Annotated in this window: 52 protein-coding genes; 26 read left to right on the top strand and 26 right to left on the bottom strand. The window is 65.6% G+C overall.

Features of this window, described 5'->3' with window-relative positions; all coding sequences use genetic code 11:
- Positions 1 to 471: 471 nt before the first annotated feature.
- Complete coding sequence (locus tag IQ35_RS14960) at positions 472 to 1,437, bottom strand: aspartyl protease family protein (protein ID WP_376699486.1); 966 nt, start codon at positions 1,435 to 1,437, stop codon at positions 472 to 474.
- 264 nt (positions 1,438 to 1,701) lie between these two features.
- On the opposite strand from IQ35_RS14960, the gene rho reads away from it, so the two are divergent.
- Positions 1,702 to 2,958 (top strand): transcription termination factor Rho, encoded by a 1,257-nt coding sequence (gene rho, locus IQ35_RS14955; RefSeq protein ID WP_021245531.1) that lies wholly within the window; start codon positions 1,702 to 1,704, stop codon positions 2,956 to 2,958.
- Positions 2,959 to 3,045: 87 nt separating this feature from the next.
- A complete protein-coding gene (locus tag IQ35_RS14950; protein WP_145074481.1) occupies positions 3,046 to 3,765 on the top strand; it encodes a YjbE family putative metal transport protein in 720 nt (239 codons plus the stop codon).
- A gap of 268 nt (positions 3,766 to 4,033) precedes the next feature.
- Here IQ35_RS14950 and IQ35_RS14945 read toward each other — a convergent pair whose 3' ends face one another.
- Together IQ35_RS14945 and IQ35_RS14940 are read right to left on the bottom strand one after the other, a co-directional pair.
- The gene (locus IQ35_RS14945) at positions 4,034 to 5,002 is read right to left on the bottom strand and encodes a quinone oxidoreductase family protein (protein ID WP_199739966.1); all 969 of its coding nucleotides are present in this window, start codon (positions 5,000 to 5,002) and stop codon (positions 4,034 to 4,036) included.
- A complete protein-coding gene (locus tag IQ35_RS14940; protein WP_145074478.1) occupies positions 5,002 to 5,700 on the bottom strand; it encodes a dienelactone hydrolase family protein in 699 nt (232 codons plus the stop codon). Before IQ35_RS14940 ends, IQ35_RS14945 begins: the two co-directional genes overlap by 1 nt.
- A 150-nt stretch (positions 5,701 to 5,850) precedes the next feature.
- On the opposite strand from IQ35_RS14940, the gene IQ35_RS14935 reads away from it, so the two are divergent.
- The 7 genes from IQ35_RS14935 to pepN all read left to right on the top strand — a co-directional run bounded on the left by IQ35_RS14935 (position 5,851) and on the right by pepN (position 14,453).
- A complete protein-coding gene (locus IQ35_RS14935; RefSeq protein ID WP_021245527.1) occupies positions 5,851 to 6,111 on the top strand; it encodes a DUF6489 family protein in 261 nt (86 codons plus the stop codon).
- Positions 6,112 to 7,395 (top strand): tRNA uridine-5-carboxymethylaminomethyl(34) synthesis GTPase MnmE, encoded by a 1,284-nt coding sequence (gene mnmE / locus IQ35_RS14930; RefSeq protein ID WP_021245526.1) that lies wholly within the window; start codon positions 6,112 to 6,114, stop codon positions 7,393 to 7,395. It abuts the gene before it with no gap.
- A gap of 61 nt (positions 7,396 to 7,456) precedes the next feature.
- A complete protein-coding gene (gene mnmG / locus IQ35_RS14925; protein ID WP_145074474.1) occupies positions 7,457 to 9,307 on the top strand; it encodes a tRNA uridine-5-carboxymethylaminomethyl(34) synthesis enzyme MnmG in 1,851 nt (616 codons plus the stop codon).
- Entirely contained in the window at positions 9,304 to 9,945 is a 642-nt protein-coding gene (gene rsmG, locus IQ35_RS14920) for a 16S rRNA (guanine(527)-N(7))-methyltransferase RsmG (RefSeq protein WP_021245524.1), read from the top strand. Before mnmG ends, rsmG begins: the two co-directional genes overlap by 4 nt.
- A complete protein-coding gene (locus IQ35_RS14915; RefSeq protein WP_021245523.1) occupies positions 9,942 to 10,724 on the top strand; it encodes a ParA family protein in 783 nt (260 codons plus the stop codon). Before rsmG ends, IQ35_RS14915 begins: the two co-directional genes overlap by 4 nt.
- Positions 10,721 to 11,653, top strand: coding sequence for a ParB/RepB/Spo0J family partition protein (locus IQ35_RS14910; protein WP_145074471.1), 933 nt, complete (start codon positions 10,721 to 10,723; stop codon positions 11,651 to 11,653). The genes IQ35_RS14915 and IQ35_RS14910 overlap by 4 nt, the downstream gene beginning before the upstream one ends.
- Before the next feature lie 199 nt (positions 11,654 to 11,852).
- A complete protein-coding gene (gene pepN, locus IQ35_RS14905; protein ID WP_145074468.1) occupies positions 11,853 to 14,453 on the top strand; it encodes an aminopeptidase N in 2,601 nt (866 codons plus the stop codon).
- Between the two features lie 46 nt (positions 14,454 to 14,499).
- Here pepN and IQ35_RS14900 read toward each other — a convergent pair whose 3' ends face one another.
- Genes IQ35_RS14900 through IQ35_RS14885 form a run of 4 tightly spaced genes read right to left on the bottom strand, consistent with a single transcriptional unit; the run spans position 14,500 to position 18,091 of the window.
- A complete protein-coding gene (locus IQ35_RS14900) occupies positions 14,500 to 15,117 on the bottom strand; it encodes an ABC-type transport auxiliary lipoprotein family protein (protein WP_021245520.1) in 618 nt (205 codons plus the stop codon).
- Positions 15,118 to 15,143: 26 nt separating this feature from the next.
- Entirely contained in the window at positions 15,144 to 16,106 is a 963-nt protein-coding gene (locus tag IQ35_RS14895) for an MlaD family protein (protein ID WP_021245519.1), read from the bottom strand.
- Between the two features lie 3 nt (positions 16,107 to 16,109).
- Entirely contained in the window at positions 16,110 to 16,982 is an 873-nt protein-coding gene (locus tag IQ35_RS14890) for an ABC transporter ATP-binding protein (protein WP_145074465.1), read from the bottom strand.
- On the bottom strand, positions 16,982 to 18,091 hold the full coding sequence (locus tag IQ35_RS14885) for an ABC transporter permease (RefSeq protein ID WP_021245517.1): 1,110 nt from the start codon (positions 18,089 to 18,091) through the stop codon (positions 16,982 to 16,984). Before IQ35_RS14885 ends, IQ35_RS14890 begins: the two co-directional genes overlap by 1 nt.
- A gap of 99 nt (positions 18,092 to 18,190) precedes the next feature.
- On the opposite strand from IQ35_RS14885, the gene IQ35_RS14880 reads away from it, so the two are divergent.
- The gene (locus tag IQ35_RS14880) at positions 18,191 to 18,865 is read left to right on the top strand and encodes an HAD family hydrolase (protein ID WP_145074462.1); all 675 of its coding nucleotides are present in this window, start codon (positions 18,191 to 18,193) and stop codon (positions 18,863 to 18,865) included.
- Here IQ35_RS14880 and IQ35_RS14875 read toward each other — a convergent pair.
- Positions 18,862 to 20,190, bottom strand: a complete 1,329-nt coding sequence (locus IQ35_RS14875; protein WP_021245515.1) for a cystathionine gamma-synthase family protein — start codon at positions 20,188 to 20,190, stop codon at positions 18,862 to 18,864. The two genes, IQ35_RS14880 and IQ35_RS14875, sit on opposite strands and share 4 nt — an antisense overlap.
- Positions 20,191 to 20,368: 178 nt before the next feature.
- Between IQ35_RS14875 and IQ35_RS14870 the strand changes: the two genes are divergently transcribed.
- Entirely contained in the window at positions 20,369 to 22,780 is a 2,412-nt protein-coding gene (locus IQ35_RS14870) for a ligase-associated DNA damage response DEXH box helicase (protein ID WP_145074459.1), read from the top strand.
- A 47-nt stretch (positions 22,781 to 22,827) separates the two neighbouring features.
- Here the strand turns inward: IQ35_RS14870 and IQ35_RS14865 are convergent, their stop codons facing one another.
- From IQ35_RS14865 to IQ35_RS14855, 3 genes are read right to left on the bottom strand one after another with little or no spacing between them, the layout of a single operon-like run.
- The gene (locus IQ35_RS14865) at positions 22,828 to 23,565 is read right to left on the bottom strand and encodes a M48 family metallopeptidase (protein WP_184204964.1); all 738 of its coding nucleotides are present in this window, start codon (positions 23,563 to 23,565) and stop codon (positions 22,828 to 22,830) included.
- Positions 23,522 to 23,947: a YcgN family cysteine cluster protein gene (locus IQ35_RS14860; RefSeq protein WP_021245512.1), complete on the bottom strand. Its 426-nt coding sequence runs from the start codon at positions 23,945 to 23,947 to the stop codon at positions 23,522 to 23,524. Before IQ35_RS14860 ends, IQ35_RS14865 begins: the two co-directional genes overlap by 44 nt.
- Before the next feature lie 4 nt (positions 23,948 to 23,951).
- On the bottom strand, positions 23,952 to 24,596 hold the full coding sequence (locus tag IQ35_RS14855; RefSeq protein WP_021245511.1) for an SCO family protein: 645 nt from the start codon (positions 24,594 to 24,596) through the stop codon (positions 23,952 to 23,954).
- A 44-nt stretch (positions 24,597 to 24,640) separates the two neighbouring features.
- On the opposite strand from IQ35_RS14855, the gene IQ35_RS14850 reads away from it, so the two are divergent.
- Entirely contained in the window at positions 24,641 to 25,258 is a 618-nt protein-coding gene (locus tag IQ35_RS14850; RefSeq protein ID WP_145074453.1) for an ankyrin repeat domain-containing protein, read from the top strand.
- A gap of 3 nt (positions 25,259 to 25,261) precedes the next feature.
- On the opposite strand, the gene IQ35_RS14845 is transcribed toward IQ35_RS14850, so the two are convergent.
- From IQ35_RS14845 to IQ35_RS14795, 11 genes are all read right to left on the bottom strand, one after another.
- Positions 25,262 to 25,759 (bottom strand): MmcB family DNA repair protein, encoded by a 498-nt coding sequence (locus IQ35_RS14845; RefSeq protein WP_021245509.1) that lies wholly within the window; start codon positions 25,757 to 25,759, stop codon positions 25,262 to 25,264.
- Positions 25,760 to 25,979: 220 nt separating this feature from the next.
- On the bottom strand, positions 25,980 to 26,642 hold the full coding sequence (locus IQ35_RS14840) for a cell wall hydrolase (protein ID WP_021245508.1): 663 nt from the start codon (positions 26,640 to 26,642) through the stop codon (positions 25,980 to 25,982).
- Between the two features lie 178 nt (positions 26,643 to 26,820).
- Positions 26,821 to 27,162, bottom strand: coding sequence for a DUF1491 family protein (locus IQ35_RS14835; protein WP_021245507.1), 342 nt, complete (start codon positions 27,160 to 27,162; stop codon positions 26,821 to 26,823).
- Positions 27,152 to 27,649 (bottom strand): PaaI family thioesterase, encoded by a 498-nt coding sequence (locus tag IQ35_RS14830; RefSeq protein WP_021245506.1) that lies wholly within the window; start codon positions 27,647 to 27,649, stop codon positions 27,152 to 27,154. Before IQ35_RS14830 ends, IQ35_RS14835 begins: the two co-directional genes overlap by 11 nt.
- Positions 27,609 to 28,076: a PTS sugar transporter subunit IIA gene (locus tag IQ35_RS14825; protein WP_031291423.1), complete on the bottom strand. Its 468-nt coding sequence runs from the start codon at positions 28,074 to 28,076 to the stop codon at positions 27,609 to 27,611. The genes IQ35_RS14830 and IQ35_RS14825 overlap by 41 nt, the downstream gene beginning before the upstream one ends.
- 139 nt (positions 28,077 to 28,215) lie before the next feature.
- Positions 28,216 to 28,803: a ribosome hibernation-promoting factor, HPF/YfiA family gene (gene hpf / locus IQ35_RS14820; protein ID WP_021245504.1), complete on the bottom strand. Its 588-nt coding sequence runs from the start codon at positions 28,801 to 28,803 to the stop codon at positions 28,216 to 28,218.
- A 74-nt stretch (positions 28,804 to 28,877) separates the two neighbouring features.
- Positions 28,878 to 29,579: a DNA polymerase III subunit epsilon gene (dnaQ, locus tag IQ35_RS14815; protein WP_021245503.1), complete on the bottom strand. Its 702-nt coding sequence runs from the start codon at positions 29,577 to 29,579 to the stop codon at positions 28,878 to 28,880.
- Between the two features lie 29 nt (positions 29,580 to 29,608).
- A complete protein-coding gene (coaE, locus tag IQ35_RS14810) occupies positions 29,609 to 30,202 on the bottom strand; it encodes a dephospho-CoA kinase (RefSeq protein WP_021245502.1) in 594 nt (197 codons plus the stop codon).
- Between the two features lie 10 nt (positions 30,203 to 30,212).
- Complete coding sequence (aroE, locus tag IQ35_RS14805; protein WP_021245501.1) at positions 30,213 to 31,037, bottom strand: shikimate dehydrogenase; 825 nt, start codon at positions 31,035 to 31,037, stop codon at positions 30,213 to 30,215.
- Positions 31,034 to 31,627, bottom strand: coding sequence for a Maf family protein (locus IQ35_RS14800; RefSeq protein ID WP_021245500.1), 594 nt, complete (start codon positions 31,625 to 31,627; stop codon positions 31,034 to 31,036). Before IQ35_RS14800 ends, aroE begins: the two co-directional genes overlap by 4 nt.
- Complete coding sequence (locus tag IQ35_RS14795) at positions 31,624 to 32,454, bottom strand: pyruvate, water dikinase regulatory protein (RefSeq protein ID WP_021245499.1); 831 nt, start codon at positions 32,452 to 32,454, stop codon at positions 31,624 to 31,626. The genes IQ35_RS14800 and IQ35_RS14795 overlap by 4 nt, the downstream gene beginning before the upstream one ends.
- A gap of 287 nt (positions 32,455 to 32,741) precedes the next feature.
- On the opposite strand from IQ35_RS14795, the gene hemE reads away from it, so the two are divergent.
- Together hemE and IQ35_RS14785 are read left to right on the top strand one after the other, a co-directional pair.
- Entirely contained in the window at positions 32,742 to 33,788 is a 1,047-nt protein-coding gene (gene hemE / locus IQ35_RS14790; protein WP_145074450.1) for a uroporphyrinogen decarboxylase, read from the top strand.
- A complete protein-coding gene (locus IQ35_RS14785) occupies positions 33,788 to 34,228 on the top strand; it encodes a CopD family protein (RefSeq protein WP_021245496.1) in 441 nt (146 codons plus the stop codon). Before hemE ends, IQ35_RS14785 begins: the two co-directional genes overlap by 1 nt.
- Before the next feature lie 122 nt (positions 34,229 to 34,350).
- On the opposite strand, the gene panC is transcribed toward IQ35_RS14785, so the two are convergent.
- A complete protein-coding gene (gene panC / locus IQ35_RS14780; RefSeq protein ID WP_021245495.1) occupies positions 34,351 to 35,196 on the bottom strand; it encodes a pantoate--beta-alanine ligase in 846 nt (281 codons plus the stop codon).
- A 110-nt stretch (positions 35,197 to 35,306) separates the two neighbouring features.
- On the opposite strand from panC, the gene IQ35_RS14775 reads away from it, so the two are divergent.
- From IQ35_RS14775 to IQ35_RS14725, 11 genes are all read left to right on the top strand, one after another.
- Positions 35,307 to 36,113, top strand: coding sequence for a division plane positioning ATPase MipZ (locus IQ35_RS14775; RefSeq protein WP_145074447.1), 807 nt, complete (start codon positions 35,307 to 35,309; stop codon positions 36,111 to 36,113).
- Positions 36,113 to 36,550 carry a J domain-containing protein gene (locus tag IQ35_RS14770; RefSeq protein ID WP_021245493.1) on the top strand — a complete coding sequence of 146 codons (438 nt, stop codon included), beginning with the start codon at positions 36,113 to 36,115 and terminating at the stop codon, positions 36,548 to 36,550. Before IQ35_RS14775 ends, IQ35_RS14770 begins: the two co-directional genes overlap by 1 nt.
- 31 nt (positions 36,551 to 36,581) lie before the next feature.
- Complete coding sequence (pgmG, locus tag IQ35_RS14765; RefSeq protein WP_145074444.1) at positions 36,582 to 37,955, top strand: phosphoglucomutase/phosphomannomutase PgmG; 1,374 nt, start codon at positions 36,582 to 36,584, stop codon at positions 37,953 to 37,955.
- A 402-nt stretch (positions 37,956 to 38,357) separates the two neighbouring features.
- Positions 38,358 to 39,659 carry an OmpP1/FadL family transporter gene (locus IQ35_RS14760; protein WP_021245491.1) on the top strand — a complete coding sequence of 434 codons (1,302 nt, stop codon included), beginning with the start codon at positions 38,358 to 38,360 and terminating at the stop codon, positions 39,657 to 39,659.
- 66 nt (positions 39,660 to 39,725) lie between these two features.
- Positions 39,726 to 40,871: a flavodoxin-dependent (E)-4-hydroxy-3-methylbut-2-enyl-diphosphate synthase gene (ispG, locus tag IQ35_RS14755; protein ID WP_145074442.1), complete on the top strand. Its 1,146-nt coding sequence runs from the start codon at positions 39,726 to 39,728 to the stop codon at positions 40,869 to 40,871.
- A gap of 15 nt (positions 40,872 to 40,886) precedes the next feature.
- On the top strand, positions 40,887 to 41,798 hold the full coding sequence (locus IQ35_RS14750; RefSeq protein ID WP_021245489.1) for a DMT family transporter: 912 nt from the start codon (positions 40,887 to 40,889) through the stop codon (positions 41,796 to 41,798).
- 100 nt (positions 41,799 to 41,898) lie between these two features.
- Positions 41,899 to 44,217, top strand: coding sequence for an FtsK/SpoIIIE family DNA translocase (locus IQ35_RS14745; protein ID WP_145074439.1), 2,319 nt, complete (start codon positions 41,899 to 41,901; stop codon positions 44,215 to 44,217).
- Positions 44,218 to 44,763: 546 nt separating this feature from the next.
- On the top strand, positions 44,764 to 45,402 hold the full coding sequence (locus tag IQ35_RS14740) for a LolA family protein (RefSeq protein ID WP_021245487.1): 639 nt from the start codon (positions 44,764 to 44,766) through the stop codon (positions 45,400 to 45,402).
- Between the two features lie 300 nt (positions 45,403 to 45,702).
- Positions 45,703 to 46,500, top strand: a complete 798-nt coding sequence (locus IQ35_RS14735; RefSeq protein ID WP_021245486.1) for an exodeoxyribonuclease III — start codon at positions 45,703 to 45,705, stop codon at positions 46,498 to 46,500.
- The gene (ribA, locus tag IQ35_RS14730; RefSeq protein ID WP_021245485.1) at positions 46,500 to 47,558 is read left to right on the top strand and encodes a GTP cyclohydrolase II; all 1,059 of its coding nucleotides are present in this window, start codon (positions 46,500 to 46,502) and stop codon (positions 47,556 to 47,558) included. Before IQ35_RS14735 ends, ribA begins: the two co-directional genes overlap by 1 nt.
- The gene (locus IQ35_RS14725; protein ID WP_145074437.1) at positions 47,555 to 48,055 is read left to right on the top strand and encodes a L,D-transpeptidase family protein; all 501 of its coding nucleotides are present in this window, start codon (positions 47,555 to 47,557) and stop codon (positions 48,053 to 48,055) included. Before ribA ends, IQ35_RS14725 begins: the two co-directional genes overlap by 4 nt.
- A gap of 48 nt (positions 48,056 to 48,103) precedes the next feature.
- Here the strand turns inward: IQ35_RS14725 and IQ35_RS14720 are convergent, their stop codons facing one another.
- Together IQ35_RS14720 and mutS are read right to left on the bottom strand one after the other, a co-directional pair.
- Positions 48,104 to 50,866, bottom strand: a complete 2,763-nt coding sequence (locus IQ35_RS14720) for a [protein-PII] uridylyltransferase (protein WP_145074434.1) — start codon at positions 50,864 to 50,866, stop codon at positions 48,104 to 48,106.
- A gap of 11 nt (positions 50,867 to 50,877) precedes the next feature.
- Entirely contained in the window at positions 50,878 to 53,529 is a 2,652-nt protein-coding gene (mutS, locus tag IQ35_RS14715; RefSeq protein ID WP_145074431.1) for a DNA mismatch repair protein MutS, read from the bottom strand.
- Between the two features lie 122 nt (positions 53,530 to 53,651).
- Between mutS and IQ35_RS14710 the strand changes: the two genes are divergently transcribed.
- Entirely contained in the window at positions 53,652 to 55,913 is a 2,262-nt protein-coding gene (locus IQ35_RS14710; RefSeq protein WP_145074428.1) for an NADP-dependent malic enzyme, read from the top strand.
- 254 nt (positions 55,914 to 56,167) lie between these two features.
- On the opposite strand, the gene IQ35_RS14705 is transcribed toward IQ35_RS14710, so the two are convergent.
- A partial coding sequence (locus IQ35_RS14705) for a CoA transferase (protein WP_199739965.1) occupies positions 56,168 to 56,566 on the bottom strand: 399 nt, incomplete at its 5' end.

Below are 56,566 nucleotides of genomic sequence, written 5' to 3'. Positions count from 1 at the left end.
TGGATTGCGGACTGGCAGTTTGTGATGCGGCGAGTTGAGAAAATACCAGCGGAAAGGCGTAGCAAACCTGTTCTCTCAGGGATGGGGTGAGGTGCTGTTAGGCGGGCACTCATAGTCATCGGGCGAGTAGCCTCTCCGCCCCGCGATGAGCTTGGCGCCACCACCACACCGATGATCCGCAGAATTAGCGGCATCGGACAGTGCGTCCCAGTGCACAAAAGACTTCGCGTAACGGTCTGCACGAGTGCTGCACCCGGCGAGAACGAATATGGCAAAAATTATGACTGCCCGCATGATCGACGCATACGATGGCATAAGGAGAGTCTGCAACCCTTCAAGCGGGGCGAGCCGGAGGATCGGCGGAGGGATATCGCGCTATCGGGAAGGCGCTACCCCCTCCCCCTAGCAGAGAAGGATTTGAGGGTCCGCCATCGGCCGATAACAGCCATCGCTCCCTATCTCGGCGCGGTTTTACCCCGCGGGCGTGGCGGCCGCGGCGAAGCGCGATTTTTCCAGCCAGCCCATGTCCGGCAGCAGGAAATCGACCCTTCCCCTGCCGAAATCTATCGCGACCCGGTCGAACCCCTTGAGCGCATTGATGCCCAGCAGCAGCGCGGGCCTGTCCGCCAGCCCCAGTTCGGCAAAGGGGGTGGCATCGGCGAACAGCAGCGGCAGATCGCGCAGCGTGACGCGGCCCAGATGCACCTCGCGGATCTTGCCCACCTGACCGACCAGCGTGCCGCCGGTGACGCTGGTGAGCGTCGCCTGTTCCAGCTGCGGCGCGCGTTTCTTGCGGATCAGCTTGTTCATCAGCGCCATGTTGCCGACGCTGAAATTGGTGCCGGTGTCGAGCACGATGTTGACCGCCATCCCATTCACGTCGGAATCGAGCAGGATAAGCTGTCCATTCTTCCGCCGCGCTTCGACGACGATGGTGTCGGGATCGCGGGCATAGCGGCTTTTGCTTTCGCTGATCTCCATCCGCCCCCTCCGGAAATCGAGCAGCAGCCGTTTGGATTGCAGGCTGTCGAGACCCAGCAACCCCGGCGCGCCCAGATGCGCGCCGTCGAGCACCGGCGCCTCTATATCGCGCACTTGCGAATCGCCGAAGCCCAGGGTCGACAGCGCCACCGTGCCGGTTTGCAGCCGGTCGGTCATGCTGAGCACCGTGACGGGATCGCGCACGGGAAGCGCCAGCCGGTCGGCCAGCTCGCGCGAAATCACCGTGCGCTGCGATCCTGTGTCGATAATGAAGTTCCACGGCCCCTTGCCGCCGATATGAATGGGAATGGTGACGCGATCCTCGGCGGGCGGGCCGGTGCGGACCAAAGCGGGCGGAACGGCGGGATCGAGCGAGGGCGTTTCCTGCGCGGCCAGAGGCGGGCACAGCGTCCACAGCATTGCCACCATGGGAAGGAGGCGGCGCATATCCCTCATCCTTTCGCTTTTCCGCCTTATACCATGGCGCGGGCGGGACGGTCCATCGCCGCGATTGCGGCACCGCCGGTCGATCGGCACCGGCAGCGCCGCCAATTTTCCATCAGAAAGGGCGATGTCCCGCCTTGACGGCATGGCAGGGCCATCGCTAAATGCTCTTCACTCACCCGCCCGTCCGGCGCGGGACGTTCCCAGCCATCTGTTTGCCGGGCTTTTCTCCATATAACTGTCTTTCACGACACTCTATCCATCGGACCGACTCGCATGCACCTCAAGGATCTCAAGAAGCAGCCACCCGCCGACCTCGTCACTATGGCCGAGGAACTGGGCGTCGAAGGTGCATCGACCCTTCGCAAGCAGGACCTGATGTTCGCGATCCTCAAGGCCGAGGCGGAAAATGGCGAGCAGATCATGGGCGAGGGCACGATCGAGGTGCTGCCGGACGGCTTCGGCTTCCTGCGCTCACCCGAAGCGAACTTCCTCGCCGGTCCCGACGATATCTATGTGTCGCCCAACCAGGTCCGCAAATTCGGCCTGCGGACCGGCGACACGGTGGAAGGCGAAATCCGCGCGCCCAAGGACGGCGAGCGTTATTTTGCCCTCACCAAGCTCAACACCGTCAATTTCGACGATCCCGATGCGGTCCGTCACCGCGTCAATTTCGACAACCTGACCCCGCTCTATCCCGAACAGAAGCTGTCGCTGGACACGCTGGACCCGACCGTCAAGGACAAGTCGGCCCGCGTCATCGACATCGTTTCGCCGCAGGGCAAGGGACAGCGCACCCTGATCGTCGCGCCCCCGCGCGTCGGCAAGACGGTGATGCTCCAGAATATCGCCAAGGCGATCACGGACAACCATCCCGAAGTCTTCCTGATCGTGCTGCTGATCGACGAGCGGCCGGAAGAAGTCACCGACATGCAGCGCAGCGTGAAGGGGGAGGTCGTGTCCTCCACCTTCGACGAACCCGCGCAGCGCCACGTCCAGGTCGCCGAAATGGTGATCGAAAAGGCAAAGCGCCTGGTCGAGCACAAGAAGGATGTCGTCATCCTGCTCGATTCCATCACGCGCCTTGGCCGCGCCTACAACACGGTGGTGCCCTCGTCGGGCAAGGTGCTGACCGGCGGCGTCGACGCCAATGCGCTCCAGCGGCCCAAGCGCTTCTTCGGCGCGGCCCGCAATATCGAGGAGGGCGGTTCGCTGTCCATCATCGCCACCGCGCTGATCGACACCGGCAGCCGCATGGACGAAGTCATCTTCGAAGAGTTCAAGGGCACCGGCAATTCGGAAATCGTGCTGGATCGCAAGGTCGCGGACAAGCGCATCTTCCCGGCGCTGGATGTCGGCAAGTCCGGCACCCGCAAGGAAGAACTGCTGGTCGACAAGGGCAAGCTCAGCAAGATGTGGGTGCTGCGCCGCATCCTGATGCAGATGGGCACCATCGACGCCATGGAATTCCTGCTCGACAAGATGAAGGATTCCAAGACCAACGAAGATTTCTTCGATTCGATGAACCAGTAAGTCTAAAAGACGGTTTGCAATCCGAAGCCGTTTCGGATCGCCAGCCGTATCGCTTCGTCATCAGCCGCCACAGGGACGTCAGGCCATATGCTCGACCTTTTCGCCACCGCCGCCGCCGCGGCCCAGGGTTTCGGCTCTCCCGCCGATATATGGGGCCATATCGTCAACGATTTCAGTAACATAACCTCTCCGGCGGCGCTTGCCGCCTTTGGGCAGGTGCTGATGATCGACATATTGCTGGCGGGCGACAACGCCATCGTCGTCGGCGCGCTGGCGGCCGGCCTGCCCGTCGCCCAGCGGCAGAGGGTCATCATGATCGGCATCATCGCCGCGCTTGTGCTGCGGATCGGCTTCGCGCTGGTGGTGACGCAGCTCATGCAGATCGTCGGGCTGATCCTGGCGGGCGGGCTGCTGCTGCTCTGGGTTAGCTGGAAGATGTGGCGCGAGCTGCATCCCAAGCGTGGCCTCGACACGCCGAACGATCCGACCGACGACGATGTGTCCGGCCTGCGTCCCGCCAAGAGCTTCGCCGCCGCCGCCTGGGCCGTCGCCGTCGCGGACGTGTCGATGAGCCTGGACAATGTGCTCGCGGTCGCGGGCGCGGCGCGGGATCATCCCGGCATCCTTATCATCGGCCTGATCCTGTCGGTCGCGCTGATGGGCATCGCGGCGAACATCATCGCCAAATATATCGAACGCTTCCGCTGGATCGCGTATCTGGGCCTTGCGGTCATCCTCTATGTCGCGGTCAAGATGATCTATGACGGCATCGTCGATCATCAGGTCGGCATCCTGACGCTGTTCTGATCCGGGCTTGCATGGACATGGAAGAGGGGCGGAGGTGTTCCGCCCCTTTTTTTTGGCGGCAGACCCGCGCGCCGGATGGTGGTTTGGGTGGAGAGCGGACGTTGCAGAGGCCTCTTTCATCCTCATCCGCGAAAGCCGGGATCTCACTTAGGCTCAGGTGCGCCTTAAGAAAGAGAGATGCCGGCTTTCGCGGATGACGAGCATTGAACGGGCAAAAAAAAGCAATCATCGCGCGGGGGGTTTGCAAGCGCACAAACCCTTGCTTGCGTCAAGGGATGAGAATCGTGGCCCCGGTCGTTCTGCGCCCTTCCAGCGCGCGATGCGCCTCGGCGGCTTGCGATAATGGGAAGCGCTGGCCGATGCACGCCTGCACGACGCCGCGCGCCATCCGGTCGAAGAGCCGGGCGGCGGTCGCGGCCAGTTCCTCCGCCGTGGCGACATAGTCGAACAGCGACGGGCGCGTCACGTAAAGTGACCGGCCCTTGCCGAGGTCCAGCAGGCTGACGGGCGGCACGGCTCCGGACGCATTGCCGTAACTGACCATCAGGCCCCGCCGCCGGAGGCTGGCGAGCGAGGCGTCCCAGCTATCCTTTCCCACGCCGTCATAGACGACATCCACGCCCTGGCCGCCGGTCAGGGCGATAACGGTGGCGGCCAGCGTGTCGAAAGGCCCGTGCAGGCTATGGTCCGCCCGCACCGTCGCGGCCTTTTCCGCTGAGCCGCAATGGGCGATGACGACGACGCCCTTGTCCCGCAGCCACGGCACCAGCACCGATCCCACGCCGCCCGCCGCCGCATGGACAAGCGCGACCTGCCCGGCGGCGAGGGTGATCGTGTCTTCGGCCAGATAGCAGGCGGTCATGCCTTTCAGCATCATCGCGGCGGCGCCTTCCACCGAAACGCCGTCAGGGATCGGAACGACGCGGTCGGCGGGCACGATGCGATGGGTGGCATAGGCGCCAAGGCCGCTCGCGCAGGCGACCCTGTCGCCCACCGCGAGGCGGGCCACGCCCGGTCCGACCGCCGCGATCCGGCCCGCGCCCTCCGCACCCAGGGGGACGGGAAGCGGGGCAGGGTAAAGGCCCGTGCGGAAATAGGTGTCGATGAAATTGAGGCCGACCGCTTCCTGCGCGATCAGGACCTCTCCCGCGCCGGGCGCGCCGGGATCGAAATCCTCGCGCTCGATCACCTCCGGCCCGCCATGACGGCGGGCCACCATCCGCCAGGGCCCGCTCATCAGGCGAGGGCGGCCGCGAAGAAGTCCGCCGTCCGCCGGTCTGCCAGTTGCGCGGCATCCTCCACCCGGCGCTTGCCCATTTCGGCGGCGAAACCGTGGTCCAGCCCTTCATAGTCATGCAGTTCGACGTGGCGGTTGTCCTTCAATCCTTCGTGCATCTTCTGCTGCACCTCGGCGGAAACGAAGCCGTCGGCTGTCGGAACGTGCAGCAGCACCGGCTTGCCGATGGCGTGGCTCTCACCGATCAGATTGTCGATGCCGACGCCATAATAGCCGACGAAGGCATCGCCATCGGTGCGGCAGGCGGACATGAACGCCAGGCGGCCGCCAAGGCAATAGCCTACCACGCCGACCTTGCCGCCGCCGATTTCCTTGCGGGCGAAGCGGATGGCGGCTTCAAGGTCGCGGACGCCCTTGTCCTGATCGAACTTGCCGAACAGGCCCAGCGCCTCCTCCATTTCGGCGGGGACGTCGGCGTCCAGCTCGATATGGGGGCGCAGCCGCCAGAACAGATCGGGCGCGACGGCGAGATAGCCCGCTTGCGCCCAATTGTCGCATTTGCGGCGGATGCCTTCATTGACGCCGAATATTTCCTGAATGACGACGATCGCGGCCTTTGGCGATCCTTCGGGACGGGCGACATAAGCATCGAACCGGGCGTCGCCCTCCAGAGTGGGAACGGGGGTGAAGTCTGCCATGGGATGTCCTTTCGCTGGGGATCGGGTCGGTCCGTCATAATGGCTTTTCCGGCGGCGCGTGCAACCACCCTGCGCGCCAATTTATTTGCACTGGCGCCCATTCTTGCGGCATGAAGGGCAGGAATGTGACGCGACAGACAAGGACCGATCATGAAAGTCACCGTCGATGTGGATTGCACGCCCGCCGAAGCGCGCTCCTTTCTGGGCCTGCCGGACGTCACGCCCATTCATGACAGATATATCAAGACGGTGCTGGACAGCTTCGACGGCATAGGCAGCGTCGAGCAGATGGAGACGCTGTTCAAAAGCTTTTCTCCGCTCGGCGACGCGGGGGTGCGGATGTTCCAGCAGATGATGAATATCGGCCTTGCCGGTGTCGGCAACTCCACCGGCGACAAGAAAAAGGGCTAGGTGAGCGATACGATCTTCGCCCTGTCGAGCGGCGCGCCGCCGGCCGGGATTGCCGTCATCCGCCTGAGCGGTCCGCAAGCGGGGCCGGCGCTGGAGGCGCTTGCCCGGAGGATGCCGCCGCCGCGCCGCGCCACCCTCATGCTGCTGCGCGATCCGCGTGACGGCGCGCCGCTGGACCGGGCGCTGGCGCTCTGGCTTCCCGGCCCCGCCACCGCCAGCGGGGAAGACATGGCGGAACTGCATTGCCATGGCGGCCGGGCGGTGATTGCGGGGGTGGAAACGGCGCTGGCCGCGCTGCCGGGCCTGCGCCGGGCGGAGCCGGGAGAGTTCACCCGGCGCGCCTTTGAAAACGGCCGCATGGACCTGAACGCGGTCGAAGGATTGTCGGACCTGCTGGCGGCGGAAACGCAGCAGCAGCGCCGCGCGGCGCTGATGATGGCGGAAGGCCATTTTTCGCGCCGGATCGACGGCTGGCGCCATCGCCTGCTGGACCTGTCCGCCATGGCCGAGGCCGCACTCGACTTTTCCGACGAGGATGACGTGCCCGACGCGGAGATCGAACATCGGATCGGCGCGGGCATCGGCGCGCTGGCGGAGGACGTCGCGGCCGTTCTGTCCGCGCCATCGGCCGAGCGGCTGCGCGACGGCATCCGCGTCGTTCTGGCCGGTCCGCCCAATGCGGGGAAATCGACGCTGCTGAATGCGCTGGTAGGGCGGGAGGCCGCCATCGTTTCCCCGATCGCCGGGACGACGCGCGACCGCATCGAAGTTCCGGCCGCGATCGGTGGAGTCGCCTTTCTCTTCACCGATACGGCGGGCCTGCGCGACGAAACTTCCGATTCTATCGAAGAGATCGGCATGGACCGGGCGCGGGCGGCGGTTGCGGGGGCGGATGTCCTGCTGTGGCTGGGACAGCCCGAAGACGCGCCGCGAGAAGACGCGATGCTGATCGCGGCGCAATGCGATCATGTCGATCATGCGGGGCATCCCGGCCTTGCGGTGTCGGCGCGGACGGGGGAGGGCATGGAAAGGCTGGTCACCGCGCTGCTGGACCGGGCGGCCTCGCTGCTCCCCGGCGAAGGGGACTATGCGCTCCATGCGCGGCAGAGGGAAGGCGCGGCGAATCTCCACCGGCATCTGGGCACGGCGGCACAGACCGGCGATCTGCTGATCCTGGCCGAGGAATTGCGGCAGGCGCGACACGCTATCGACGCGCTGACAGGGCGCGCGGGAACGGAAGATATGCTCGACCGCCTTTTTTCCGGCTTTTGCATCGGCAAATAGCGGCCTGTTCCACGTGGAACATTTTTGACCGGCGGCGTCAAAATCTGGTAAGGGCGCTCCCATGCGAACATGTTATGATGTCATCGTCGTCGGCGGCGGCCATGCCGGTTGCGAAGCGGCGGCAGCGGCCGCGCGCAAGGGCGCATCGGTCGCCCTGCTGACGTTCGAGAAGGCCACGGTGGGCGCCATGTCCTGCAATCCCGCGATTGGCGGGCTGGGCAAGGGCCATCTCGTGCGCGAAGTGGATGCGCTGGATGGCCTGATCGCCCGCGCGGCGGACGCAGCAGCCATCCACTATCGTATGCTCAACAGCAGCAAGGGCGCGGCCGTGCAAGGGCCAAGGGTTCAGGCGGATCGCAAGCGATACCGTGCCGCCATCCATCAACGGCTTCTGGCACAGCCCGGACTGGAGATCGTCGAAGGGGAGGCCAGCGAACTGATCCTTTCCCAGGGACAAGCGGCGGGTCTGGCGTTGGCGGACGGCCGCCGGATGGAAGCGAAAGCCGTGGTGCTGGCGACGGGCACTTTTCTGGGCGGGAAACTTTTCCGGGGTGAGGAGATCCTGACCGGCGGGCGCACCGGAGAACGCGCGGCCACGACGCTGGGCGTTCAGCTCCGCGCGCTCGGCCTGCCCATCGGCCGGCTCAAGACCGGGACGCCGCCGCGCATCGACGGACGGACGATCGACTGGGCCGTGCTGGAGGAGCAGCCATCCGACAGCGGAGATTGGACCATGTCGGCCCTGTCGGAAGGGCGCGCCTTGCCGCAACTGGCCTGCGCCATTACGCGGACCAATGCCGAAACCCATGCCATCATCCGCAATGGGCTGGGCCGCTCGCCGCTGTTCAGCGGCGCTATCGAGGGACGGGGGCCGCGCTATTGCCCCTCCATCGAGGACAAGATCATGCGGTTCGGCGACCGCGACGGACATCAGATTTTCCTGGAGCCGGAAGGACTGGACGATCCGCTCGTCTACCCCAATGGCATCAGCACCTCGCTTCCGGCGGCTGTGCAACTGGCCATGATCAGGTCCATGCGCGGACTGGAGCGCGCGGAGATCGTGGTGCCCGGATATGCGGTCGAATATGACCATATCGATCCGCGCGCACTGACGGCCTCGCTGGAAATGCGCGTCCTTCCCGGCCTGTTCTGCGCGGGACAGATCAACGGCACGACCGGCTATGAAGAAGCGGCGGCGCAGGGATTGGTCGCGGGCGTCAATGCCGCCGCCCATGCCGGCGGGACTGCTCCGATGATCCTCGACCGCGCGAGCAGCTATATCGGCGTGATGATCGACGATCTTGTCCTTCAGGGCGTGACGGAGCCGTATCGGATGCTCACGGCGCGGGCAGAGCATCGCTTGCGGCTGCGCGCGGACAATGCGGAGACGCGATTGGGAGACGTCGGCATCGCGCAGGGCATTATCGGCCCGGAAAGGCTGGCGCGCCTGAAGAGACGGACGGAGGCGCGCGCTGTCATCGAGGCCGAACTGGCCCGGACTCTGACCGCCACGGACATGGCGAGGGCTGGGGCAGCGGTGCGGCAGGACGGTGTGCGGCGGTCGCTGTTCGAATGGGCGCGGTTCCCGGAGGTCGGGCGGGACTTGCTTTTGTCGATGACGCCCTCGCTCGCCCAGGCTCCCGCGGACTTGCGGGACGAAATATGGGAAGACGCCCATTACGCGCCTTATCTGGAGCGCCAAGCGGCGGAGATTGCCGAGCTTCGCCGCAACGAACGCATATTCATCCCCACGGATTTCGATTTCGCATCCATTGGCGGCTTGTCGACGGAAATGATCGAGCGGCTTGAAATGGCGCGGCCGGATAGCCTGGCTGCGGCAGGCCGCATCCGGGGGATTACACCGGCGGCGCTCGCGGCCATTCTTGTGCACGTCCGGCGGATGGCGGCGTGACGGAGGACGACGCGCGCGCCTGGATCGCAAACCATTTCGATGTTTCACGTGAAACATGGGAGAAACTGGACCGCTATGTCGCCATCCTGCTGGCGGAGATGCGCGTCCAGAACCTGATCGCGGAATCGACCCGGCCGCATATATGGGCGCGCCACATCGTCGATTCGGCGCAATTGCTGCCTTTGACGGCGGAGGCGGCGGATGGCCGCTGGATCGACTTGGGATCGGGGGCCGGCCTGCCCGGTATCGTGATGGCGTTGCTGATGGACCGCCCCGTGCTGATGGTGGAATCGCGCAGGAAACGGATCGATTTCCTGAGCGGCCTGCTGGAAGAACTCGATCTGGCCCATGCGGCGGTTTTCGGCGGACGGGTGGAAGCCGTTCCCGCGACCGCCGCGGCGATCATCAGCGCACGCGCCTATGCGCCCCTGCCGCGCCTGTTCGAATCCGCCGTTCATCTGGCGGACGAAAAGACGCTGTGGGTGCTGCCAAAGGGACGAAATGCGCAAAATGAACTGGAGGCGGCGCGTTCGGCGTGGCAAGGTGCGTTTCACGTGGAACAGAGCGTGACGGATGCGGACAGCGCCATCATCGTCGCGCGCTCCGTCACATCCGTCAGGAGGAAGGGCCGAGGATGATTTGTATCGCCATCGCCAACCAGAAGGGCGGTGTGGGTAAGACGACCACCGCCATCAACCTTGCCACGGGGCTTGCCGCCACCGGCTTGCGCGTCCTGCTGGTCGATCTGGACCCGCAGGGCAATGCCTCGACGGGGCTGGGCGTCAACCAGGCGGACCGTGCCCAGTCCAGCTACGACCTGCTGGTCGGCAATTGCGCGCTCGATGACGCGGTCATCGCCACGCGGGTGCCGAAACTCGATCTGGTGGCCGCGACCCAGGATTTGTCCGGCGCCGAAATCGAACTGATCGACTATGAGGAGCGGACCCATCGGCTCGCCCATGTGCTCGCGGAAGCACCGGGGGGGCGTTGGGATATCTGCCTGATCGATTGCCCGCCTTCGCTCGGCCTGCTGACCATCAATGCGATGGTGGCGGCGCAGTCGCTGCTCGTTCCCCTGCAATGCGAGTTCTTCGCGCTGGAGGGGCTTTCCCAGCTTCTCCAGACGGTTGACCGGATCAGGGGACGCTTCAATCCGGCCCTGTCGATCATGGGCGTGGCCCTGACCATGTACGACCGCCGCAATCGTCTGACGGATCAGGTGGCCGACGATGTGCGGGCCTGTCTGGGCGATCTGGTTTTCCATACGGTGATCCCGCGCAACGTGCGGCTGTCCGAAGCCCCCAGCCATGGCGTGCCGGCGCTGATCTATGATGTCCGCTGTTCCGGCTCGGAAGCCTATATGCGGCTGGCGCGCGAGCTGATAGCGCGGCTCCCCCAACAGGAGAAAGCGGCTTGAGCGGAGAAAATGACAAACCGAAAGCAGCCAGGCGCCCGCACGGGCTGGGCCGCGGCCTTTCGGCGCTTCTGGGGGACGTGCAGCGGGAGGAACCGGTCGCGCCATCGACGCCTTCGGCTTCCGGCAAGGCGGTGCAGAGCATCGAAGTCGCCCTGATCCAGCCGCATCCCGAACAGCCGCGCCGTCATTTCGATCAGGCGGCGTTGCAGGAACTGGCCGATTCCATCGAAAAGCGCGGCGTGATCCAGCCGATCATCGTGCGCGCGCATGGCGGCGGATTTCAGATCGTGGCGGGGGAGCGCCGTTGGCGCGCGGCCCAGCGCGCGCAACTCCACCGCATCCCGGCCATCGTCCGCGACTTCGACGAGCAGGAGACGCTGGAAATCGCGCTGGTCGAAAATATCCAGCGCGAAGACCTCAATCCCATCGAGGAAGCGGAAGCCTATCGCAAGCTGATCGCCGAATTTCACCATAGCCAGGAAGCGCTGGGCCGGATCGTCGGCAAATCGCGCAGCCATGTCGCCAACCTGATGCGCCTGTTGGAACTGCCGCAGCCGGTCCAACAGGCGGTGATGGAAAGCCGGCTGTCCATGGGCCATGCCCGCGCCCTGATCGGCGTTCCCGATTGCGAGACATTGGCGCAGCAGATCGAACAGAAGGGCCTGTCCGTTCGGGACACGGAACACCTCGTCCGCCGCGCCCGCACCGGCGGCGGCGATGCCTCGGCGCGCCAGCGCGCCGCAGCGCCGCCCGACGGCAAGGATGCGGACATCGCCGCGCTCGAACAGCATCTGGCGGACATATTGGGCCTGAAGGTCGATATCAGCCATGGCGGCAGTCCGGGCGCAGGCGGCACCCTTTCCCTGCGCTATTCCACTCTCGACCAACTCGACATGCTGTGCCAGCGCCTGTCGGGGGAGCGTATCTGAATCGCGTCCAGCTTATTTTCACACGGAGACGCGGAGTGTTCCGGGGAGCGGGCAATGCGCGTTCGCATCACGCGCAATGGGCCTGGGCAGACGTAAAGTGAGCCTTCGGACCCCTTATTCCCGCCTCTTCGCGTGAATCTGGCGTCCGGAAGGTAGATCCGCCCTAGTCTTTTGCCTGTCCAGCACCTAGCTTGCCCCCATGGCTGACATCCAATCCACGACCGCCGCCGCGCCCCTCATCATCCGCCGTTCGGATTACCGTCCACCCGATTGGCTGGTGCCGGAGATCACACTGGATTTCGATCTGGACGCCGCCGCGACGCGCGTTCATGCGACGCTGTCGGTCGTCCGGAATGGCGGGCAGGATCGGCCGTTGCGGCTGGACGGCGACGGCCTCCTGCCGCTGGAAGTCAAGGTGGACGGGCGCGCCCTGGGACCGGACGAATGGGCGCTGGACGGTGGCGCGCTGGTCATCGCCCTTCCGGGGCAAGCGCATGTCGTGGAGACGCGGGTCGAACTCGCGCCGGAGGGCAACAGCAAGCTGATGGGACTTTACGCCAGCAGCGGCCTGCTTTGCACCCAATGCGAGGCGGAAGGATTCCGACGCATCACCTTTTTCCCGGACCGCCCCGACGTGCTGTCGCGCTACACCGTGAGGATGGAGGCGGACAAGGCGCGCTACCCCGTGCTGCTCGCCAATGGCGATCCGGTCGGGCAAGGCGATTTGCCCGGCGGCCGCCACTGGGCGCGCTGGAACGATCCTTTCCCCAAGCCCTGCTATCTCTTTGCGCTGGTGGCGGGCGATCTTGCGTGCAATGCCGACCGCTTCGTGACGATGAGCGGACAGGAGGTCGCGCTGGGCATATGGGTCAAGAAAGCGGACCTGCCCCGCACCGCCCACGCCATGAAGGCCCTCAAGGACAGCATGGCCTGGGACGAGCGCGTCTATGGCCGGGAATATGATCTGGATGTGTTCAACATCGTCGCCGTGGCCGACTTCAATTTCGGCGCGATGGAGAACAAGGGGCTTAACATCTTCAATTCACGCTACATTCTGGCCGATCCGGAAACAGCGACGGACCTCGACTATGACGGCGTGGAAGGGGTGGTCGCCCATGAATATTTCCACAACTGGTCGGGCAACCGCATCACCTGCCGCGACTGGTTCCAGCTTTCGTTGAAGGAAGGCTTCACCGTGTTCCGCGACCAGAGCTTTTCCGCCGACATGGGAAGCCGTGCGGTCAAGCGGATCGAAGATGTGCGTATCCTGCGCGCTGCCCAGTTCCAGGAGGATTCAGGGCCGCTCGCGCATCCGGTGCGGCCGGAATCCTATATGGAAATCAGCAACTTCTACACCGCGACCATCTATAACAAGGGCGCGGAGCTGATCCGGATGATAGCGCTGATGCTGGGGCCGGAACGCTTCCGCGCCAGCACCGACCTCTATTTCGAGCGCCACGACGGGGAAGCGGCCACCTGCGAGGATTTCGTCCGCGCCATGGAGGATGGGGGCGGCGTCGATCTGGCCCAGTTCCGCCTCTGGTATGAACAGGCCGGCACGCCGCGTGTCCGCGCCCTGCTGAACCACGATGCCGACGCGGGAACCGCCGAACTGGTGCTGGAGCAGACCGTCCCGCCGACGCCCGGCCAGCCGGACAAGAAGCCCATGGCCATCCCCCTGCGCGTGGCGCTGTTCGATCCCCAAAGCGGGCAGCATCGGGGCGACCAGTTGCTGATGCTGACGGAAGCGAAACAGGCTTTTACCTTCACCGGCTTCGCCCAGCCGCCGGTCCTGTCGATCAATCGCGGCTTTTCAGCCCCCGTGATCGTGGAAAGCAACCGCAGCCAGGCGGACCTCGCCTTCCTGTCGGCGCGCGATGACGATCCCTTCGCCCGCTATGAAGCGATGCAGCAGTTGATGGTCAATGTGCTGGTCGGCAGCATCGGCGGCCAGCCCGTCGACGAAGCGGCGGTCGTCGCGGCGATCCGCCATACCGCGACCGATCCGCAACTCGATCCCGCCTTCGTCGCCGAGGCGATCCGCCTGCCGAGCGAAGCCTATCTGGGCGACCAGATGGCGGTCGTCGATCCCGACGCGATCCACGCCGCGCGGGAAGCGCTGCAACGGCGCATCGGCGAAGCGCTGGAGCCGCTGTGGCGCGACATCCATGCCAGGACGAAGGCCAACGCCTTCTCGCTTTCGCCCGCGGCCAAGGGCGCCCGCAAGCTGCGAAACATCGCGCTGCATTATCTGGTGGCGTCGGGCGCGCAGGACGGCCCGGAAATCGCTTTCGGCCAGTTCCACGAAGCCGACAATATGACGGAACGGCAGGCGGCGCTCGCGACGCTGGCGAACGGCGCCAGCGATGCGCGGGAAGCGGCGCTCGACATCTTCTACAACCGCTATCGCGACGACGCGCTGACGCTGGACAAATGGTTCCAGACGCAGGCTTTCGCCTTCCATCCCGATACGGTGCAACTGGTCGCCGAACTGCGGGAGCACAAGGACTTCACGCTTACCAACCCCAACCGGGTGCGGTCGCTGTTCGGGGCGTTCGCGGGCAATCAATGGGCCTTCCACGACAAATCGGGCAAGGGCTATCGGCTGGTGGCGGACTGCATCATCGCGCTCGACAAGATCAATCCGCAGACCGCCGCGCGGCTCGTGCCGCCGCTGGGCCGCTGGCGGCGGTTCGACGAAGGACGCGCGGCCATGATGCGCGCCGAGCTTGAGCGCATCCTGACCGAACCCGGCCTTTCCCGCGACGTGACCGAGCAGGCGGGAAAGAGTCTGGAGTGAGGCGACGGCCCCCTCTTATGGCCGGGAGCGGCCGCACGGCCTCGGCTTAAGGCCGGGACACCGTCGACAGCCATGCCGCCACATCCGCCGCCACCTTGTTCGCCGCCGCGTTGAGCGGTGCGCCCACCGTTTCCGGGCCGATCCTGCCGTTCACCGGCTGCCGGGCTGTGAAGCGCTGCCGGGCGAGGATCGTTCCGCCCGGATTGGCGAGGATCGCGTCATAGGTCACGATGGCGCTGCGGCTTGGCTCGTCGATGCCGAAATCGACCAGCGCGCCCATCAGCCTTTGTCCCGGAACGCCCGAATATTGGCCGGGGTCCAGCACGATCCGGCTGCCCGTGGCGGCGATCGTTTCCGCGAGCAGGCTTTGAAACAGATGGCGCGGCGTGTCGGACCATTGCACCTTGGTGACATAAGCGACGGAGGTGGCCGATACGCGCACCGGAATCCGCACCGTATCCAATATCCTGGGCGCTTCGGGATCGGCCACGACCAGGCTGGGCGCCTGCCCGGCATCGACCGTCGTGCCCGGCGCCACGCGCTGCGCGGCGCTCAGCGAGAGGAGCTGCTGCGGCGGTTTCGCGCCGAAGGACACGCAGCCCGTCAGCATGAAGCCCAACGCCAGCGCTGCGGCTGTCGCGCGGGAGGCACCATAGTGTTTCATGTGGAACATCTTCCGGCTCCCTCGTCTCAATTCTTGTAATCGGGCAATTTGGGCGATCCGACCAGCGACCCCGCACCCTGCTGGTCCAGCTTTTCCGCGACGCCCCGGAAGGCGCGCGACATTTCGCGCAGGTCGCGGACAAGCTGGTTCACTTCCGGCATGGTCTGGTTGCTGAAGGCGTGGACGCCCGGCTGGGCTTCGGCAATGGTCTTGTCCAGCGTGTCGATGCTGCGCGTCGCGGCCTGCACGCTCTTGCGCAGGTCGGCCATCATCGGACGGCCCTCATCGTTCAGCAGCGAGTCGGTGGTCGCGGCGAGCTTGCCGATATTCTCGGCGGCGATGCCAGTGCGCTGCACGGCGATGCGCGCTTCGGCCAGCGTCGCGGAAATTTCCGGGCTGCGATCGGCCAGCGCGCCCGTCATCTTCTCCACATTGGACAGGATACCCGCGATGGATTGCTGATTCTTGTCGTCGAGCAGTTCGGTCAACCGCTCGGTCAGGGTCGACAGCCGTTCCAGCAATTGCGGCGCGTTGTTGAGCAATTCGCCCAGCGCGCCGGGCTTGGTCGGGATCACGGGCACGCCGTCGGGGCAGGCGGACAGCGGATTATTGTCCGGGCAGCGGATCGGCGGCGCGCCCTTGACCGCGCCGTCCAGCACGATTTCCGACACGCCGGTGAAGCCCACGCCCTGGATGGTGGCCGTCGTCCCCAACAGGACGGGCGTGCCTTCCTTGACGGAAATGCGGACCTTCACGAAGCCGGGATCGCGCTTCCACAGTTCGATCTTCTCGACCTGTCCGGACGGCACGCCCGAATAGTTGACGCTCGATCCCTTGGCGAGGCCATTGACCGACTGCTTGAAGAAGATGTCATATTCCTTGTTCTCGCCGTCCGAAAGGCGTGAGAACCAGAAGGCGGCCAGCATGATCCCGGCCAGCAGCAGCAGCGTGACCGTGCCCACCAGCACATGGTTGGAGCGGGTTTCCATATCCTATCGCCTTCCGTCCGCTTGGGTTTCGGCAGCGGTCTTGCCGCGCTCGCGCGCCACCGCCGCCGTGGCGGCGCGACCGCGCGGGCCGTTGAAATATTCCTGTATCCAGGGATGGTCGGTCGCCAGCAATTCGTCGATCGTACCCACTGCAATCACCTTTTTATCCGCCAGCACCGCCACCCGGTCGCAGATCGAATAGAGCGTGTCGAGATCATGGGTGATGAGAAAGACGGTGAGGCCCAGCGTCTGCTGCAACCGGCGCGTCTGTTCGTCGAAGGCCGCCGCGCCAATGGGGTCCAGCCCCGCCGTCGGCTCGTCCAGGAACAGGAGGTCCGGGTCCAGCGCCAATGCGCGAGCAAGCCCCGCGCGCTTCCTCATTCCGCCGGACAGTTCGGCGGGATATTTGGGCCCGGCATCGGCGGGCAGGCCGGTCATGCGAATCTTGTAGGCGGCGATCTCGTCCCTGAGCTGCGCGTCGATATTGGGATAATATTCCCGGATCGGCACTTCCACATTCTCCGCCACCGTCAGCGTGGAAAACAGCGCGCCGCCCTGAAACAGCACGCCCCAGCGCTTGCGGATGGCCAGCGCCTCGTCATCCAGCCGCCCGATCATCGGTTCGCCAAAGACCTCGATCTCGCCCCGGTCGGGAATCTGAAGGCCGATGATGGCGCGCATCAGCACCGACTTGCCAGTGCCCGATCCGCCGACGACGCCCAGGATTTCGCCCTTGCGCACGTCCAGGTCCAGCCCGTCATGCACGACCTGATCGCCGAAGCTGGTGCGAAGGTCGCGCACGCAAATGGCGATGCCATTGCCTTCGACCGCCTTTTCGACGCGTTCTTCCTCGACCGCTTCGATTTCCGCCGCCATCAGTTCCAGCCCACCCAGGTGAAGAAGACCGCGAAAAAGGCGTCGATCACGATGACGAGGAAGATCGCCTGCACCACGGCGGAGGTGGTGCGCAAGCCGACTTCCTCCGCATTGGCCTTGACCTGCATTCCCTGGAAACAGCCCGAAATGGCGATGATGAGGCCGAACACCGGCGCCTTGATGAGGCCGACCCACAAATCGGTGATCGGCACCACTTCCCGCAGGCGCTGAACAAAGGTGATCGGCGGAATGTCGAGCGAAACCGCGCACAGGAATCCGCCGCCGATGACCGCGATGACCGACGAATAAAAACCCAGCAGCGGCATCATCACCACCACCGCCAGCGTGCGGGGCAGCACCAGCGCCTCCATGGGGGAGACGCCGATGGTCCGCATCGCGTCCACTTCCTCGGTCAGCTTCATGGTGCCCAGCTGCGCGGCGAAGGCGGAGCCGGAGCGGCCCGCCACCATGATCGCCGTCATCAATACGCCCAGTTCGCGGAAGGTCAGCCGGCCGACCAGGTTGATCGTCAGCATCTCCATGCCGAACTGGCGCAACTGCACCGATCCCTGCTGGGCGATGACGATGCCGATCAGGAAGCTCATCAGGCCGATGATGCCCAGCGCCGATACGCCCACGACCTCGAACCGCTGCACCACGGCATTGACGCGGAAACGGCTGGGGTGGCGGACGACATTCCATGCCGCGACCAGCGTCGCGCCGAAAAAGCCGAGCAGGCCGAACAGGGTCGCGCCCGAATTGACGACCGCTTCGCCGATTTCGCCCAGCACGCGTTTCAGGGGCGACACATGTTCGGGACGGATCGCCACCGGCTCGTCCAGTTCGCCGACCGCCGCGATCATCCTTTCCGCATCGGCCCTGCCGCCGCCGACGGCGCAGTCCAGCCGCTTGGCGGTGCGATGCACGGTCCATGCGCCGATCGTGTCCATATGATCGACATCGGACAGATCGATGGCGCTGATAGGCCCTTCCAGCGCGTCCAGCCGCGACGGCAGGTCGTGCAGGCAGGCGATGGTGAGCGTGCCGGAAAGCCGGACGACCGTGCCGCCGTCGCGCGTTTCCTCAGCAAGATCGGCGGCTTTGTTCATGCGTCGGGATTAGTGATCCATTATCGGTTGCGCGGCAAGCCGAAACGGCCCATCCGCTAGTCAGAACGAAGGGCAAGGGCAAAAAGTTTCGATAGCGGCATGACGCACAGGCTGGCGATTTACGACATGGACCGGACGGTCACTTATTCGGGCACCTATACGGGCTTCCTGCTGCATGTGGCGCGGCATATGGCGCCCTGGCGGCTGCTGCTGTTTCCAGGCGTCGTCCTGATGATGCTGGCCTATGTATTGAAACTGGTGACGCGCCAGCGGCTCAAGGAAGTCAATCAGGGCCTGATGATCGGCTGGAATGTCGAGCGCGCGAAGCTGATGCCGCATGTGGAAAGCTATGCCGCGAAGGTGGTGGAAGGCAATGTCCGCCCCGGCGCGCTGGCGCAGATCGCGCGGGACAAGGCGGACGGGTGCACGCTGGTGCTCGCAACCGCCTCCTACCGCCTCTATGTCGAGCCGATCGCGCGGCGGCTGGGCTTCGACGCGGTGATCGCGACCGATCATCTGAGCCAGGATCTGCGCTATGTCCGCGCCCGGATCGCGGGCGAGAATTGCTACGACACCGGCAAGCTGCGCATGATAAAGGCGTGGATGGCGGCGCAGGCCATCGACCGCACGGAAGCCTATATCCGTTCCTATTCCGACCATGTGTCGGATGCGCCGATGCTGGAATTTTCCGACGTCCCCCACGCGGCCAACCCGCACAAGCCGCTGGCGAAACTGGCGGCTGAACGCGGGTGGACGCGGGTGGACTGGCCCTAGCCCTCCGTCGCCCGCAATGCCTGGGCGAAGTCGGCGATCAGGTCGTCCGCATCCTCGCAGCCGATGGAAATCCGCACCATATTGTCGCCGATGCCGAGCGCCTTCTTGCGTTCCGCCGGGACGGACAGATGGGTCATCGCGGCGGGATGGCTCGCCAGCGTTTCCGTGCCGCCAAGACTGACCGCCAGCTTCGCGATCTTGAGCGCGTCGAGAAAGGCGAACGCCTCCGCCTCCCCGCCCTTGAGATAGAGGGAGAAGGTCGATCCCGCGCCGGTGCAATGGCGGCGGTAGATGTCCGCCTGCCGATCGGTTTCGGGGAAGCCGAGATAGACGACCTTTTCCACCTGCGGCTGGTCCTTGAGCCAGGCGCAAACCTTTTCCGCATTTTCGCCCGCGCGGCTCATCCGCAGTTCCAGCGTCTCCAGGCTCCGCAGCAGCATCCACGCCGAATGGGGGTCGAGGATGGTGCCGATGGTGTTCCGCATCAGCCGGACGGTGTTGATCAGCGCATCGGACCCCAGCACGCCGCCCGCCACCAGATCGCTGTGCCCGCCCGCATATTTGGTGAGCGAATAGATGACGAGGTCCGCCCCATGGCTGAGCGGATGGTGCCAGAGCGGCCCAAGGAAAGTGTTGTCGATGGCGATCGGCGGCACATGCTCCGCGCCCGCGAACAGGGCGTCGCGCCGCGCGGCGACCGCCTCCAGATCGACCAGCACATTGGTCGGATTGGCCGGGCTTTCGAGATAGAGCAGCGCGACCCGCCCCATGCCCTTCGCCTTTTCGATGACGGCGCCGATCTCTTCTTCGGTCGCGCCCGCAGGGAAATCGACCCACTGCACCCCGAACCGCCCCAGAATGCGCCCGATCAGCGATTCCGTCGCGGCATAGAGCGGCGCGCTATGGACGATCACGTCGCCCGGCTGCACCAGCGCGAGCAGGGTGGTGGCGATGGCGGACATGCCGCTGGAAAAGAGCAGAGCATCCTCCGCTTCCTCCCACACGGAAAGCCGGTCTTCGGCGATTTCCTGATTCGGCCCGTTGAAGCGGGAATAGACGAGGCCCTCCGCGCCGCCGGGGCGGATGCCGGTCACGCCCTCGAAATGCCGCTTGCCCGCCGCCGCGCTTTCAAAGGCGAAGGTGGAGGTGAGGAAGATCGGCGGCTTCAGCGATCCTTCGGACAAAGTGGGGTCATAGCCATGGCCCATCATCAGCGTCGCGGGCTTCAGCTTGCGGCCCTCTATCTCCATGATGGGCGCCTTGGGGCGGCGGCGGTTGTGGGAGGGTTCTGCGCCGGTCAGCTCGGCTTCGGTTTCGCCGGTCATAGTCGGATACTCCTGCAAAATGCGGCGTCTGGAGCGCCGCTGTCATGGCGCGAGTGTAACGCATGAGGACGCGAAAGAGCCAGAGGCGCGGCGAAACATTATTTCTTCTGATGGTATTATTATTCTGTTTGTCGCGGCCGGAAGTGACAGGGCGGTCGCGCCTTCCTACATCTCCATCATGGACGCACGCCTTCCCGATCCGCTGGAGCGATGGTTCGCGGATCGCGGCTGGACACCGCGCCGTCATCAGCGCGACATGCTGGAGGCCGCGCGCCGGGGCGAGCACACGCTGCTCGTCGCCCCGACCGGCGCGGGCAAGACGCTCGCCGGGTTCCTGCCCACGCTGACTGACCTTATCGAAAAGCCGGCCGACGGCCTCCACACGCTTTATGTCTCGCCTTTGAAGGCGCTGGCGGTGGACGTGCGCCGCAACCTCCTCACGCCGATCGAGGAGATGGACCTGCCCATCCGTGTCGAAACCCGCACCGGCGACACGCCTTCGGACCGCAAGGCCCGCCAGCGCGCGCGTCCGCCGCAGATTTTGCTCACGACGCCCGAATCGCTCTCATTGCTGCTGAGCTATCCCGACAGCTTCCTGATGTTCGCGGATTTGAAGACCGTCATCATCGACGAAGTCCACGCCTTTGCGACCCAAAAGCGCGGCGACCTGCTCAACCTCTCGCTATCGCGCCTGCAGGCCATCCATCCCGGCCTGCGCCGCGTCGCCCTTTCCGCCACCGTCGCGGATGTGGACGCCTATCGCGCCTGGCTCGCGCCCGATGGCGACATCAACGCGGTCACGCCCGTCATCGGCGAGCAGGGGGCGGACCCTCATGTCACCATCCTCATCCCCGAAGGCAGCGTGCCATGGTCCGGCCATAGCGGCAAATATGCCGCCAAACAGGTGATGGCGGAGATCGAGCGGCGGCAGACGACGCTCGTCTTCTGCAACACGCGGGGATTGGCGGAGCTGATCTTCCAGTCGCTCTGGTCGGTGAACGATGCGAACCTGCCCATCGCCATCCACCATGGCAGCCTGTCCATCGAAGCGCGCCGCAAGGTCGAAAGCGCCATGGCGGCGGGCAGGCTGCGCGCCCTCGTCGCCACGGCCAGCCTCGACCTGGGCGTCGATTGGGGCAATGTCGATTGCGTGATCCAGATGGGCGCGCCCAAAGGCTCCTCCCGCCTGCTCCAGCGTATCGGGCGCGCCAATCACCGGCTCGACACGCCTAGCGAGGCGATCCTGATTCCCGGCAATCGCTTCGAATATCTCGAAGCCCGCGCCGCGCTGGACGCGGTGGAATCGGGCGAGCGCGACAGCGACGATTTCCGCCCCGGCAGCCTCGACGTGCTGGCCCAGCATGTGATGGCGATGGCCTGCGCCGCGCCCTTCCGCGAGGAGGAACTGCTGACCGAAGTCCGTTCCGCCATGCCCTATGGCGCGCTGACGGACGAAGCCTTCGCCCACGTCCTCCATTTCATCGAGGGCGGCGGCTACGCCCTGCGCGCCTATGACCGATTCAAGCGGCTGACGCGGGAACAGGACGGGACATGGCGCGTCTCCCATCCCCGCTTCATCCAGCAGCATCGCATGAACGCGGGCATCATCGTCGATCAGCCGGTGCTCGACGTGCGCTTCGCCAACGGCCGCAAGCTGGGCACGGTGGAGGAGGGGTTCGCCGCAACCCTGCGCCCGGGCGACAGCTTCTTCTTTTCCGGCATGGCGCTGGAGACGGTGCGGATGGACACCGCCGACCTCATCGTCCGCGCTACGTCGAAACAGGCACGCATCCCAAGCTGGGGCGGCACCCGCATGGCCATGTCCACGCGTCTGGCCGACCGCGTGCGGCGCTTCCTTGCCCAGCCGGAGGAATGGCACCGCTTTCCGAAGGACGTGCGCGATTGGCTGGAGATGCAGAAATATCGCTCCGCCCTGCCGCAGCCGGGCCAGCTATTGATCGAAACCTTCCCGCATGAAGGCCGCCACTATCTCGTCTGCTACAGTTTCGAAGGGTGGAACGCGCATCAGTCGCTGGGGATGCTCCTCACCCGCCGCATGGACGCGCAGGGCCTGATGCCGATGGGGTTCGTGTCGAACGATTATGCGCTGGCGGTCTATGGCCTCAAGCCCGTCACCGACCCGCAAAGCCTGTTTTCCGCCGACATACTCGACCATGAATTCGTGGAATGGGTCGAGCAATCAAGCCTGCTCAAGCGCGCCTTCCGCGACGTGGCGGTGATTTCCGGCCTGATCGAGCGCCAGCATCCCGGCAAGCGCAAGACCGGGCGGCAGGTCACATTCTCCACCGACCTCATCTACGATGTGCTCCGCAAATATCAGCCCGACCATCTGCTGCTGAAAGCGGCATGGGCCGACGCCCGCGCACGGATGACCGATGTGGGGCGTCTGGGCGACCTCATAGACCGCGCCGCGTCCACCATGCTGCACATGCCGCTGGAGCGCGTCAGCCCGCTCGCCGTGCCCGTCCTCATCCTCATCGGGCGCGAGCAGGTGGCCCAGCATGATGTGGAGGACGCCCTGCTGATGGAGGCGGAAGCCCTGATCGAAGAGGCCATGCGGGCGGATTAGGGTGTTTGGGGAGGATTGGGACGTCCACCCTGGGCCAATCCGCCTTCTTACCCCACGAAGCGATGCAGAGCCGCCCCATGCGTCCGCAGCCATGCCCGCGCCGGGCGGGGATCGCGGCCCAGCAGGCGGGCGTGGGCCGCGTGGAAGGCGGGGCTGTGGTCCATATGGATCAAATGCGCCAGTTCATGCGCGACGGTCGCCTGCCGCACCTCCGGCGGACAGAGGATCAGGCGCCAGCTATAGCGGATCGTCCCGTTCGACGCGCAACTGCCCCAGCGGCTGCGCGGATCGCCCACGCCGACCGACGCGACCGCCAGCCCATGCTGTGCCGCCAACTCCCGCGTTTCACTTTCCAGCACCGCCTTTGCCCGGCCCTTGAGCCAGCGCAGCACGCGCGCGCCGACCGACTCTTCGGCCCCGCCCAGCAGCAGCCGCTCGCCTTCCAGCCGGATCGTGCGCGATGCGCCGGGGGTCCAGCATATCCGCACATCCCGCCCCTCCAGCGGAAAGACCGCGCCGTCGCGCAGCGTCGCCATGGCCGGGCGGGCCGCCATCTGCGCCCGCACCCAGCCTTCATGCCCCTGCGCCCAGCCGAGCGCCCGTTTCAGGCTGGCACGCGCGGGGAGGGAGAGGCGCAGTTCGCCCCGCGCCGCGTCCAGCGACAGCTTGTAGGTGCGCGCACGGGCGGAGCGGCGCACCCGCACCGGAACCGCGACGCCGTCGATCAGGATCGCGACTTCGTCAGATTTCCCGGTCGACAAGATGATGTTCCCAATCGCCCGCATCCGCTTCCGCCACGGTCCAGCCGCGCACGGATTCGCCGGCACGGTGGACGGCTTCCCGGTCGCCGCTGATGAGGTAATGCCATGCGGGCAGCGGCTTACCCTCTCCCCGCAGGCGATAGGCGCAGGTGCGGGGGAGCCAGCTTATCGTCTTCACCTTTTGCGGGGTCAGGCGCACGCAGTCGGGGACGAAGCGGCGCCGATCCTTGTAGCTGGTGCATTGCCCGCTGTGCCGATCGAGCAGGCGGCAGGCGACATTGGTGGGATAGATGCGCCCCGTATCCTCATCCTCCGCCTTGTGCAGGCAGCATTTGCCGCAGCCGTCGCACAGCGCTTCCCACTGCGCGCGGTCAAGCTGGTCGAGGGGTTTTTCCCAGAAATCCAATGCCTCACTTCACCCATTTTTCGAGGGACGCCAGCACATGATCGGGCGCGCCCTCATCCACGTCCGGCGTGGCCGGATCGTCCACCGGCACCAGCGCGATCGGCGCGCCATCCGGACCGAAGAGATAGGGCGTGCGGCTATGTCCGACCAGATAGTCGCTGGCGCCCTGCGACTCCTCGCGATGATAGATGACGGCGAAATCCTTCGCCACCTTCGCGATCTCGTCCGGCGTGCCGGTCAGGCCGATGAGGCGCGGGTGGAAAGCGTTCACATAGGTCTTGATCGTAGCGGGCGTATCGCGTTCCGGGTCCACGCTGATGAAGATCGGCTGGACCTTCGCGGCGAGGGCGGGCTTTTCCTTCTCGAACCTGGCAAAGGCCTGCATGATACGTTGCAGGTCCACCGGGCAGACGTCCGGGCAATAGGTATAGCCGAAATAGACGAGGCGATACCGGCCCTTGAAATCGTCCCAGCGGACTTTCTTCCCATCCTGATCGGTGAGTGTGAAGGGCCCGCCGATCCGGGCCCCCACCAGTTCGCCCTGCGGGCTTGATGCATTGTCCGCGCCGCCCATATTACAGGCGGCCAGCAAGGCAAGGACGGGCAGGGCGGCAAGGATCGGCGCTTTGTTCATGGCACCGCCAGCCATGCCCTGCTAAGGCCGCATTTGCAAATCCAACGGGGCGTGACAGCATGAAGAGACGGTTTTGGAGTGTGCGCGGCGCGGCGCTGGCCTTGGCGATGCTGTCCCCGGCGGCGGCGCAGGCCCAGTTTTCGGACGCCTACAACTTCCTGAAAGCGGTCAAGGATGTGGACGGGCAGAAGGCGATGGACCTGATGCAAAAGCCCGGATCGACCATCGTCAACAGCCGCGACGTGACCACCGGGGAAACCGCGCTGCATCTGGTCGTCGCCCGGCGCGACAATGGATGGCTGACTTTCCTGCTGGCGAAGGACGCCAATCCCAATCTGACCGACAATCAGGGCAATACCCCCCTGATGGACGCCGTGCAGGCGCGGTTCGAGGAAGGCGTGCGGACCCTGCTGACGTTCGGGGCGCAGGTCGACAAGACCAACAGCAGCGGCGAAACGCCCCTGATCCGCGCGGTGCAGTTGCGCGATGTGGCGCTGGTCCGCCTGCTGGTGGCGCAAGGCGCCAATCCCGACCGGCGCGATACGCTGGCGGGCATGTCGGCGCGGGACTATGCGAAGCGCGACGGCCGCACGCCGGGCCTTGTCGAGGCGCTTGACAGCGCCAAGCCCAAGAGCGCTGCGCCCAGCGGGCCGGTACAGGGGCCTGTGTTCCGCTGACCCTTACCAGCCGATCTCCGCCGCATGGTCGGGGTCGGCAAGCGCGGTCAGCCGCCGCGCCGCGCGCCGGGCGAAGCGCAACGTCTCCGCCTTGCGCCGCGCCGCCGCCAGCGCCTCTATAGGGGCGGGGCGGATCAGTTCGGCATCATATTGATCGGCGACGATGAGGCCGGTGCGCGACGGCCACAGCGCCTCGCTGTCGAAGAGCGACAGGTCGAAGCCCGACGGCACGGCCCAATAGAAACGGTCGCAATAGTCGAAATAATCCGGCCATTTCAGGTCGCCCAGCAGGTCGGCCCGGCTGCACTTGATCTCAACGATGGTGACGCGCCCCGCGCCATCCAGCGCCATGATGTCGGCGCGGCGGCCGTTGGGCAGCGGCACTTCCAATATGCCGCTCATGTCGTGCCGGAAGAACAGGCGCAGCGTGCCGCGCGCCACGGCCAGCGCCGTGCCGTCGGTCAGGGGAGAGCAGCTATCGTTGGCGGCGATGTCGTCCATGGCCGGTCTTTAGAACAAGTCATGAACATAGGAAAGATGGTTTGGGCGGCGGCGGACATTGCAGAGTCTCTCTCTTCCGTCATGCCAGCGAAAGCCGGGATGACGGATGGGGGGACATTTCCGCTCCCGGCCGAAAGCTGTCTCTACAGCCCTTAAATAAAAAGAGCCGATCCGGAACGCTTCGTCCCGAATCGGCCTCCGCCTTTTCTGCCGACCGGAATCAGCGATAGAAGATGTGATTGTCGATCGACGCCAGCTTGGCCTTGCCCCAGCCCGGCGAAACGCGGCGGGCGTGGAAGAACAGCGCGCCTTCGGCCTTGCTGTCCCAGCTATCGGCCATTGCGATCTGCGCGATCGCCACGGCTTCGCGCCAGCTCTTGCTGGCCTGCGGGATCGCGGGCATGGACCCGCCGCGCACGAAGCTGAACTGGCTGGGCTGATAGACGACGCCGCACAGGCTGTCGGCGAAGCGGCCGGATTTGGCGCGGTTGATGATGACGCGCGCGACGGCCAGCTGGCCTTCCAGGCTTTCGCCCTTGGATTCGAAATAGACGGCGCCGGCCAGGCACTTCATGTCGCCTTCGACGGATTCGGGCGCGCCATGCGCGTCGACCAGAGCGGCCAGGCTGTCGGCCTGCACGGAACCATCGGCGGAATAAGGGGTTTTATCGGTAGCCAGCGGCTGCGCGACTTCGCGCGGCGCGGCAAAGATGATGGCGGGCTTCTGGCCAGCCGAAGGCGCTGTATTCAGCGCGGAGTCCGTGGGAAGAGTCCCGGTGGACGAGATCGCCTCACTGGCGGAGGACATATCGGACGCCGTGACCGCGGCGGCGGTGGACAGCGCAAATGCCGCAATGATCGCGGCCTTCAGACGAAAACTCATCACATCTCAAAAACGTGCGGTTATTGGCCTGAAAACGTCCGTTTAAACCCGATATTCCAAGACGTCCGGCCGCCCCCCGTCTGCGTGTTTACCCTGTTCGTCCCCCCTGGACGGCCATGGCAACCTGCGCGTTCAACAAGCGTCGGGGGCCTGTGCCCGCGCGCCGGAGGGGAGTCAATCAGGAACAGATCGTTTCAGCGGCGAATCGTTCCGCATCCGCGATATCAAGTTCGATTATCCACAGATCGGGGTCCGAGCGGCGGCGGCGCTCTATATATTGAGCAAGCGCGTCAGGCCCCTTGTCGGACGCGGGTCCGCACGGGACGAGGCGATAGCCGCCCGCATAGTCCGGCACGCGTTCGAACAGGCCATTTTCCCGCCCCCTTTCCAAGGCCTGGATGAGGATGACGCCGCTGGTCTTGTCGCCTTTCACCAGCACCGTGGCGAAGCCGCCCGCCGCCGCGGCCCGCCGCACCAGCACGCCGACCAGCAACGCGCTGGCCAGCCGGTCAGCCGACATAGCCGGGCAGCGAGGATAGCGGATATTGCGAACGCATGAAGGTGCCCGTGCCCCGCCCCACTTCCTCGCCTTCTGAATCGATGAGGCTGGCTTCGGCGACATAGACCCGGCGCTTGCCGCTGATCCAGCGGCCCTCGGCCCGGATGCGGCCGGGATGCACGGGGCGGGTAAAGAGCAGGTTGAAGGCGGTGGTCAGCAGGAAACGGTCGCTGACAAGGCTGTTGGCGGCATAGAAGGCCGCATCGTCCAGCATCTTGAAATAGACGGTGCCATGGACGGCGCCCGCCGCATGGAACTGCCCTTCATCCACGTCGAATTCGATGATCGACCGGCCCGCCTCCGGAATCTGGAGATCCGACCGGAACATCCGGTTGATCGGCGCTGAGCGGTAGAGAGACTCCAGCGCGCGGAAATGCGCGGTTTCCCCGCTGGCGCCAGTCATCGGCTCAAGCCGCGTCACGCGCCTCGCCGCCAGCCAGCAGAGCATGGAGCGCCTCCGCCGATCCCGCCCCGCGCAGCCGGGTCACCTGATTCTCGTCACGCAGGTAACGGGACACGCGCGCCAGGGTCTTGAGATGCTCCGCACCGCTGTCCACCGGCGAAAGGAGGGCGAAGGCGATGTCGACGGGCGAATCGTCCACCGCCTCGAACGGCACGGGCGGATCGAGCAGAACGACCACGCCGCACATCTTCTGCAATTCGGCGATCTTCGCATGGGGAATGGCGACGCCGCCGCCAAAGCCGGTGGAGCCAAGCTTCTCCCGCTCGAACAGGGCCTCGGCCACATGCTCCGCGTCCAGACCATAAGCATCCGCCGCCAGCGCGGCTATCTTCTGGAACAACTGTTTCTTGCCGTTCGCCGTCAGACCCGTTGCGAGCGCCTTGGGCGAAAGGATGTCGTTGAAATGAACCATGTCCAATCCGGAACCACCGGGCCGCGCCTCAACCATGTCGGGAAATATGCACGAACCGGATCCTGTAAAGTCCGGCCCCATAGGACGCATGGAGGTCAAGGTCAACATGCGCCCTGCGCGGGGCCGGATCGTTAGAAGGTCAGCCGCGCGGTTCGACCCAGCCGATCGTGCCGTCCTGCCGGCGGTAGACCATGTTATAGGCCGCCGTTCCGGCATTGACGAACAGCAACGCATTGGTGTTGCGCAGGTCCAGCATCATCACCGCGTCCGACACGCTGGCTTCGGGAATGTCGACCCGCGTTTCGGCCACGATCAGGGGCGCTTCGGCCGGATCCTCCTCATCCTCCGCAGCCGCGAAGATGGTGTAGCCCGCGCCGTCCAACCCATCGACGCCGTTGACGCGCTCCGCTTCGGCGGCGACGGCCTGGGCGTGGCGGTCCTTCAACCGGCGCAGATAGCGGCGCAATTGCTTTTCGATCCGCTCCGCCGCCTGGTCGAAGGCGGGATGCGCTTCCTGCGCTTCGCCCGCGCCCTTCAGGATCAGGCCGGTCATGACATGGCAGACGATGTCGCAGTGGAAGGCGCCGTGGGGGGCGGGACGGAACGTCACCTGCGCCGACAGGGTGCGGGAGAAATATTTCTCGGCCATCGCCTCCAGCCGGGTTGCGACATGCTGCTTGAGCGCCTCGCCCGTGTCGACCTGATGCCCGGAAACCCGAATGTCCATATGCCTTCTCCTTTATTCTTGCCGGGTCGCGGGACGCGCGGCCCGGTCGGCGTGAGACGAAGGAACCGGCCCGGTCAGGCCGCCTCCGCCTCATCGAGCCAGATCGGCTTGTCCAGCGTCGCGATGAACGCTGCATGCCGTTCCAGCTCCTCCGCGCTCGCCTGAAAGACGCGCGCGGGACGTATGGGGCGAACGGCGGCGTTTTCCGCCAGTTCCGCCCGAATCGTGTCTTTCGCTTCCTCCTGTGCAAGACCAAGGCCGATCTGACGGCCGCCGGTCAGTTCGATATAAAGCTGGGCCAGCAGTTCGGCATCCAGCAGCGCGCCATGCTTGACGCGATGGCTGCGGTCGATGCCATAGCGGGTGCAGAGCGCGTCCAGGCTGTGCTTCGCGCCGGGATGCATCTGGCGGGCGATGGCGACGGTGTCGATCATGCGGTCCATCGACACTTCGCTCCGCCCGCACAGGCGCAGCTCGTGATTGAGGAAGCCGAAGTCGAAGCGCGCATTGTGCGCGACCAGTTGGCTGTCCTCCAGGAAGGCGATCAGATCCTCGACCCCATGGGCGAAGAGCGGCTTGTCCGACAGGAAGATGTCCGAAAGGCCGTGCACCGCCTCGGCGGCGGCGGGCATGGACCGCTGCGGATTGTAATAAGCGTGGAAGGTGCGCCCGGTAGGCACCCGGTTCAGAAGTTCTATACATCCGATCTCGACCAGCCGATCGCCTGATGCGGGGTCGAATCCTGTCGTTTCGGTATCGAAAATGATCTCGCGCATCGCCCTCTTAACCGAATCTGGCTGTCCCACTATCGGCCAGTCTTCGCGCCAAGGCAAGCGACCAGACGCCTGACCTGTGCCCGCGTGTCGGCGAACGTGGTGCCGGTGTGGATGATATGGTCCGCCCGCCGCCTTTTTTCGGCATCGGGCGTCTGCAAATGGAGGATCTTGCGGAATTTCGCCACCGTCATGCCGGGCCGGGCGAGCACGCGCTTGCGCTGTTTCCAGGCCGGGGCGGTGACGACGATCACGCCGTGAAGCCTGCGGTCCCCATGTTTTTCGAACAGCAGCGGGATGTCGAGCACGACGAAGGCGCGGGAGCGGTTTTCGCGCAGGAAGCGAATCCTCTCTTCCTGCACCGCCGGATGGACGATGGCTTCAAGCGCCTTCAACGCTTGCGGATGGCCGAAGACGGCCGCGCCCAGCTTCGCCCGGTCCACGCCCATGGGGCCGGTAGCGCCGGGAAAGCGCGCCTCGATCGCGGGGAGGAGCTTGCCGCCCGGTCCCTGCAGGCGGTGTACTTCCGCGTCGGCGTCGAAGACCGGCACGCCCTCGCGCCGCAGCATGGCGGCGACGGCGGACTTGCCCATGCCTATGGAGCCGGTGAGGCCGTAGACCTTCATGAATCGCCCATCAATCCGCCGCGAGCAGCAGCGCGCGCAGTTCCTCGTCCCTCTCTCGCGGGGCCTGCGCGTCGAAGAAGATGTCGAAGGCCAGCGCCGCCTGCCCGATCAGCATTTCAAGACCGTCCAACGTCTTGAGGCCCCGCGCCCGCGCGGCTTTCAGCAGGTCCGTTTCCAGCGGGGCGTACACGATATCGTAGACGGTCGCGCTGTCCGGCAGGGGCGCAAGGTCGAGGTCCAGCGGCGGCTGGCCCACCATGCCGAGCGGACTGCCGTTCACCAGCAGATCAGCGGGGGGGACAGGGCTGTCCATGCCGATCACCCGGCCCTTGATCCCTCCCCGGTCGAGCAGCGCCTGCCCCTTGGCCGGATCGCGCGCCATGACGGTGATCTCCTGCACGCCCAGGCTCGCCAGCGCGAACAGGATCGCCCGCACCGCGCCGCCCGCGCCGACGAGGACGGCGCTCTGCCCCTTCCACTTGTCGCGCAGCAAGGGCTGGAGGAATCCGCCCGCATCGGTATTGGTGCCGACCAGCGGCCCGCCGGTTTCGCAGGCGATGGTGTTCATCGCCCCGATCCGCTCCCGCACGCCGCCCGGATCGTCGGTATAGTCCATCACCGCGATCTTGTGCGGGATGGTGACGTTGCAACCCAGCCAGTCCGGGTCGGCTCGCCGCTCCAGGAAATAGGCGGCGAGGCCGTCGGGCTTCACATGGGTCTTGCGATATTCCGCCTCGATCCCCAACGATTGCAGCCAGAAATTATGGATGAGCGGGGATTTGCTGTGCGCGATCGGATCGCCGATCACCTCGGCATAGGGGAGCTTGTCGGTCATGCCGCCAGAACGCCCCGCACGCGCAGAAAGTCAAGCAGGGGAAGCAGGGGCAGGCCCTGAATCGCGAACTGGCTCCCTTCCACCTTCGCGAAAAGCTGCGCGCCGGGTCCTTCGATCCGGTAGCAGCCGACGCACCAGCGACATTCCTCCCAATCGGCATCGAGATAGGACTGGATGAAAGGCTCGGATAAAGGCCGCACCGTCATCCGCACCCGCTCGATATGCCGCCAGATCGGCTCGCCGTTCAGTACGATCACCGCCGCGCTGTGGAGATGATGCACCCGGCCCGACAGCAGCTTCAATATCCGCTCGGCATCGGCGCGGTCCACCGCCTTGTCGATCATCGCGCCATCATCGAGGCTGAGCGTCTGGTCGCAGCCCAGCACAAGCGCGCCCGGCACCCGCCGCGACACGCGCAGCGCCTTCAGTTCCGCCAACGCATCGGCCAGCGCCCGCGCGTCGAGGCCGTCGGCGCGCAGCGCTTCCTTCGCCGCATCCTCGTCCACGCCGGGAGACAGCGCATCGAACGGCACCTGCGCGGCGGTGAGGAGCGCCCTTCGACTTGTGCTTTGCGAGGCCAGGACGATCATGCCTCATGCTCCCCTTCGGCCAGCAGGCGGTCGTTGAACAGGTTGATGATGGCGGCGGCGGCTTCCTCGATGGAGCGGCGGCTCATGTCGATCACCGGCCAGCCATTGTCGGCGAACATTCGGCGGGCGAAGGACAGTTCCTCCTGCACCTTTTCCAGATCGACATAGGCGGTTTCCGGGGCCTGATTCAAGGAAAGCAGGCGGTTGCGGCGGATCTGCACCAGCCGTTCCGGGCTGACGGTCAATCCCACGACCATCGGATGCCGCAGCGAATAAAGGCTGCGCGGCGGCGGGGATTGCGGGACCAGCGGGATATTGGCGGTCTTGTAGCCGCGATTGGCGAGATAGATGGAGGTCGGCGTCTTCGACGCGCGCGACACGCCGGCAAGCACGATATCGGCCTCCTCCCAATTTTCATGCCCCACCCCGTCATCATGGGCGATGGTGAACTGGATCGCCTCGATCCGGGCGAAATAGGCTTCGTCGAGGATATGTTTGCGCCCCGGCCGGTTGCGCGTTTCCTGCCCCAATATGTTGGAGAGCGCGTCCGTCACGGTGTCGAGCGCCGCGACATGAGGCAGGCCCAGCGCCCGGCAGCGCGTTTCCAGCCTGCGCCTGAGCTGATGGTTGTTGAGCGTGAAGAGGACCAGGCCCGGATTGGCCGAAATATCTTCCATGATCCGGTCGAGATGGACCTCCGAGCGCACCATGGGCCAGAAATGGCGGATCGCCTCCACATTCTCGAACAGGCCGATGGCCGCTTTGGCGATGTTTTCCAGCGTTTCCCCGGTGGAATCCGACAAAAGATGCAGATGGATGCGCGTCATGGGATATCTCTGTGGATGTCCTGTGGATAAAGCAAGGGATAGCATGGGGATGAAAATGCCGCGCCTTATCCGTCCCCATTGGCCCGATAGTTATGCACAGCCCGTCAACATATCCGGTTTTTCATCCACAGCCTGTGGATAGCGGGGATAAGATCGCTGACTCGGATGGGAATGCATGTCCCCATGGAGTCAAGCTGTTGGCAAATCCGGGCATAGCGCATAAACCCCGCTGCCAACCGCCCATCTATCTCCATCATCCTTTCAGACTCTATATATAAAGAGAATATATGTCCGGTCCCCAAGTCGTGCCCAAGCCCTTGCTGGCGGTCCTCAAAGGCGAGCGTCAAAGCGTGCCGCCCATGTGGCTCATGCGTCAGGCGGGCCGCTATCTGCCCGAATATCGCGCATTGCGGGCAAGGAAGGGCGGATTCCTGGAACTGGTCTATGACAGCGCGGCGGCGGCCGAGGTCACGATCCAGCCGCTGCGCCGCTTCGGTTTCGACGGGGCGATCCTCTTTTCCGATATATTGATCGTGCCTTATGCCATGGGTCAGGACCTCTGGTTCGAGGCGGGGGAAGGACCACGCCTCGCGCCGATCCTGGCCGAAACGGACCTTGGCGCGCTGAAACCGGATTTCGGGCGTTTCGAAGCGGTCTATGAGACGGTGCGGCAGGTGAAGGCGGCGCTCGACCCGGCGGTGACGTTCCTTGGCTTTGCGGGCAGCCCCTGGACCGTCGCGACCTATATGGTGGCGGGGCAGGGCAGCAAGGATCAGGGCGCGGCGCGGCGTCTGGCTTATGGCGATCCGGCGCGTTTCGGGGCGATCATCGACGCCATCGCGGAGGCCACCGTCGTCTATCTGGACGGCCAGATCCGGGCAGGGGTGGAAGCGGTGCAGCTTTTCGATAGCTGGGCCGGCAGCCTTGCCCCGCTTCAATTCGAACGCTGGGTGATAGAGCCCAATGCCCGCATCGTGGAGAAGGTCAAGGCGCTGCACCCGGACGTGCCGGTGATCGGCTTTCCCAAGGGCGCGGGCGCGAAGCTCGCCGATTATGCGCGGGGCACGGGCGTCGATGCGGTCGGCGTCGATGAGACGGTCGATCCCCATTGGGCCGACCGCGCCTTGCCGGAAGGACTGCCGGTGCAGGGCAATCTCGATCCGCTCGCCCTGATCGCGGGGGGCGAGGCGGTGGAGCAGGCGGTCGACACTATCCGCGCCGCCTTCGCGAACCGTCCGCATATCATGAACCTGGGCCATGGCATTTTACCCGACACGCCCATTGACCATGTCGAGGCGCTGATTAGCTATGTGCGCGAAAGGGAGACTGCCTGATGGCCTATCTTGGCGCCGCCTATCTGTGGGTGAAGGCCGCCCATCTGATCTTCGTCATCTTCCTGATGGCGGGGCTGTTCATGATGCCGCGCTTCTTTGTCTATCACCAGCAATGCGCGGTCGGGTCGGACGAGGACCACAAATGGATCGACCGGGAACGGCGGCTGCTCAGGATCATCCTCAACCCCTCGCTGATCCTCGTCTGGGTTTTCGGCCTGATGCTGATGGTGGAGATCGGCGCCTGGCATTTCGGCTGGTTCCACCTGAAGCTGCTCTTCGTGCTGGGGCTGTCGGGCTATCATGGCTGGATCGCGGGCTATGCGAAGAAGCTGGCGCGGGGCGAGCGGCCGATGGGGGACAAGCGGCTTCGCCTGCTCAATGAAGTTCCCGGCATCGCCGCCGCGGTGATCGTGATCGCGGTGATCGTGAAACCGTTCTGAACGGAGCCGGGCGGAAGAATAACTGCGGCTTTCGGCTATTTGCCGCCATCCAGCGTCGGCTTACGCCGCCCTTCGGTCGCTAGGATGACAAATCGGGCAGGATATTCCCCCATCCTGCATGCCTATGCCGGGTCCACCGCGATGTTGTCGATCAGGCGCGTGCCGCCGATCTTCGCCGCGCCCAGCAGACGGGCGGGGCGGTCGAGCACCGTCATCGGCTCCAGTGTCGCCGCGTCGCACAAGGTCACATAGTCGATCGGGTCGAACCCATGGCTCGCCAGCATCGCAATCGCCTTGGCCAATGCGGATTCGACGCTTGCGCCCTTTTCCATCTGCCGCTTTGCCTCCCCCAGCGCGCGGGGGAGGGCCAGCGCCTGCTTGCGCTCTTCCCCGGTCAGATAGGCGTTGCGGGAGGAGAGGGCGAGGCCGTCCTCCGCCCGCTGCGTCGGCAGGCCGACGATCTCGATGGGCAGGTCGAGGTCCGCCACCATCTGCCGGATGACGGCGAGCTGCTGATAATCCTTCTCGCCGAACAGGGCGACGTCGGGCTGCACCTGGTTGAAGAGCTTGGCGACAACCGTCGCCACCCCGTCGAAATGCCCCGGCCGCGCCGCGCCGTCCAATCCTTCGGTCACGCCCGAAAGCGAGATGTTGGTCGAAAAGCCCGCCGGATACATCACCTCCACCGTGGGCGCCCACAATATGTCCACGCCCGCTTCCTGCAACATATGCGCGTCGCTGGCTTCCCGCCGGGGATAGGCGTCGAGATCCTCATTCGGTCCGAACTGCTTCGGGTTGACGAAGATCGACACCGCGACATGCCCGGCATGACGCCGCGCTTCCTCCACCAACGCCATATGCCCGTCATGCAGCGCGCCCATGGTCGTCACCAGGGCAACGGGCTTTCCGTCGCGCCGAAGCGCCAGAAGGGCGGCGCGGAGAGCGGGAAGGTCACGCAGGGTTTGCACGGGAAGAAAGGCTCCGATAAGGGCAAGGGTCAGGGGCAGATCGTGCTAAGGCATGGCCGCGCACGACGGTCAAGAATCAAAGCGACAATGAACGGGGTTATCAAGGTCCGATGGCGAACGCCCAAACGCATCTCATCGTCTTCGCCAATGAAAAGGGCGGGACCGGCAAGTCGACCACGGCGGTCCATACCGCCATCGCGCTGACGGCGCTGGGCCACAGGGTCGGCATGATCGACCTCGACCCGCGCCAGCGCACCGTCACGCGCTATATGGAGAATCGCGCCGAAACCGCCCGGCGGCGCGGGATCGATCTGCCCACGCCCGACTATGCGGTGTTGAAGGGCGGCACCATCGAGGCGCTGGAGGAGGAATCCGCCGCCGTCGCGCAGGGCAAGGATTTCCTGATCGTCGACACGCCCGGCCGCGACGACGCCTTCGCCCGGCACATGGCGGCGCGGGCCAACACGCTGGTCACGCCGATGAACGACAGCTTCGTCGATTTCGACCTGATCGGGCAGGTGGACGCCGAAACCTTCAAGGTCCGCCGCCTGTCCTTCTATTCCGAACTGATCTTCGAAGCGCGCAAGTCCCGCGCCAAGGCGGACGGCGTGTCGATCGACTGGGTGGTGCTGCGCAACCGCGTCCAGCATCACGACGCCCGCAACAAGAAACGCGTGGGCGACGCCCTCATGGAACTGTCCCGCCGTGTCGGATTCCGTGTGATTCCGGGCCTTTCGGAGCGCGTGATCTTCCGCGAACTGTTCCCCTCCGGCCTCACCCTGCTCGACAAGGGGCATCTGGGCGAACTGGGCGTCAGCCACATCGCCGCGCGGCAGGAATTGCGGGAAATGGTGTCGGGCCTTGCCCTTCCCGAACGGTCCCACGCCTTGTCGATGGACCTGATCGGCGCGGCCTGATGGGCTGGCTGGCCATCGCGCTGATCGCTCTTGCGGGCTGGCTCATCTGGACGGGACGATTGCAGCGCATGACGGTGAAGGACGGCATGGCGCTGGGCGCGGCGCTGGTCGGCGCGGTGATGGCGGCCAAGGGCAAACCGGTGGCGGGCCTGCCATTGCTGGTGGGGTCGGCGCTGTTCTTCCTCGGCCGCAGCCGCAAGGGCAAGGCGCGAAGCAGGACTCCGGCCGTTCCCGCCACCGCGGAACGGCTTGCGCGGGCCAGAGCCTTGCTGGGCCTGCCGCCGGAAGCCGATGCGAAGGCGGTCAAGGCCGCCCACCGCCGCCTGATCGCGTCGGTCCATCCCGATCGCGGCGGCACGGAAGCGCTGGCGGCGGAGATCAACGCAGCCCGCGACCTGTTGCTCCGCCATCTCAAGAGCGGTCAGGGCCAGGCTTGACCCGGACCGGGCGGGCGGGGAGAATCTCTCCATGACCCATCTCTTTCACCCCAGCCTGTTGCGCGAATATGACATGCGCGGGGTCGTCGGCGAAACGCTGGGGGCGGAAGACGCCTATGCCGTGGGCCGGACCTTCGGCACCCTGATCGGGCGGGCCGGCGGATCAGCGGTCGCGGTCGGCCGCGACGGGCGATTGAGTTCCCCGATGCTCGAAACCGCGCTGGTCCGGGGCCTTGCGGACAGCGGCGTCGACGTGCTTCGCATCGGCCTCGGCCCAACCCCAATGCTTTATTTCGCCGAAGCGGAGCGGGAGGTCATGGGCGGCATCCAGATAACCGGCAGCCATAATCCCCGCGATCACAATGGCTTCAAGCTGGTATTTCAGCACCGCCCTTTTTTCGGCGAGGACATTCAGCAACTGGGCGGGCAGGCGGCGGCGGGCGACTGGCGCGCGGGAAGCGGGCGGGTGGACACCGTCGATCTGCTCGACGCCTATGTCGCGCGGCTGATGCGGGGGTTCGACGGCGGCGCCTTCCGCATCGGCTGGGACACGGGCAACGGCGCGGCCGGTCCGGCGGTGGAGAAGCTCACGCAGCTCCTGCCCGGTGAGCATCATCTGCTCTTCACCGACATAGACGGCAATTTTCCCCATCATCATCCCGATCCCAGCGAAGAACGGAATCTGGCGGACCTCAAGGCGCTTGTCCTTCGCAACCGGCTCCATTTCGGACTGGCTTTCGACGGCGACGGCGACCGGATCGGCGTGGTGGACGGACAGGGGCGGGCGATCTGGGGCGATCAGCTCCTGTCCATCTTCGCGCAGGATGTGCTGAAGGACCATCCCGGCGCCGCCGTCATCGCCGATGTGAAGGCCAGCCAGACCCTGTTCGACCAGGTGGAGGCGTGGGGCGGCGTCCCGCTGATGTGGAAGACCGGGCACAGTCAGATCAAGTCCAGGATGAAGGAAACGGGCAGCCTCCTGGCGGGGGAGATGACCGGCCATGTCTTCTTCGCGGACGATTATTATGGCTTCGACGACGGCCTTTATGCCGCCGTCCGCCTCATCCGCACCGTCAGCCGCCTGGGCCGGAGCGTGGCGCAGTTGCGCGACGCCATGCCCGTCATGGCGAACACGCCCGAACTGCGCTTCCCGGTGGAGGAAAGCCGGAAGTTCGCCGTGGTCGATGAAGTGCTCGCCCGCCTGCGCGCGGCGGGGGCGGCCGTGGACGACACGGATGGCGCGCGGGTCCGCACGGCCGACGGCTGGTGGCTGCTGCGGGCGTCCAACACCCAGAACGCCCTCGTCGCCCGCGCCGAGGCGAAAGACGCATCCGCACTGGATCGCCTGATCGCCATGCTCGATTCGCACCTGGCCGAATCGGGGGTGATTCGCCCTCGATCTTGATCACGGCAGGGTTTGCCGCGAAAAATCCGTCCGGAAAGGGAAATTTGCCGCCGGGTTTTCCGTTACGGAAAGCAAAGCAGTTCGTTACGGTTGCACGAAACGCAATCAGACCTGCTTTCTTCGCAATTGCGAAGGGATGTGCTGCACCGCAAAAGGAACGGGCCTTTCAGGCATCCTCTCCTAAAAACTTCACAAGCCGTCCTTCGGGGCGGCTTTTTTTTTGCCTTGGCGCTTCCATGCCCGGACGTTCATGCCGTAACGTCCCGCCTCGCCGGCGGCGATGCGGCCGGGCGAAACCTGGCCGCCGGCACTGGAAATTAACCATGAGGCTGCTATGCGCCGGCTTAAAGGCTCCGTTGTTCAAGATCATGGGGCCAAGCCTTTCCCAGTGGAGGATTTGCCATGTCCAGAAGCCGTCGCGCCCTCGCCCTGACATTGTTTTCCGGCGCGCTCGCCCTGCCGGTTCCCGCGCTTGCCGGAGGTTTCTATTTGCAGGAGCAATCGCCCAAGGAAACCGGGCGCGCCCTGTCCGGCGGGGCGGCGGCGGCGGACGATCCGTCGATCGTCTATTTCAATCCGGCCGCGATGACGAACTTGCCCGGCATCCAGACGTCGATGGGCGGCGTGGCGCTGATGGCTTCGGCGCACCAGACCAATCGCGGATCGTCCCGCACGGTTCCGGGCCTGCCCGTTTCGGTGCCTGTCTCTGGCCCATCGGGGGGCAATCCGTTCGACAAGGTGATTCCGATCCCCAGCTTCTATGCGACCGCTCAAGTCACCGATCGCCTCTGGCTGGGTCTGGGCGTCAACGCGCCTTTCGGCCTGAAACTGGACTATGACGATGGGTTCTTCGGGCGGTACGACTCCCTCTACACCAACCTCAAAACCTATAATATCCAGCCCTCCCTCGCCTATAAGCTGAATGACAATTTCTCGGTCGGCGGCGGCGTCGACGTGCAATATGTGAAGGTCACGCTGACCAACGCCCTGCCGCAGCTTTCGCCGCTGTTGGCGGATGGCGAAGCGCGGGTGAAAGGCGACGACTGGACCGTCGGCTGGAATGCGGGAATGTTCTACACCAATGGCGACACCCATGTGGGCGTCCATTACCGTTCCGGCATCAAGCATCATCTGCAAGGCACGCAGACCGTCAGCGGCTTGCAAGGGCTGCTCGCCGGGTCGAATGGCGCTGTCGCCGCGACCGCGCCGCTCGACCTGCCCGACATCGTCACGATCAGCATGATGCACAAGCTGACGCCGCGGCTGCGCGCCATGATCACCGCGCGCTGGTATAACTGGTCGGTGTTCAAGGGCATCGCGATCACCTCGCCCGCCGGCACCAACGTCAAGGAACTGCATTACAAGGACAGCTACAGCGTCGGCGTGGGCGGCGAATATGACGTCAGCCCGGCGCTGACGCTGCGGGCGGGCACCATGTTCGACCGCACGCCGACCAATCCGCAATATCTGACCACCCGCGTGCCGGACGGCGACCGCGTATGGCTGACCGGCGGGGCGACGTGGAACATCTCCCCGGCCTTCGCGCTGAACCTCAGCTACGCGCATACCTTCGTGGAAAAGGCGAACATCATCCGCCCGGACATCTCCTATCAGGGCACGCCCGCCGCCATCACCGCGACCACCCTGTCGCAGACCAGCGGCAATGCGGATCAGCTGGCCGCATCCTTCACCGCGCGATTCTGACGCGGCGCTTCTAACCGGCGCGATAAAGCACTATAGGAGGCTCCATCATCACGGAGCCTCCTTTTCATGTCAGACCATAATCCCGGCCTGCGCCCCTGGCGCGACATCGCCCGGCGGCAGTCGCGGCAGATCATGGTCGGCAATGTGCCCGTCGGCGGCGGCGCGCCGGTGACGGTGCAGACCATGACCAACACGCCGACCTTCGACGCAAAGGCGACGATCGACCAGATCCGCCGCTGCGAGGAGGTGGGCGTCGACATCATCCGCGTGTCCTGCCCGGACGAGGAATCGACCGCCGCGCTCAAGCAGATCGTGCGCGCCGCCCGCGTGCCGATCGTCGCGGACATCCATTTCCACTATAAGCGCGCGCTGGAGGCGGCGGACGCGGGCGCGGCCTGCCTTCGCATCAATCCGGGCAACATCGGCAGCGAAGCCCGCGTCAAGGAAGTGGTGGACGCGGCCAAGGCCAATGGCTGCTCGATCCGCATCGGCGTCAATGCCGGCAGCCTCGAAAAGGACCTGCTCGAAAAATATGGGGAGCCTTGCCCCGAAGCGCTGGTCGAAAGCGCGCTCGACCATATCAAGCTGCTCCAGGACCAGGATTTCCACGACTATAAGGTCGCGGTGAAGGCCAGCGACGTGTTCCTGGCCGTCGCGGCCTATATGCAGCTTGCCGAGGCGGTGGATTGCCCGCTGCATCTGGGCATCACCGAAGCGGGCGGCCTGATCGGCGGGACGGTGAAAAGCGCCATCGGCATCGGCAACCTGCTCTGGGCGGGGATCGGCGACACGATCCGCGTGTCCCTGTCGGCCGAGCCGGAAGAGGAAGTGCGCGTCGGCTATGAGATCCTCAAATCGCTGGGCATCCGCACGCGCGGGGTGAAGGTGATCAGTTGCCCAAGCTGCGCGCGGCAGGGCTTCGACGTGATCCGCACCGTGCAGGCGCTGGAGGAAAGGCTCCAGCATATCCATACGCCGCTCTCGCTTTCGGTGCTGGGCTGCGTCGTAAACGGACCTGGCGAAGCGCGGGAAACCGACATCGGCCTGACCGGCGGTGGCGCGGGCAAGCATATGGTCTATCTGTCCGGCGTCACCGATCATATCGTGCAGGACGAAGGCATGATCGACCATATCGTGAAGCTGGTCGAAGCCAAGGCGGCGGAGATCGAGGCGGACATGACGGACGCGGGCCATCCCGAAGCAGCGGAATAAGCGCTCTTCCGCGCCATGCCCCAATCCCGTTCCTTCGCCGTCCCCTTCCTGATCTGCTGCGCCGGGGTCGGGCTGTTTTCGATCATGGACGGCCTGATGAAGGGGCTGAGCCTTTCCATCGGCCTCTATAATGCGCTGTTCTGGCGGGCATTGGCGGGCAGCGTGCTGGGACTGGCGCTGATGCTGGCGACGCGGCAGAAATGGCCCGTCCGGGCGGTGCTGCGCCTGCACCTGATCCGCGGTCTTGCCGTGTCGTTGATGGCGCCGCTCTTCTTCTATGGCCTGATGCATCTTCCGCTGGCGGAAGCGGTCGCGCTCTCTTTCATCGCGCCGCTCATCGCCCTCTATCTGGCCGCCCTCCTGCTCAAGGAGCCTGTCGGGCGGCAGGCCATCGGCGCTTCGGCGCTGGGCCTGATCGGCGTGGGCGTCATCATGGCGGGACGGATCGGCGGGGATTATGATCTGGCCGCGGTGCTGGGCGCGTTTGCCGTGCTGCTCTCGGCGGTGCTCTTCGCGTGGAATCTGATCCTCCAGCGGCAGCAGGCGCAGCTCGCCTCCCCTGTGGAGGTGGCGTTCTTCCAGCATCTCGTCATGCTGGGCGTGTTTTCGCTGGGCGCTCCGCTTTGGGCCGGGATTCCGCCGCGCACGGCCGCGCCGCTTATCCTGCTGGCTGCCGGCGTCGCCTTCACGTCGCTTGCGCTGCTGGCCTGGGCCTATGCCCGGTCGGAGGCGCAGCGGCTCATCCCCGTCGAATATAGCGCCTTCCTGTGGTCCGCGCTGATCGGCTGGTTCGTCTTTGACGAGCAGTTGACGTTCAGCACCGTGGCGGGCGCCCTGCTGATCGTGGCGGGATGCCTGATCGCGGCCCGTTTCAAGCCGAAGGCGTCGCTGCCGAACGCGCCCCATGTCGAACCCGGCGTCGCCTGAAAAGCCCGGTTCGGGACGAGCCGATAGGGCGGACTCTTGACGCGGACTCCCTGCTCGGCGCATTGTGCCGAAACGGAACATTTGGGGGACATAGCAAGCCATGGCCGTGAGCCGCGGAATCAAGCGCACGCCGGAATGGCGCGAAATGCTGAAACGCAGCCTGATCCGCAGCGGGGCGCTGATCGGTTCGATCGCGCTGTTGCTGGCCACGCTGTTCCTGGCGCTGGCGCTGCTCAGCTATACGCCCAGCGACCCGTCGATGAACACGGTGGCGGGCGATCAGGTGCGGAACGTGATGCAGCTTCCCGGCGCATGGACGGCGGATTTCCTGCTGTGGCTGCTGGGCGTGCCCGCCGCGCTTGTGCTGCCGCTGATGGCGATCACCGCGCGCCGCCTGTGGGGCGATCAGGACATGAGCGAGTGGAAGGGACAGTTCGGCAAATGCCTGACCGGCATCGTCCTTGTCGGCCTTGCCCTCGCGCTGTTCCAGCCCGATCCGCTGGTGGGGCTGCCCGCGGGCTGGGGCGGCGTCATCGCCCTTGTCTTCGCCCGCGGCATCATGAGCCTGTCGGCGCAGATTCCCGCCTTTCAGGGCTGGGCCATCGGCGCCCTCGTCGTTCTGACGCTGGTCGCGGGTCTCTATGTCTGGTATCGCAGCCTGGCGCTGGAAAAGCCGATCCTCGCGCTGCGCCGGCCTGCATTGCCGCGCCTCAACCTGCCGCGTCCGGCCTTCGCGCTTCCGGGCCGCGTCCCGGCTGATGAGGATGAGGAGGAGGATGGCGCCGAGCGCGTGATCGCGCCGCGCAAGACCGTGACGAACGAACCCAAACCGCCGATCACCATCCAGTCGCCCAAGCCCGCCCCGTCCCAGCGTCCGGTCGCGCCGGTGTCGCAGGACGACCTGTTCGGCAACAGCTCGCTGCCATCGCCCGACCTGCTCAATCCCATCCCGGCGGGGCAGGGGCAGAAGATCGACAAGGCCGCGCTGGAGCGCAATGCGCGCCTGCTCGAAAGCGTGCTCGACGACTTCCATGTGAAGGGCAATATCGTCGAGGTGCGCCCCGGCCCGGTCGTCACCATGTATGAGCTGGAGCCCGCGCCCGGCATCAAGGCGAGCCGGGTGATCGCGCTCGCCGATGACATCGCCCGCAACATGTCCGCGCTGTCGGCCCGCGTCGCGACGATTCCGGGACGCACGGTGATCGGCATCGAACTGCCCAACGCCAATCGCGAGGGCGTGTCCTTCCGCGAACTCATCACGTCGGAACAGTTCGGGCAGGAAGCGACCCTGCCCATCATCCTGGGCAAGAACATCTCGGGCGAGCCGATCATCGCAGACCTCGCGCCCATGCCGCACCTGCTGATCGCGGGCACCACCGGGTCGGGTAAATCCGTCGGCCTCAACGCCATGATCCTGTCGCTGCTCTACCGCATGACGCCCGATCAGTTGCGGCTCATCATGATCGATCCCAAGATGCTGGAACTGTCGACCTATGACGACATCCCGCATCTGCTCTCGCCGGTCGTGACCGAGCCGAGCAAGGCGATCCGGGCGCTCAAATGGGCGGTGGAGCAGATGGAGGACCGCTATCGCATGATGGCGTCCATCTCCGTCCGCAACCTGGCCAACTATAATGAGAAGGTGCGCGCCGCCAAGGCCAAGGGCAAGCCGCTCGGCAGGCGGGTCCAGACCGGCTACGACCCGGAAACCGGCAAGCCGATCTATGAGGAGGAGCAGCTCGATTTCCAGCCGTTGCCGCAGATCGTGGTGGTGGTGGACGAACTGGCCGACCTCATGATGACGGCGGGCAAGGAAGTCGAATTCCTGATCCAGCGGCTTGCCCAGAAAGCCCGCGCGGCGGGCATCCACCTGATCCTCGCGACGCAGCGCCCCTCGGTCGACGTCATCACCGGCGTCATCAAGGCGAACCTGCCGACCCGGATCAGCTTCTTCGTGACCAGCAAGATCGACAGCCGCACCATCCTGGGCGAGCAGGGGGCGGAACAGCTGCTGGGCAAGGGCGACATGCTGTACATGCATGGCGGCAAGGGGCTGATGCGCGTGCATGGTCCCTTCGTGTCCGACGACGAAGTGCGCGTGGTCGCCGATCACTGGCGCGCGCAGGGCCAGCCCGACTATATTTCCGCCGTCACCGAGGAGCCGGAGGAAGGCAGCTTCGCCCTGGACGGCGTGGACCTGGGCGACGACAGCCCGGACGCCCAGCTCTACCGCAAGGCGTGCCAACTGGTGTTCGAGAATCAGAAGGCGTCGACAAGCTGGCTCCAGCGGCAGTTGCGCGTCGGCTACAACAGCGCGGCCCGCCTGATCGAACGGATGGAGGAGGACGGGCTGGTCGGCGCCCCGAATCATGTCGGCCGACGGGAAGTGCTGCGGGATGAAAACGGAAACCCGCTCTAACCAAAGGCATATGAATTTACCTGCCGGTGCTTTTCTTCCCATTTTTAATGTTTGCAATCAGGCCTTTACGTGAGCGGTTGCAAATTTTGCAATTGCTCTCCGTTCCTTCGCAGTTGCGGGAGAGGAGAACATCCGCCAACAGGAACGGGCCTTTCAGGCATCCTCTCCTAAAACTTTTCCAGGGCTGGTCTTCGGATCGGCCCTTTTTTTTTTGGCGGATTGAGCAGCTTGTAAACCCGTGCTGAATATCGGGTTTGGGTGAAAGGCGGACATAGCCATTCGTCATGCCAGCGAAAGCTGCCGTCGCAAGATTGCGGCAATCGCCTTTTGCATGGCCGGACGGCCCCTGCCTGCGGATCGGCGGGAACAGCCAGGTTCACGGCGGGTTCAAGCCGGACTTCCTAGAGCCTTTTTTCAGTTGACGCTCTATCGTCAACGGCCCGAAGCTGGAGGCGTGCGGCCAGATGCGGCAACCAGCGACGAGAATGTTTCCGGCCAAAGGGAAAAGCTTCAGGCTAAATGCCCTCAACCTATGGAGAAAAATGCATGAAGCGGGTGATCGCGCCTTTGATCCTGGCCCTGACCGCAGCGCCATTCGCCTTGCCGGTCGCGCCGGTCGCGGCCCAACAGCAACCTTCCGACCTATCGCAGGTCAATGCCTATATCCGCGCGGTCACGACCATGACCGCCGATTTTTCGCAGACGGATCGCAACGGCCAGACCCTGACCGGCCAACTGACGCTGAAGCAGCCGGGCAAGATCCGGTTCCAGTATCAAAAGGGCGTGCCGCTGCTGATCGTGGGCGACGGCAAGGCGCTGACCATGATCGACTATGAAGTGCGGCAGGTGCAGCGCTGGCCGATCGGCAATTCGCCGCTGGGCGCGTTGATCGATCCTTCCAAGGACCTGTCGAAATTCGGCAAGGTGATCCAGACCGGCGATCCCAATGTCCTGTCCGTCCAGGCGCGCGATCCCAAGCGGCCGGAATATGGCACGATCACCATGATCTTCAATCGCGATCCTTCCGCCCCCGCGGGCTTGCAGCTTTATGGCTGGGTCGCGCTGGATTCCCAGAACAACCGCACGGCCGTGCGCCTCTCCAACGTCCGCTATGGCGTGCCGGTGGCCGATTCCGCCTTCCGCTGGGTCGATCCCAGGCCGAAAGGCCGCGCGCCGGGCGGCTGAACCGGGCGCGGCATGCGATGGGCGGAAAATCTTCCGGACCGTTCATCTAAGGCTCATATGCGGGGCGCTAACAAGAAATCCACGGCGAGAGACACTATCGGGATTTCCCCCCTGTTACCCGGTTCCTCTCTCGTCGCAAAGCGCTTCAAGGGCGCGATCGAGACCCCCGTTCCATGCCCCCGGAGCGGGGGTCTTACTTTTGGAGGCGCCGGCACGCACAGGCGTCCTCCCGGCGGAGCACCGATGAAGCCGTGGCGAGCCGCCCTTGCACAGCCGCGCATTGGCTCCTAGGGGAACAGCATGCCCCAAACGCTCAGTATCGCTTCCTGGAACATCAATAGCGTCCGTGCCCGGCTCGATATCGTCGAACGGTTCCTGATCGAAGAATCGCCCGACATAGTGTGTCTTCAGGAAACGAAGGTGGTGAACGACACCTTCCCCGCCGGCTTGTTCCGCCAGCGCGGCTATAATCATCAGGTGCTGAACGGCCAGCCCATGCATCATGGCGTGGCGATCCTGTCCAAGGTGCCGATCCGCGAGGATGACCGGCTCGACTGGCAAGCCAATGGCGAAGCGCGCCATGTCGGCGTGCGGCTGGACAATGGCGTGCGGATCGAAAATGTCTACGTGCCCGCCGGCGGCGACGTGCCGGACCGCGAACTCAATCCGAAATTCGGGCAGAAGCTCGATTTCCTGGAGCGGATGATCCAGTGGTCCACGGCGCTGGACAACAAGCCGACGATCCTGACCGGCGATTTCAACATCGCGCCCATGGAATGCGACGTATGGAGCCACAGGCAGCTCCTCAACGTCGTCAGCCACACGCCCCTGGAATGCGAGATACTGGCGCGGTTGCAGGCGTCGAACGACTGGGTCGACATCGGCCGTAAATTCTTTCCCGCGCCGCAGCGCCTCTATACATGGTGGAGCTATCGGGCGCGCGATTGGGCCGTGTCCGACCGGGGACGCAGGCTGGATCATATGTGGATGACGACGGACGTGGCGGAAAAGGCGGTCAGCCATCGCGTCGTCGAACCGATCCGGGGCTGGATGCGGCCCTCGGACCATGTGCCGATCATCACGGAATTCGCCTTCTGATGAGCGCGCGCGACGCCGCCCGAGCCATCGACGCCCTCCGCCGCGGCTGGGCCGTGACGGTGCGGGCGGAGGACGGCGCGCTGCGTTTGATGGCGATCGAGGGGGCGGACGCGGTCACGACGAAGGATTTCGACCCCGTGGGGGAGGCCGATATCCTGATTTCGGCGGCCCGCGCGCAGACCTTGAAGCTGGCCAACCAGATCGCGGCGGCCGATCCCGACATGCCCGTGCTGATCGCGCGCGCGCCGTGGATCGACAATGACGCCGCCATGGCCATCGCCGATCCGGTGCGCGATCTCGCCTCGCCGCTCAAGGGTCCGTTCCTGGCCAAGGCGCTGGCGGCTCCGGCGGCGGCCAAGGCGGCGTTGCGGCTCGCGCGGCTGGCGGGCATCCTCCCGGCCTTCTTCGTGACCGGGGAAGGCGCCTGCGAGGGCGAGGCGAGCGCGCAGGATATCGCCGCCTATGACGATGCCGCGCACCTTGCCATCGCCACACGGGCGCGGCTGCCGGTTTCGGCGGCGGAAAATGCGGAGATCGTCGCCTTCCGCAGTCCCGACGAGCCGCGCGAGCATGTCGCGCTGGTCGTGGGACGGCGCAACGCCGCGCCGCCGGTCGTCCGCCTGCACAGCGAATGCCTGACCGGCGATGTGCTGGGCAGCCTCAAATGCGATTGCGGGCCGCAGCTTCATCAGGCGCTGCACCAGATCGCGGACGCGCAATGGGGCGTGCTGCTGTATCTGCGGCAGGAGGGGCGCGGCATCGGCCTCGTCAACAAGCTGCGCGCCTATGCCTTGCAGGACCAGGGTTTCGACACGGTGGATGCCAATGTGCGCCTGGGTTTCGCCGTCGATGCGCGCGATTTTTCCGTGGCGGCGCGGATGCTGGACCTGCTGGGCATCGGCGCGGTGCGGCTGCTCACCAACAATCCGGGCAAGGTCGCGGGGCTGGAAGCGGCGGGGATCGAGGTGGTGGAGCGCCTGCCCATCATCCTGCCCGCCAACCCCCACAACGAACGCTATCTGGCGACCAAGCGCGACCGCACGGGCCATCAGCTATGACCGTCCTCCGCGTCGACGGCACGGCGCGGCGGCTGCGTTTCGGCGAGATCGCCATGCCTTGCGCCATCGGGCGCGGCGGTGTCTGCCAGATAGCGGACAAGCGGGAAGGGGACGGCTGCACGCCGCTCGGCCGCTGGCCGCTGCGGGGCGTGCTGCTCCGGCCCGGAAAGGCCCAATCCCACGGCATCCGCCTCCCCTGGCGCTGGGTTCGCGACGGCGACGGCTGGTCGGACGATCCCGCCGACCCCGCCTATAATCGGCCCGTCCGCCTGCCCCGCGCCTTTTCCGCCGAAAATCTGCTCCGCGCCGACGATGCCTATGACGTGGTCGTCGTGCTGGGCCATAATGACGCGCCGCCGGTGCCGGGGCGGGGCAGCGCGATCTTCTTCCACCTGTCGGAAGGCCGTCCGACGGCGGGCTGCGTCGCGGTGGAGCGGGCGGACATGCTGCGCCTGTTGCCGATGCTCCAGCCGGGCGACGGGATGGAGATCATTTGAGGGCAATCCGTTCCCGCGCGCCAAGGAGGGCGTGGGATCGCGTCGATTTCAGGCGCGTTCCAGCGTCTTGCTGATCTTGCTTCCCGCCGCCTCCAGCAAGCGGCGCTCCAGCGTCTGCAACCGGCCCTTGCTCTCGATCTTTCCGCCCAGAAGGTCGGTGACGTAGAATGTGTCGACGGCCCGCTCGCCATAGGTGGCGACATGGGCGCTGTGCACCGTCACCTTCGACTGGAAGAGCGCGTTTGCGAGGCTGAACAACAGCGCCGGACGATCCCCGGCATTGACCTCTATCACCGTGAAGCGGTTCGACGCCTTGTTGTCGATCAGCACGTTGGGCACGATCTCGAAGGCTTCGGCCCGCGTGCGGGGCAGGGGCCGCGCCGCCAGCTTGGTGATGAGGCGATGGCGGTTGGCGAGCGAATCCTCGATCGCCCGCTTGATCCGGTCAAGCTGGCCGGGATCGTGGAATGCGCCGCCCAGCGGGTCCTGCACCAGGAAATTGTCGATCGCCATGCCGTCGCGCATCGTGTGGATGCGCGCGTCGATGATATTGCCGCCAGCCAGATGGATGGCCCCCGCGACGCGATAGAACAGGCCCGGATGATCGCTGGCATAGACCGTGACCAGCGTTGCCCCGCGTTGGGGATAATATTGCGCGGCGATGGACAGCGGGGAATCGCCCGCCTCCACTATATGCTGGGCATTGTTGACCAGAATGTCTTCGGGTTCGGCGATCCAGTAGGATTCGGGCAGGCGCTTCCTCAGCGTCGCGAAATCCCGTTCCGGCAGGTCGATTGCGCGGCGCAGCGCCTCCTGCTTGGCGGCGACGCGCTCGCCGCGCCCCTTTCGCTTGTGGCCAAGGCGCAGCACTTCCTCCGCCGCTTCGTAGAGGTCGCCCAGCAATTGCCGCTTCCAGCTATTCCAGACGCCCGGCCCCACGGCGCGAATGTCCACCACGGTCAGGCACAGCAGCAGTTTCAACCGCTCCGGACTCTGCACCGCATCGACGAAATCGAGGATGGTCTTGTAATCGGCCAGGTCGCGCTTGAAGGCGGTCGCCGACATCAGCAGGTGATAGCGCACCAGCCATGACACGGTTTCCGTCTCGGCGGCGGTGAGGCCAAGGCGCGGGCACAGGGTCAGCGCGATCTCCGCGCCCAATATGCTGTGATCGCCGTCGCGCCCCTTGGCGATGTCGTGCAGCAGCACCGCGACATAGAGCGTACGGCGCGAAATCAGCTTCGACATGAGGTCGGTGGAGCGCGGATGATCCTCCTTCAACTCGCCCTTTTCGATGCGGGACAGCAGGCCGATGGCGCGGATGGTGTGCTCGTCGACGGTATAATGGTGATACATGTCGAACTGCATCTGCGCGACGACGCGGCCGAAGTCGGGAATGAAGCGGCCGAAGACCGAGGATTCGTTCATCCACCGCAACACCGTTTCCGGGTCGCGCGGGGATGTCAGCACGTCGAGGAAGGCGGCGTTGGCGCGCGCGTCCTTGCGCACCGCGGCATTGATGAGCACCGCGTCGCGGCTGGCGGCGCGCTTCGCGCTGGGATGGATGGAAAGGCCGTGCCTGTCGGCCAGCGCGAAGATTTCGAGAAGGCGGACGGGGTCCTGCTGAAAGAAATCGTCGCTGGGAAGGGCCAGCCTGCCCCGGTCCAGCACGAACCCGTCCAGCTTCTTGGGACGGCGGAAGAAGGCGGGGATGTAGCGCCGCCCCCTGGGTGCCATCTGATCGTCCAGATGGGCAAGGAACACGGCGGTCAAGTCGCCCACGATTTTCGCGTTCAGGAAATAATAGCGCATGAAGCGCTCCACCCCCGACAGGCCGTGCCGTCCGGTGAAATGCATCCGCGTCGCCGTTTCGAGTTGCAGATCGAAGGTCAGCCGGTCCTCCGCCCGCCCGGTTATGGTGTGCAGATGGCAGCGCACGGCCCAGAGGAAATCTTCCGCCTTCTGGAACTGGCGCAGCTCGCTTTGGGTCAGCAGGCCCACGTCCACCAGATCGGCGACCGACCGCACCCGGTTCACATATTTGCCGATCCAGAACAGCGTATGAAGATCGCGCAGCCCGCCCTTGCCTTCCTTCACATTGGGTTCGACGACATAGCGGCTGTCGCCCATGCGCTTGTGCCGTTCGTCACGCTCGGCGAGCTTTTCCGTGACGAAGGCGCGGGCATTGCCCTGCATCACTTCCGCGTCGAAGCGGCTGGCGGTTTCCTCGTAAAGCGCGCGGTCGCCCCAGATATAGCGCGATTCCAGCAAGGCGGTGCGGACGGTGAGATCCGCCTTCGCCATGCGCATGGTTTCGTCGATGGAGCGGCTGGAGTGCCCGACCTTCAGCCCCAGGTCCCAGAGCGAATAGAGCATGGATTCGATGACCTGCTCGGTCCAGCCGGTCGGCTTCCAGGGTGTGATGAAGCCGATGTCGACGTCGCTATGGGGCGCCATTTCCCCCCGGCCATAGCCGCCCACGGCGATGAGCACGATGCGCTCGCCCGTGCTGCGGTTGCTGGCCGGGTAGAGATAATGGGTGGTGGCGTCGTAGAGCAGCCGCAATAGCTGGTCGATCAGGAAGGCAAAGGCCGTGACCGCTTCGCGCCCGCGCGTCGGCTTGGCTTCGAGGCGGCGGGCGACTTCCTCCCGTCCCGCTTCCAACGCGGCCTTGAGTTCCCGGACGATCTCCCCGCGCAGGCGCATCGTGTCGCCCCGGTGCGCCTGCGCCAGAAGCGTGATGCGGTCGGAAATCGCGCGCCGGTCGATGATGGCGCGGCGCGATCCGAGGGCAGGGAATTGCATCACCATCTGTCTGCTATCTAATCCTCGTTCCGCGCCGCCGCCAGTTGTTTCAGCCGATATATGTGATCGAGCGCCTCACGCGGCGAAAGGGCATCCGCGTCGATGGCGTCGATCGCTTCGCGCAGGGGATCGGCATCCTTTTCCTCCTGCGCGGCGGCGGCGGCGAAAAGGGGAAGATCGTCCAGCCCCGCCGCGATGCCGCCGGTTCTGGCCTTGCCCGCCTCCAGACGCGCGAGCACGTCCTTCGCCCGCTTGAGCACGGCGGCGGGAAGGCCCGCAAGACGCGCGACCGCAAGGCCGTAGCTGCGGTCCGCCGGTCCATCGGCGACTTCGTGCAGGAGGACGAGATCGCCCTTCCACTCCCGCGCGCGGACATTGTGGAGCGAGAGGGACGGCAATGTCTCCGCCAGCCGGGTCAGTTCGTGATAGTGCGTCGCAAAGAGGCAGCGGCATCGGTTCACCTCATGCACCGCCTCCACCACCGCCCAGGCCAGCGCAAGGCCGTCATAAGTGGACGTGCCGCGGCCCACTTCGTCGAGGATGACGAAGCTGCGTTCCGTCGCCTGCGACAGGATGGCGGCGGTCTCCACCATCTCCACCATGAAGGTGGAACGCCCCCGCGCCAGATTGTCCGACGCGCCGACGCGGCTGAACAGGCGGTCGACCAGCGTGAGCGTGGCGACCTGCGCGGGCACGAACGCGCCCGCCTGCGCCAGGATGACGATCAGCGCGTTCTGCCGCAGGAAGGTGGATTTGCCGCCCATGTTCGGCCCGGTGACGAGCCACAGCCGGTCGCTTTCATTGAGGCGGCAGTCATTGGCGACGAAGGGCTGCCCTTCGCGCCGCAGCGCGTCCTCGACCACCGGATGCCGCCCGCCCACGATGTCGAGGCACGGCCCCGCGCCGTCTTCGGCCACGAAATGGGGCCGCTGCCACCCGCCTTCCGCCGCGCGTTCGGCCAGCGCCGCCGCCACGTCCAGCCGGGCGAGCGCATCGGCGGCGCGGGCGATATCGGCCTTGCGCGCCAGCACGGCGGCGATCAGGTCCTCCAGATGCGCGGCTTCGGCCACCAGCGCGTGGGCGCCCGCCTGCGCGACGCGCCCCGCTTCCTCATGCAGGTCGACGGAGTTGAACCGCACCGCCCCGGCGAGAGTCTGGCGATGGGTGAAGCCGCTGTCGGGCTGCATCAGCGCGTCGGCGGCGCGGGCGGGCACTTCGACATGATAGCCCAGCACGCCATTATGCCGGATCTTGAGCGCGGAAATGCCGGTCTGCTCGCGATATCTCGCTTCCAGCGCGGCGATGGCGCGCCGCCCGTCGCCCGCCATGCGGCGCAGTTCGTCGAGCGCGGGGTCGTAGCCGTCCGCGATATAGCCCCCATTGGCCGTCTCCGTGGGCGGGCTGGCCACCAGCGCGCGGGACAGGGCGTCGACCATCTCGCCATGGCCGTCCAGCGCGGGGAGCAATTGGGCGAGCAGCACCGGCTGGTCCGACAGCCTGTCCAGCCGTTCCCGCAGCATCCGCCCTTCGCCCAGCCCGTCGCGAAGCTGCCCCAGATCGCGCGGGCTTCCCCGGCCCAGCGCGATCCGCCCCAGCGCCCGCCCAATATCGGGCAGCGCCCGCAACGCCGCCCGCAACTGGTCGCGCAGGGCGGCGTCATCATGGAAAAGCTGGACGAGGCCCAGCCGCGCCTCGATCACCGCCTGATCCATCAGCGGCGCGGCCAGATCCTGCGCCAGCAGCCGCGCGCCCGCGCCCGTCACGGTGCGGTCGACCGCGCCCAGCAGGCTCCCCGCCCGCGCGCCCGCCATGGTGGCGATGATCTCCAGGCTTTCGCGCGTGGCGGCGTCGATGGCGACATGCGCGCCCCGCGTCTTGCGCAACGGCGGGGCGAGAAAGGGCAGCTTCCCCTTGCCCGCATGGTCTAGATAGCCGATGAGGCCGCCCATCGCCGCCAGCTCCGCCCGGCCGAATTGCCCGAACCCGTCGAGCGTCGCGACCCCGAAAAGGCGCTGCAACGCCGCTTCCGCCCGGCTACTGGAGAAAGCGGCACGGTCGAAGAGATGCGCATCGGCGACCTCTATTCCCGCCCCTTCTGCGACCACCGTCTCGCTCGGCCGCAACCGCGCCAGTTCGGCGGGCAGGTCGGCGGCGCGCAGCGTCATCGTCTCGAAGCGGCCGGTCGAAATGTCGGCGGCGGCAAGGCCGACCTCGTCCGATCCCTCGCCCCCCACGCTGGCGACCGCCGCCAGCATATTGTCGCGCCGCGCGTCGAGCAGCGTCTCCTCGGTCAGCGTGCCCGCCGTCACATAGCGCACGATCGCCCGCGCCACGAGCGCCTTGCTCCCCCGCGCCTTTGCCTCCGCAGGCGTTTCGGTCTGCTCGGCGATGGCGACGCGGTGCCCGCCCTTGATGAGCCGCGCGAGATAGCTTTCCGCGCTGTGCACCGGAACGCCGCACATGGGTATCGGCGCGCCGTCATGCTCGCCCCGGCTGGTGAGCGCGATATCCAGCGTCGCCGCCGCCGCCTTCGCATCGTCGAAGAACAGTTCGAAGAAGTCGCCCATGCGGTAGAAGAGCAGGCAATCGCGCGCTTCGGCCTTGAGCGAAAGATATTGCGCCATCATCGGCGTGGCCTGGGAAGGGGAGTTGTCCTTTGATGCGCGCATCTCTTGCGGATAGCGGCAACGGGCCGCGCAGGAAAGAGCGCGAAAAAGACGTTTCTCGCGCTTGCCCACAAGAGTGCGTTGCCGCTAGGGCGGAGGAGACGAAAGCTGGAGATAGTGAGACGATGACAGACAAGTCGAATGTGGAGTTTTCGGAGCGCGAGGCGCTGTTCTTCCATTCGACCGGACGGCCGGGAAAGATCGAGATCATCGCGTCGAAACCCATGGCGACGCAGCGCGACCTTTCCCTTGCCTATTCGCCCGGCGTCGCGGTTCCGGTGCGCGCCATCGCGGAAGATCCTTCCACCGCCTATGACTATACGGCCAAGGGCAATCTGGTCGCGGTGATCTCCAACGGCACGGCGATCCTCGGTCTCGGCAATCTCGGCGCTCTCGCGTCCAAGCCGGTGATGGAGGGCAAGTCGGTCCTCTTCAAGCGTTTCGCCGACGTCGATTCCATCGACATCGAACTCAAGACGGAGGATGTGGACCGTTTCATCGATGCGGTGGAGCTGATGGAGCCGACCTTCGGCGGCATCAACCTTGAGGATATCAAGGCGCCTGAATGCTTCATCATCGAACAGACGCTCAAGGAGCGGATGAACATCCCGGTCTTTCACGACGACCAGCACGGCACCGCGATCATCGCGGCGGCGGGGGTCATCAACGCGGCGCTGCTGACCGGGCGCGAGATGAAGGACCTGAAGGTCGTGGTGAACGGCGCGGGCGCGGCCTCCATCGCCTGCACCGAACTCATCAAGGCGCTGGGCGTGCCGCATGACAATGTCATCATGTGCGACAGCAAGGGCGTGATCTGGCAGGGCCGCACCGACGGCATGAACCAGTGGAAGTCCGCCCATGCGGTGCGGACGGACGCCCGCACGCTCACCGAAGCGATGAAGGGCGCCGACGTGTTCCTCGGCCTGTCGGTCAAGGGCGCGGTCACGCCGGACATGGTGAAGCATATGGCGGAGAAGCCGATCATCTTTGCCATGGCCAATCCCGATCCCGAAATCACCCCGCCCGAAGCCAAGGCCGCGCGCCCTGACGCCATCGTCGCCACGGGCCGGTCGGACTATCCCAATCAGGTCAACAACGTCCTGGGCTTCCCCTTCATCTTCCGCGGCGCGCTGGACGTGCGCGCGACGACGATCAACGACGCGATGAAGGTCGCCGCCGCGCAGGCCATCGCCGAACTGGCGCGCGAACAGGTGCCGGAGGAAGTCGCCAAGGCTTATGGCAAATCGCAGAGCTTCGGCCCCGACTATATCATCCCCGCGCCCTTCGATCCGCGCCTGATGGAACTGGTGCCCTCCGCCGTGGCGCAGGCGGCGATGGATACCGGCGTGGCGCAGAAGCCGTTCGCCGACATGGCGGCCTATCGCCAGTCCCTGAAGGCCCGGCTCAACCCCACGACCTCGGTGCTCAACTCCGCCTATGAAATGGCGAGAGCCAATCCCAAGCGCGTGGTCTTCGCCGAAGCGGAGGAGGAAGTCGTGCTTCGCGCCGCCATCCAGTGCCGCGACATGGGCTATGGCATTCCCGTGCTGGTCGGGCGGCAGGACGTCTATGACAAGCTCAGGGCGCTGGGCGTGCGCGACCCGGAAAGCTTCGAACTGCATAACAGCGTCAATTCGCCGCTGGTGCCCGCAATGGTCGACATGCTCTATGGCAGGCTCCAGCGCCGGGGCTATCTGCGCCGCGATTGCGAGCGGATGGTCAACCGGGACCGCAACATCTTCGGTTCGCTGCTGCTCAAGATGGGCCATGCCGACGCGATGATCACCGGCATCACCCGTCCCTATGGCCAGACGTTGCGGGAAGTGAAGCGGGTCATCGACCCGGCGGCGGGCCACACGCCCTTCGGCATTCATATCATGGTGTCGAAGAACCAGACCGTCTTCCTGGCCGACACGACCGTCCACGAACGCCCCAGCGCGCAGGAACTGGCCGACATCGCCGAAGGCACCGTGGCGGTCGCCCGCCGCATGGGGCATGATCCGCGCGTCGCCTTCCTGTCCTATTCCAGCTTCGGCAATCCGCCCGGCAGCTTCCTGGAAAATGTCCGCGATGCCATCCAGGTGCTCGACGAGCGCAAGGTCGATTTCGAATATGAAGGCGAAATGGCCCCGGACGTGGCGCTCAATCCCACGGTGATGAAGAACTATCCGTTCAGCCGCCTGTCGGGTCCGGCCAACATCCTCGTCATGCCGGGGCTGCAATCGGCGAACATCTCCGCGAAGCTGCTGCGCGAACTGGGCGGCACGTCGATGATCGGCCCGATGCTGGTCGGCATGGAAAAGTCGGTGCAGATCGCCACCATGTCGTCCAACGCGTCGGAACTGCTGACGCTGGCGGTGCTGGGCGCGGGGGGGATCGCGCTGTAGGGGAACGGCGCGCAGGCCCGCCTCACCCTGGCACATGGCCGGTTGGCTGGATATGTTTCCGGGCGCCGATCAATGCATGGCGGCCTGGGCGGGAGAGAAGAGCGATGCCTGTCACAGAAACCGCGCCCACAGGCGGAGCGATTTCCTATTCGGAGCAGATATGGCGGCTCGCGAAGCAGCGGCGCGATCATTTCGCGAGGTCCTGATCCACCGTCCCGCGACGGGCGAAGATGCCGGTCGGGGACAACCGCAAGTCAGGGGAGGGTAACGCCCCAGGCGCGCAGCCGTTCGGCGCCGCCCTCGCCGCGCCGCGGAGCCGGCCCCTGGATGACGCCGGGGGTACGCGACAGGCGCGGCGCAGGCTGCGGATGATCGATGCCGTCCAGCGTGCGATAGGTTGCGCGCTGCCGATTGTGGGGATGGGCAGGCGCCTCGGCCAGCGACAGCACGGGGGTCACGCAACCGTCGATATCGGCCAGCCGTTCGCTCCATTGCGCCTGGGTGGCGGTGAGGAATATGGCCTCCATCCGGGCGATCAGGGCCTGCGCGTCCGCGGGCCGTCTTTTTTTCTCCTCGTCGGTAAGGCCCAGCGCGTCGGCGAGGGCCGACCAGAACTGTTCTTCTAGCGCGCCCACGGCCATGTAACGGCCGTC

Origin of the sequence: Sphingobium wenxiniae (assembly GCF_007830065.1) — a bacterium.
Lineage (GTDB): Bacteria > Pseudomonadota > Alphaproteobacteria > Sphingomonadales > Sphingomonadaceae > Sphingobium > Sphingobium wenxiniae.
This window is presented reverse-complemented; position numbering and strand designations above follow the sequence as displayed.

Excerpts from the sequence above, each read along its gene's own strand:
- IQ35_RS14760 (WP_021245491.1), top strand. The coding sequence starts at position 38,358 with ATGTCCAGAAGCCGTCGCGCCCTCGCCCTGACATTGTTTTCCGGCGCG.
- IQ35_RS14850 (WP_145074453.1), top strand. The coding sequence starts at position 24,641 with ATGAAGAGACGGTTTTGGAGTGTGCGCGGCGCGGCGCTGGCCTTGGCG.
- rho (WP_021245531.1), top strand. The coding sequence starts at position 1,702 with ATGCACCTCAAGGATCTCAAGAAGCAGCCACCCGCCGACCTCGTCACT.
- coaE (WP_021245502.1), bottom strand. The coding sequence starts at position 30,202 with ATGAAGGTCTACGGCCTCACCGGCTCCATAGGCATGGGCAAGTCCGCC.
- IQ35_RS14945 (WP_199739966.1), bottom strand. The coding sequence starts at position 5,002 with ATGAGCGGGCCCTGGCGGATGGTGGCCCGCCGTCATGGCGGGCCGGAG.
- IQ35_RS14835 (WP_021245507.1), bottom strand. The coding sequence starts at position 27,162 with ATGTCGGCTGACCGGCTGGCCAGCGCGTTGCTGGTCGGCGTGCTGGTG.
- IQ35_RS14900 (WP_021245520.1), bottom strand. The coding sequence starts at position 15,117 with ATGAAACACTATGGTGCCTCCCGCGCGACAGCCGCAGCGCTGGCGTTG.
- IQ35_RS14935 (WP_021245527.1), top strand. The coding sequence starts at position 5,851 with ATGAAAGTCACCGTCGATGTGGATTGCACGCCCGCCGAAGCGCGCTCC.
- IQ35_RS14830 (WP_021245506.1), bottom strand. The coding sequence starts at position 27,649 with ATGCTCTGCTGGCTGGCGGCGAGGCGCGTGACGCGGCTTGAGCCGATG.
- IQ35_RS14725 (WP_145074437.1), top strand. The coding sequence starts at position 47,555 with ATGACCGTCCTCCGCGTCGACGGCACGGCGCGGCGGCTGCGTTTCGGC.
- pepN (WP_145074468.1), top strand. The coding sequence starts at position 11,853 with ATGGCTGACATCCAATCCACGACCGCCGCCGCGCCCCTCATCATCCGC.
- pgmG (WP_145074444.1), top strand. The coding sequence starts at position 36,582 with ATGACCCATCTCTTTCACCCCAGCCTGTTGCGCGAATATGACATGCGC.
- hemE (WP_145074450.1), top strand. The coding sequence starts at position 32,742 with ATGTCCGGTCCCCAAGTCGTGCCCAAGCCCTTGCTGGCGGTCCTCAAA.
- IQ35_RS14710 (WP_145074428.1), top strand. The coding sequence starts at position 53,652 with ATGACAGACAAGTCGAATGTGGAGTTTTCGGAGCGCGAGGCGCTGTTC.
- IQ35_RS14800 (WP_021245500.1), bottom strand. The coding sequence starts at position 31,627 with ATGATCGTCCTGGCCTCGCAAAGCACAAGTCGAAGGGCGCTCCTCACC.
- IQ35_RS14865 (WP_184204964.1), bottom strand. The coding sequence starts at position 23,565 with ATGCGGGCGATTGGGAACATCATCTTGTCGACCGGGAAATCTGACGAA.
- IQ35_RS14915 (WP_021245523.1), top strand. The coding sequence starts at position 9,942 with ATGATTTGTATCGCCATCGCCAACCAGAAGGGCGGTGTGGGTAAGACG.
- IQ35_RS14770 (WP_021245493.1), top strand. The coding sequence starts at position 36,113 with ATGGGCTGGCTGGCCATCGCGCTGATCGCTCTTGCGGGCTGGCTCATC.
- IQ35_RS14880 (WP_145074462.1), top strand. The coding sequence starts at position 18,191 with ATGACGCACAGGCTGGCGATTTACGACATGGACCGGACGGTCACTTAT.
- IQ35_RS14960 (WP_376699486.1), bottom strand. The coding sequence starts at position 1,437 with ATGAGGGATATGCGCCGCCTCCTTCCCATGGTGGCAATGCTGTGGACG.
- IQ35_RS14785 (WP_021245496.1), top strand. The coding sequence starts at position 33,788 with ATGGCCTATCTTGGCGCCGCCTATCTGTGGGTGAAGGCCGCCCATCTG.
- ispG (WP_145074442.1), top strand. The coding sequence starts at position 39,726 with ATGTCAGACCATAATCCCGGCCTGCGCCCCTGGCGCGACATCGCCCGG.
- mutS (WP_145074431.1), bottom strand. The coding sequence starts at position 53,529 with ATGCGCGCATCAAAGGACAACTCCCCTTCCCAGGCCACGCCGATGATG.
- IQ35_RS14775 (WP_145074447.1), top strand. The coding sequence starts at position 35,307 with ATGGCGAACGCCCAAACGCATCTCATCGTCTTCGCCAATGAAAAGGGC.
- IQ35_RS14885 (WP_021245517.1), bottom strand. The coding sequence starts at position 18,091 with ATGAACAAAGCCGCCGATCTTGCTGAGGAAACGCGCGACGGCGGCACG.
- aroE (WP_021245501.1), bottom strand. The coding sequence starts at position 31,037 with ATGACCGACAAGCTCCCCTATGCCGAGGTGATCGGCGATCCGATCGCG.
- IQ35_RS14795 (WP_021245499.1), bottom strand. The coding sequence starts at position 32,454 with ATGACGCGCATCCATCTGCATCTTTTGTCGGATTCCACCGGGGAAACG.
- IQ35_RS14855 (WP_021245511.1), bottom strand. The coding sequence starts at position 24,596 with ATGGCTGGCGGTGCCATGAACAAAGCGCCGATCCTTGCCGCCCTGCCC.
- IQ35_RS14890 (WP_145074465.1), bottom strand. The coding sequence starts at position 16,982 with ATGGCGGCGGAAATCGAAGCGGTCGAGGAAGAACGCGTCGAAAAGGCG.
- IQ35_RS14720 (WP_145074434.1), bottom strand. The coding sequence starts at position 50,866 with ATGGTGATGCAATTCCCTGCCCTCGGATCGCGCCGCGCCATCATCGAC.
- IQ35_RS14750 (WP_021245489.1), top strand. The coding sequence starts at position 40,887 with ATGCCCCAATCCCGTTCCTTCGCCGTCCCCTTCCTGATCTGCTGCGCC.
- IQ35_RS14840 (WP_021245508.1), bottom strand. The coding sequence starts at position 26,642 with ATGAGTTTTCGTCTGAAGGCCGCGATCATTGCGGCATTTGCGCTGTCC.
- hpf (WP_021245504.1), bottom strand. The coding sequence starts at position 28,803 with ATGGACATTCGGGTTTCCGGGCATCAGGTCGACACGGGCGAGGCGCTC.
- IQ35_RS14825 (WP_031291423.1), bottom strand. The coding sequence starts at position 28,076 with ATGGTTCATTTCAACGACATCCTTTCGCCCAAGGCGCTCGCAACGGGT.
- IQ35_RS14745 (WP_145074439.1), top strand. The coding sequence starts at position 41,899 with ATGGCCGTGAGCCGCGGAATCAAGCGCACGCCGGAATGGCGCGAAATG.
- IQ35_RS14940 (WP_145074478.1), bottom strand. The coding sequence starts at position 5,700 with ATGGCAGACTTCACCCCCGTTCCCACTCTGGAGGGCGACGCCCGGTTC.
- IQ35_RS14950 (WP_145074481.1), top strand. The coding sequence starts at position 3,046 with ATGCTCGACCTTTTCGCCACCGCCGCCGCCGCGGCCCAGGGTTTCGGC.
- IQ35_RS14875 (WP_021245515.1), bottom strand. The coding sequence starts at position 20,190 with ATGACCGGCGAAACCGAAGCCGAGCTGACCGGCGCAGAACCCTCCCAC.
- IQ35_RS14870 (WP_145074459.1), top strand. The coding sequence starts at position 20,369 with ATGGACGCACGCCTTCCCGATCCGCTGGAGCGATGGTTCGCGGATCGC.
- ribA (WP_021245485.1), top strand. The coding sequence starts at position 46,500 with ATGAGCGCGCGCGACGCCGCCCGAGCCATCGACGCCCTCCGCCGCGGC.
- IQ35_RS14845 (WP_021245509.1), bottom strand. The coding sequence starts at position 25,759 with ATGGACGACATCGCCGCCAACGATAGCTGCTCTCCCCTGACCGACGGC.
- dnaQ (WP_021245503.1), bottom strand. The coding sequence starts at position 29,579 with ATGCGCGAGATCATTTTCGATACCGAAACGACAGGATTCGACCCCGCA.
- IQ35_RS14895 (WP_021245519.1), bottom strand. The coding sequence starts at position 16,106 with ATGGAAACCCGCTCCAACCATGTGCTGGTGGGCACGGTCACGCTGCTG.
- IQ35_RS14735 (WP_021245486.1), top strand. The coding sequence starts at position 45,703 with ATGCCCCAAACGCTCAGTATCGCTTCCTGGAACATCAATAGCGTCCGT.
- mnmG (WP_145074474.1), top strand. The coding sequence starts at position 7,457 with ATGCGAACATGTTATGATGTCATCGTCGTCGGCGGCGGCCATGCCGGT.
- IQ35_RS14740 (WP_021245487.1), top strand. The coding sequence starts at position 44,764 with ATGAAGCGGGTGATCGCGCCTTTGATCCTGGCCCTGACCGCAGCGCCA.